The sequence below is a fragment of the Thalassospira lucentensis genome (assembly GCF_001613805.1).
Classification (GTDB): domain Bacteria; phylum Pseudomonadota; class Alphaproteobacteria; order Rhodospirillales; family Thalassospiraceae; genus Thalassospira; species Thalassospira lucentensis_A.
Window position 1 is genome coordinate 1 of sequence record NZ_LPVY01000006.1, and the last position, 57,671, is coordinate 57,671.

Annotated in this window: 55 protein-coding genes and 1 riboswitch (1 of these 56 running past the window's edge); of the genes, 31 read left to right on the forward strand and 24 right to left on the reverse strand. The window is 55.7% G+C overall.

Features of this window, described 5'->3' with window-relative positions:
* Positions 1–286: 286 nt before the first annotated feature.
* Complete coding sequence (locus AUP42_RS07785) at positions 287–760, forward strand: DUF2867 domain-containing protein (RefSeq protein ID WP_170954067.1); 474 nt, start codon at positions 287–289, stop codon at positions 758–760.
* A gap of 49 nt (positions 761–809) precedes the next feature.
* Here AUP42_RS07785 and fumC read toward each other — a convergent pair whose 3' ends face one another.
* Positions 810–2,201, reverse strand: coding sequence for a class II fumarate hydratase (fumC, locus tag AUP42_RS07790; protein ID WP_082824705.1), 1,392 nt, complete (start codon positions 2,199–2,201; stop codon positions 810–812).
* A 151-nt stretch (positions 2,202–2,352) separates the two neighbouring features.
* On the reverse strand, positions 2,353–3,165 hold the full coding sequence (locus tag AUP42_RS07795) for a DeoR/GlpR family DNA-binding transcription regulator (RefSeq protein ID WP_062950599.1): 813 nt from the start codon (positions 3,163–3,165) through the stop codon (positions 2,353–2,355).
* 226 nt (positions 3,166–3,391) lie between these two features.
* Here AUP42_RS07795 and phnD point away from each other — a divergent pair, with 226 nt between their 5' ends.
* The 5 genes from phnD (at position 3,392) to glpD (ending at position 8,382) form a co-directional block, all read left to right on the forward strand.
* Positions 3,392–4,372 (forward strand): phosphate/phosphite/phosphonate ABC transporter substrate-binding protein, encoded by a 981-nt coding sequence (gene phnD, locus AUP42_RS07800; RefSeq protein WP_231858195.1) that lies wholly within the window; start codon positions 3,392–3,394, stop codon positions 4,370–4,372.
* Between the two features lie 69 nt (positions 4,373–4,441).
* Entirely contained in the window at positions 4,442–5,239 is a 798-nt protein-coding gene (gene phnC / locus AUP42_RS07805; protein WP_062950602.1) for a phosphonate ABC transporter ATP-binding protein, read from the forward strand.
* Positions 5,236–6,048: a phosphonate ABC transporter, permease protein PhnE gene (gene phnE, locus AUP42_RS07810; protein WP_062950606.1), complete on the forward strand. Its 813-nt coding sequence runs from the start codon at positions 5,236–5,238 to the stop codon at positions 6,046–6,048. The genes phnC and phnE (AUP42_RS07810) overlap by 4 nt, the downstream gene beginning before the upstream one ends.
* Positions 6,042–6,866 (forward strand): phosphonate ABC transporter, permease protein PhnE, encoded by an 825-nt coding sequence (gene phnE, locus AUP42_RS07815; protein ID WP_062950608.1) that lies wholly within the window; start codon positions 6,042–6,044, stop codon positions 6,864–6,866. The genes phnE (AUP42_RS07810) and phnE (AUP42_RS07815) overlap by 7 nt, the downstream gene beginning before the upstream one ends.
* Before the next feature lies 1 nt (position 6,867).
* Complete coding sequence (gene glpD, locus AUP42_RS07820; RefSeq protein ID WP_062950610.1) at positions 6,868–8,382, forward strand: glycerol-3-phosphate dehydrogenase; 1,515 nt, start codon at positions 6,868–6,870, stop codon at positions 8,380–8,382.
* Positions 8,383–8,397: 15 nt separating this feature from the next.
* On the opposite strand, the gene AUP42_RS07825 is transcribed toward glpD, so the two are convergent.
* The 3 genes from AUP42_RS07825 to AUP42_RS07835 all read right to left on the reverse strand — a co-directional run bounded on the left by AUP42_RS07825 (position 8,398) and on the right by AUP42_RS07835 (position 10,953).
* The gene (locus tag AUP42_RS07825; protein WP_037991166.1) at positions 8,398–8,700 is read right to left on the reverse strand and encodes a chorismate mutase; all 303 of its coding nucleotides are present in this window, start codon (positions 8,698–8,700) and stop codon (positions 8,398–8,400) included.
* A gap of 70 nt (positions 8,701–8,770) precedes the next feature.
* Positions 8,771–10,141, reverse strand: coding sequence for a glutamate--cysteine ligase (locus AUP42_RS07830; RefSeq protein WP_062950611.1), 1,371 nt, complete (start codon positions 10,139–10,141; stop codon positions 8,771–8,773).
* 11 nt (positions 10,142–10,152) lie between these two features.
* The gene (locus tag AUP42_RS07835; RefSeq protein WP_062950612.1) at positions 10,153–10,953 is read right to left on the reverse strand and encodes a 16S rRNA (uracil(1498)-N(3))-methyltransferase; all 801 of its coding nucleotides are present in this window, start codon (positions 10,951–10,953) and stop codon (positions 10,153–10,155) included.
* Between the two features lie 62 nt (positions 10,954–11,015).
* Between AUP42_RS07835 and ubiA the strand changes: the two genes are divergently transcribed.
* The 3 genes from ubiA to AUP42_RS07850 are packed head-to-tail and all read left to right on the forward strand — an operon-like array spanning position 11,016 to position 14,606.
* Entirely contained in the window at positions 11,016–11,954 is a 939-nt protein-coding gene (ubiA, locus tag AUP42_RS07840; RefSeq protein WP_062950614.1) for a 4-hydroxybenzoate octaprenyltransferase, read from the forward strand.
* A 59-nt stretch (positions 11,955–12,013) separates the two neighbouring features.
* On the forward strand, positions 12,014–13,858 hold the full coding sequence (locus tag AUP42_RS07845; RefSeq protein WP_062950624.1) for a cation:proton antiporter: 1,845 nt from the start codon (positions 12,014–12,016) through the stop codon (positions 13,856–13,858).
* 37 nt (positions 13,859–13,895) lie between these two features.
* Positions 13,896–14,606: a class I SAM-dependent methyltransferase gene (locus AUP42_RS07850; RefSeq protein ID WP_062950626.1), complete on the forward strand. Its 711-nt coding sequence runs from the start codon at positions 13,896–13,898 to the stop codon at positions 14,604–14,606.
* Between the two features lie 13 nt (positions 14,607–14,619).
* Here the strand turns inward: AUP42_RS07850 and AUP42_RS21875 are convergent, their stop codons facing one another.
* The 3 genes from AUP42_RS21875 to AUP42_RS07865 all read right to left on the reverse strand — a co-directional run bounded on the left by AUP42_RS21875 (position 14,620) and on the right by AUP42_RS07865 (position 17,779).
* Entirely contained in the window at positions 14,620–16,317 is a 1,698-nt protein-coding gene (locus tag AUP42_RS21875; RefSeq protein ID WP_062950628.1) for a methyl-accepting chemotaxis protein, read from the reverse strand.
* A gap of 320 nt (positions 16,318–16,637) precedes the next feature.
* Complete coding sequence (locus AUP42_RS07860) at positions 16,638–17,393, reverse strand: hypothetical protein (protein ID WP_062950630.1); 756 nt, start codon at positions 17,391–17,393, stop codon at positions 16,638–16,640.
* Between the two features lie 29 nt (positions 17,394–17,422).
* Positions 17,423–17,779, reverse strand: a complete 357-nt coding sequence (locus AUP42_RS07865) for a DUF4170 domain-containing protein (protein ID WP_007091209.1) — start codon at positions 17,777–17,779, stop codon at positions 17,423–17,425.
* 262 nt (positions 17,780–18,041) lie between these two features.
* On the opposite strand from AUP42_RS07865, the gene AUP42_RS07870 reads away from it, so the two are divergent.
* Positions 18,042–18,506 carry a hypothetical protein gene (locus AUP42_RS07870; protein WP_062950634.1) on the forward strand — a complete coding sequence of 155 codons (465 nt, stop codon included), beginning with the start codon at positions 18,042–18,044 and terminating at the stop codon, positions 18,504–18,506.
* A 168-nt stretch (positions 18,507–18,674) separates the two neighbouring features.
* Positions 18,675–20,201, forward strand: a complete 1,527-nt coding sequence (locus AUP42_RS07875; protein ID WP_062950740.1) for a UbiD family decarboxylase — start codon at positions 18,675–18,677, stop codon at positions 20,199–20,201.
* On the opposite strand, the gene AUP42_RS07880 is transcribed toward AUP42_RS07875, so the two are convergent.
* The 3 genes from AUP42_RS07880 to AUP42_RS07890 all read right to left on the reverse strand — a co-directional run bounded on the left by AUP42_RS07880 (position 20,198) and on the right by AUP42_RS07890 (position 21,340).
* A complete protein-coding gene (locus AUP42_RS07880) occupies positions 20,198–20,488 on the reverse strand; it encodes a CcdB family protein (RefSeq protein ID WP_062950640.1) in 291 nt (96 codons plus the stop codon). The two genes, AUP42_RS07875 and AUP42_RS07880, sit on opposite strands and share 4 nt — an antisense overlap.
* The gene (locus tag AUP42_RS07885) at positions 20,488–20,730 is read right to left on the reverse strand and encodes a type II toxin-antitoxin system CcdA family antitoxin (RefSeq protein WP_062950642.1); all 243 of its coding nucleotides are present in this window, start codon (positions 20,728–20,730) and stop codon (positions 20,488–20,490) included. Before AUP42_RS07885 ends, AUP42_RS07880 begins: the two co-directional genes overlap by 1 nt.
* Positions 20,731–20,791: 61 nt before the next feature.
* Positions 20,792–21,340, reverse strand: a complete 549-nt coding sequence (locus AUP42_RS07890) for a hypothetical protein (RefSeq protein ID WP_062950644.1) — start codon at positions 21,338–21,340, stop codon at positions 20,792–20,794.
* 263 nt (positions 21,341–21,603) lie between these two features.
* Here AUP42_RS07890 and AUP42_RS07895 point away from each other — a divergent pair, with 263 nt between their 5' ends.
* On the forward strand, positions 21,604–22,953 hold the full coding sequence (locus AUP42_RS07895; RefSeq protein WP_062950646.1) for a TldD/PmbA family protein: 1,350 nt from the start codon (positions 21,604–21,606) through the stop codon (positions 22,951–22,953).
* Between the two features lie 9 nt (positions 22,954–22,962).
* Here the strand turns inward: AUP42_RS07895 and AUP42_RS07900 are convergent, their stop codons facing one another.
* Positions 22,963–23,925, reverse strand: coding sequence for a diacylglycerol/lipid kinase family protein (locus tag AUP42_RS07900; RefSeq protein ID WP_062950648.1), 963 nt, complete (start codon positions 23,923–23,925; stop codon positions 22,963–22,965).
* Positions 23,926–24,142: 217 nt separating this feature from the next.
* Between AUP42_RS07900 and AUP42_RS07905 the strand changes: the two genes are divergently transcribed.
* Both AUP42_RS07905 and AUP42_RS07910 read left to right on the forward strand, forming a co-directional pair.
* A complete protein-coding gene (locus AUP42_RS07905; protein ID WP_007091217.1) occupies positions 24,143–25,060 on the forward strand; it encodes a UDP-2,3-diacylglucosamine diphosphatase in 918 nt (305 codons plus the stop codon).
* Positions 25,057–26,166: a glycosyltransferase family 4 protein gene (locus tag AUP42_RS07910; protein WP_062950653.1), complete on the forward strand. Its 1,110-nt coding sequence runs from the start codon at positions 25,057–25,059 to the stop codon at positions 26,164–26,166. Before AUP42_RS07905 ends, AUP42_RS07910 begins: the two co-directional genes overlap by 4 nt.
* Positions 26,167–26,180: 14 nt before the next feature.
* Here AUP42_RS07910 and AUP42_RS07915 read toward each other — a convergent pair whose 3' ends face one another.
* A complete protein-coding gene (locus tag AUP42_RS07915) occupies positions 26,181–27,014 on the reverse strand; it encodes a hypothetical protein (protein WP_062950655.1) in 834 nt (277 codons plus the stop codon).
* Between the two features lie 258 nt (positions 27,015–27,272).
* On the opposite strand from AUP42_RS07915, the gene AUP42_RS07920 reads away from it, so the two are divergent.
* The 7 genes from AUP42_RS07920 to AUP42_RS07950 all read left to right on the forward strand — a co-directional run bounded on the left by AUP42_RS07920 (position 27,273) and on the right by AUP42_RS07950 (position 34,216).
* Complete coding sequence (locus tag AUP42_RS07920) at positions 27,273–29,009, forward strand: ABC transporter ATP-binding protein (protein WP_062950657.1); 1,737 nt, start codon at positions 27,273–27,275, stop codon at positions 29,007–29,009.
* Between the two features lie 20 nt (positions 29,010–29,029).
* Positions 29,030–29,803, forward strand: coding sequence for a lysophospholipid acyltransferase family protein (locus AUP42_RS07925; protein ID WP_062950658.1), 774 nt, complete (start codon positions 29,030–29,032; stop codon positions 29,801–29,803).
* Positions 29,800–31,086, forward strand: coding sequence for a 3-deoxy-D-manno-octulosonic acid transferase (locus AUP42_RS07930; protein ID WP_062950661.1), 1,287 nt, complete (start codon positions 29,800–29,802; stop codon positions 31,084–31,086). Before AUP42_RS07925 ends, AUP42_RS07930 begins: the two co-directional genes overlap by 4 nt.
* A complete protein-coding gene (gene lpxK / locus AUP42_RS07935; protein WP_062950667.1) occupies positions 31,073–32,044 on the forward strand; it encodes a tetraacyldisaccharide 4'-kinase in 972 nt (323 codons plus the stop codon). Before AUP42_RS07930 ends, lpxK begins: the two co-directional genes overlap by 14 nt.
* On the forward strand, positions 32,037–32,936 hold the full coding sequence (locus AUP42_RS07940) for a lauroyl acyltransferase (protein ID WP_062950669.1): 900 nt from the start codon (positions 32,037–32,039) through the stop codon (positions 32,934–32,936). The genes lpxK and AUP42_RS07940 overlap by 8 nt, the downstream gene beginning before the upstream one ends.
* Before the next feature lie 93 nt (positions 32,937–33,029).
* Entirely contained in the window at positions 33,030–33,635 is a 606-nt protein-coding gene (locus tag AUP42_RS07945; protein ID WP_062950672.1) for a hypothetical protein, read from the forward strand.
* Between the two features lie 95 nt (positions 33,636–33,730).
* A complete protein-coding gene (locus AUP42_RS07950) occupies positions 33,731–34,216 on the forward strand; it encodes a MarR family winged helix-turn-helix transcriptional regulator (RefSeq protein WP_062950673.1) in 486 nt (161 codons plus the stop codon).
* Between the two features lie 17 nt (positions 34,217–34,233).
* On the opposite strand, the gene AUP42_RS07955 is transcribed toward AUP42_RS07950, so the two are convergent.
* Genes AUP42_RS07955 through xseA form a run of 3 tightly spaced genes read right to left on the reverse strand, consistent with a single transcriptional unit; the run spans position 34,234 to position 38,314 of the window.
* On the reverse strand, positions 34,234–35,781 hold the full coding sequence (locus AUP42_RS07955) for a gamma-glutamyltransferase family protein (protein WP_062950674.1): 1,548 nt from the start codon (positions 35,779–35,781) through the stop codon (positions 34,234–34,236).
* Positions 35,782–35,810: 29 nt separating this feature from the next.
* Positions 35,811–36,671: a M23 family metallopeptidase gene (locus AUP42_RS07960; protein WP_062950675.1), complete on the reverse strand. Its 861-nt coding sequence runs from the start codon at positions 36,669–36,671 to the stop codon at positions 35,811–35,813.
* A complete protein-coding gene (gene xseA, locus AUP42_RS07965) occupies positions 36,671–38,314 on the reverse strand; it encodes an exodeoxyribonuclease VII large subunit (protein WP_082824707.1) in 1,644 nt (547 codons plus the stop codon). The genes AUP42_RS07960 and xseA overlap by 1 nt, the downstream gene beginning before the upstream one ends.
* A 113-nt stretch (positions 38,315–38,427) precedes the next feature.
* Between xseA and purD the strand changes: the two genes are divergently transcribed.
* A complete protein-coding gene (purD, locus tag AUP42_RS07970) occupies positions 38,428–39,711 on the forward strand; it encodes a phosphoribosylamine--glycine ligase (RefSeq protein ID WP_062950677.1) in 1,284 nt (427 codons plus the stop codon).
* 24 nt (positions 39,712–39,735) lie between these two features.
* Here purD and AUP42_RS07975 read toward each other — a convergent pair whose 3' ends face one another.
* The 4 genes from AUP42_RS07975 to AUP42_RS07990 form a co-directional block, all read right to left on the reverse strand.
* Entirely contained in the window at positions 39,736–40,518 is a 783-nt protein-coding gene (locus AUP42_RS07975) for an ABC transporter ATP-binding protein (protein ID WP_062950678.1), read from the reverse strand.
* On the reverse strand, positions 40,515–41,567 hold the full coding sequence (locus tag AUP42_RS07980; RefSeq protein WP_231858197.1) for a FecCD family ABC transporter permease: 1,053 nt from the start codon (positions 41,565–41,567) through the stop codon (positions 40,515–40,517). The genes AUP42_RS07975 and AUP42_RS07980 overlap by 4 nt, the downstream gene beginning before the upstream one ends.
* Before the next feature lie 8 nt (positions 41,568–41,575).
* Positions 41,576–42,616, reverse strand: a complete 1,041-nt coding sequence (locus AUP42_RS07985; RefSeq protein ID WP_062950679.1) for an ABC transporter substrate-binding protein — start codon at positions 42,614–42,616, stop codon at positions 41,576–41,578.
* A 209-nt stretch (positions 42,617–42,825) separates the two neighbouring features.
* A riboswitch (cobalamin riboswitch) is annotated at positions 42,826–43,023 on the reverse strand.
* Between the two features lie 68 nt (positions 43,024–43,091).
* Positions 43,092–44,009, reverse strand: coding sequence for an AraC family transcriptional regulator (locus AUP42_RS07990; RefSeq protein WP_062950681.1), 918 nt, complete (start codon positions 44,007–44,009; stop codon positions 43,092–43,094).
* A 168-nt stretch (positions 44,010–44,177) separates the two neighbouring features.
* Here AUP42_RS07990 and AUP42_RS07995 point away from each other — a divergent pair, with 168 nt between their 5' ends.
* Positions 44,178–44,924 carry an SDR family oxidoreductase gene (locus tag AUP42_RS07995; protein ID WP_181850075.1) on the forward strand — a complete coding sequence of 249 codons (747 nt, stop codon included), beginning with the start codon at positions 44,178–44,180 and terminating at the stop codon, positions 44,922–44,924.
* Positions 44,925–44,948: 24 nt separating this feature from the next.
* Entirely contained in the window at positions 44,949–45,296 is a 348-nt protein-coding gene (locus AUP42_RS08000) for an Atu4866 domain-containing protein (RefSeq protein ID WP_062950683.1), read from the forward strand.
* 111 nt (positions 45,297–45,407) lie between these two features.
* Here AUP42_RS08000 and AUP42_RS08005 read toward each other — a convergent pair whose 3' ends face one another.
* Complete coding sequence (locus AUP42_RS08005) at positions 45,408–46,769, reverse strand: adenylate/guanylate cyclase domain-containing protein (protein WP_197468255.1); 1,362 nt, start codon at positions 46,767–46,769, stop codon at positions 45,408–45,410.
* Between the two features lie 186 nt (positions 46,770–46,955).
* Here AUP42_RS08005 and AUP42_RS08010 point away from each other — a divergent pair, with 186 nt between their 5' ends.
* On the forward strand, positions 46,956–48,557 hold the full coding sequence (locus AUP42_RS08010; protein WP_062950686.1) for a glucan biosynthesis protein: 1,602 nt from the start codon (positions 46,956–46,958) through the stop codon (positions 48,555–48,557).
* A 48-nt stretch (positions 48,558–48,605) separates the two neighbouring features.
* Here the strand turns inward: AUP42_RS08010 and AUP42_RS08015 are convergent, their stop codons facing one another.
* Positions 48,606–49,058, reverse strand: a complete 453-nt coding sequence (locus tag AUP42_RS08015; protein WP_037991063.1) for a nucleoside deaminase — start codon at positions 49,056–49,058, stop codon at positions 48,606–48,608.
* Positions 49,059–49,331: 273 nt separating this feature from the next.
* On the opposite strand from AUP42_RS08015, the gene AUP42_RS08020 reads away from it, so the two are divergent.
* From AUP42_RS08020 to AUP42_RS08045, 6 genes are all read left to right on the forward strand, one after another.
* A complete protein-coding gene (locus tag AUP42_RS08020) occupies positions 49,332–50,054 on the forward strand; it encodes a gamma-glutamyl-gamma-aminobutyrate hydrolase family protein (protein WP_062950688.1) in 723 nt (240 codons plus the stop codon).
* Positions 50,051–51,367: a pseudouridine synthase gene (locus AUP42_RS08025; RefSeq protein ID WP_062950690.1), complete on the forward strand. Its 1,317-nt coding sequence runs from the start codon at positions 50,051–50,053 to the stop codon at positions 51,365–51,367. The genes AUP42_RS08020 and AUP42_RS08025 overlap by 4 nt, the downstream gene beginning before the upstream one ends.
* A 6-nt stretch (positions 51,368–51,373) precedes the next feature.
* Entirely contained in the window at positions 51,374–51,949 is a 576-nt protein-coding gene (rsmD, locus tag AUP42_RS08030; protein ID WP_062950692.1) for a 16S rRNA (guanine(966)-N(2))-methyltransferase RsmD, read from the forward strand.
* 66 nt (positions 51,950–52,015) lie between these two features.
* On the forward strand, positions 52,016–52,591 hold the full coding sequence (locus AUP42_RS08035; RefSeq protein ID WP_062950694.1) for a helix-turn-helix transcriptional regulator: 576 nt from the start codon (positions 52,016–52,018) through the stop codon (positions 52,589–52,591).
* A 114-nt stretch (positions 52,592–52,705) separates the two neighbouring features.
* On the forward strand, positions 52,706–53,875 hold the full coding sequence (locus AUP42_RS08040) for a CynX/NimT family MFS transporter (RefSeq protein WP_062950696.1): 1,170 nt from the start codon (positions 52,706–52,708) through the stop codon (positions 53,873–53,875).
* Between the two features lie 104 nt (positions 53,876–53,979).
* Positions 53,980–55,431: a serine hydrolase domain-containing protein gene (locus tag AUP42_RS08045; protein ID WP_062950698.1), complete on the forward strand. Its 1,452-nt coding sequence runs from the start codon at positions 53,980–53,982 to the stop codon at positions 55,429–55,431.
* A 15-nt stretch (positions 55,432–55,446) separates the two neighbouring features.
* Here AUP42_RS08045 and chrA read toward each other — a convergent pair whose 3' ends face one another.
* Entirely contained in the window at positions 55,447–56,676 is a 1,230-nt protein-coding gene (gene chrA / locus AUP42_RS08050) for a chromate efflux transporter (RefSeq protein WP_062950700.1), read from the reverse strand.
* A 170-nt stretch (positions 56,677–56,846) separates the two neighbouring features.
* Positions 56,847–57,671: the 3' portion of an AMP nucleosidase gene (locus AUP42_RS08055; protein WP_062950702.1), read on the reverse strand. It continues 645 nt past the right edge of the window; only the last 825 of its 1,470 coding nucleotides appear in the window; its start codon lies beyond the right edge, outside the window — the gene reads right to left on this strand; the stop codon is at positions 56,847–56,849.

Sequence of the window (57,671 nt, forward strand, 5' to 3'; positions counted from 1 at the left end):
TGGCGGTTAACCCGCCACCACTGGCACCGCCATACATCGCACTCACGAAACCCGACTGCGTCACCCCGGTCATCAGAATGACGAATGCCAGCATCCAGACCCGCAGGAGTTTGCCCGCAGCCCGGATATTCATATGTGACAGCATCGGTTTGGTACGAATACGCATGGATTGGGTATGCCTGAATTTACCCCCCGCGACAATGAGATATATCATTGCTGCAGGGTGACAATTGGGGCACGATCACCGCCGAAAAAGCTGATCCAGGCTGATCGAAAGGATACGTTTTTGCCCTACGCGATGGCTGTTCCGATATCCCTGCCCCATCCTGCAATGGTCGATGCCGATTGGGCGGACAGTTTTGCGATCACGATTGACGATCCCGACATCACCCCCGAACGCGCCGCGCAAAAGATCATGGATGGCCGGCCGGTCTGGATGGGGTATCTGCTGGCACTGCGCAACGCGATGGTCCGTCCGCTGGGGCTTAAAACAGCGCCCGAACCGGACGCCGATGTCATCGGCCTTTTCCCGGTGATTGAGCGCGGGGACGATTTCATCGTGCTGGGCATGGATGACAGGCATCTTGATTTTCGCCTGACGGTCGAGGTCGAAAAATTCCAGTGCGGGCAGACGGTGATCCGGTCCAGCACCCTGATCCGGCGGCATAATATGCTGGGCCGGATGTATCTTGGCACCATCATGCCGTTTCATAAGGCGATTGTGCCCGCGATGCTGAACGGTGCGTTCGCATCCCGATAGGCGGATAAAGAACGGGCCGGTCAAAACCGGCCCGCATCATCACATCAAATCAGATCATATCGCGTGCGCGAACCAGTTCATCGAACTTCGCCCCGTCAAGGAAGCCGAGCGCAATGGTTGCTTCCTTGAGGCTGCTGCGATCCTTATGCGCCTTTTTGGCGACGGCCGCAGCATTGTCGTACCCGATATGCGGCGCCAGGGCCGTCACCAGCATCAGGCTTTGTTCGACATAGTGATCGATTTTTTCCTGATCGGCTTCGAGGCCGACAACGCAGTTATCGGCAAAGCTGACCGAGGCATCGGCAATCAGACGGATCGATTGCAGCAGGTTATAAATGATCACCGGTTTGAACACGTTCAGATCCAGATGACCGTTTGAACCGCCGACCGTGACCGCAACATGGTTGCCGATAACCTGAGCACAGACCATGGTCAGGGCTTCGGCCTGGGTCGGGTTGACCTTGCCCGGCATGATCGATGATCCCGGCTCGTTCGCGGGCAGGACCAGTTCACCAAGGCCGCATCGCGGACCGGACCCAAGCAGGCGGATATCGTTGCCGATCTTCATCAGCGACGTCGCCAGAACGTTCAGCACACCCGACATCTCGACACAGGCATCATGGGCGGCAAGGGCTTCGAACTTGTTGGCCGCGGTTTCGAATTTAAGCCCCGTGATCGTCGTAACCTGTTTGGCAAATTCGACATCAAAGCCCTTTGGGGCATTCAGGCCGGTGCCAAGAGCCGTGCCGCCCTGCGCCAGTTTGCGAAGCCGGACCAGCGCATCATCAATGCGATCAAGGCCAAGCGCGATCTGGGCGGCATAGCCCGAAAATTCCTGCCCCAGTGTCAGGGGCACCGCATCCTGCATATGGGTACGGCCGATTTTGACAATATCGGCAAAGGCCTTGACCTTGGCATCAAGGGCACTTCGAAGATGGGCCAGGGCCGGTTTCAGGTTTTCTTCGATCTCGACCACGGCGGCGATATGCATGGCTGCCGGGAAACTGTCATTGGATGACTGGCCGCGATTGACATGATCATTGGGATGAACCGGATCGCGTTTGCCCATCGGCTTGCCAAGGATTTCGCAGGCCCGGTTGGCGATGACCTCGTTGGCATTCATGTTGGTCTGGGTACCACTGCCGGTCTGCCAGACGACAAGCGGGAAGTGATCAAGCAGCTTGCCATCGGCGACTTCGCGCGCGGCGGCCTCAATCGCCTCGGCAAGGTTTGCATCCAGATTGCCAAGGGCAGCATTGGCGCGTGCGGCGGCCAGTTTCTGGATACCGAACGCCCGGATCAGGGCATCGGGCATCCGTTCGCCCCCAATGCGGAAATTCTGTTTTGATCGCTGGGTCTGCGCCCCCCAATACCGGTCAGCGGGCACATCGATGCTGCCCATGGTGTCCTGTTCGGTGCGGGTGGTCACTGGATTGGTCACGATAGAAATCCTCCGTGTCAGAAAACATACTGACCGGGGCGGGAACCCGGCTGGCAATTACGTTTTGCCGACCCCGAATATGGGCGCAAATGATCGTTCGCGCAAAGTCACTGTGTTGAAAAAATGCAGTTTTATCGCCAGCGATAAAATATCAGCCGGCGATTGCCCCGTGATCTGCGGAAACATTGTCCTGCCATGCGACAATCTGAACGCCGATGCGATCCAGATGGGACAGCAGTTTTTCAGGCGGCAAACGATCCGTGATCACCCCGGTCAGGGCTTCAAGCGGTGCGATGTTTTCAAGGTAACGCTGGTCAAACTTGGTGTGATCCACCATCAGCCAGGTTTCATCGGACCGTTCCATCATCGCGCGTTTGACCGCAACCGCCCGACGGTTAACGTCACTGAACCCCTGCCATGCAACACCTGATGCGCCGATAAAGGCCTTGTTGGCGTGGAAACGGCGCAGGAATTCGACGGTATCATTGCCGTAAACCGCATTTTCACGCGGATCGAACTGCCCCGGACACATGATGACATCGTCAATCACCGCCTGTTCACCCATGCCGTGCACCACCGCATAGCAATTGGTCAGAACCGTGCGCCGCAATGCGCCGGGGTTCTGGGCCATATAGGGGGCAAGCTGGCTGACGGTGGACCCGGCATCGATCATGATCACATCGCCCGGCCGGATCATATTGCCCGCCATGATGCCGATCCGTTCGAACCCGGCAACCGCGGTCATCTGGCGCTGGGCCAGATCGGGTTGATGGCCCATTGGCTGCGCGGATGCACCGCCAAATTCACGTTTGATCAGGCCATCGTCGCTTAGCGCGTCAAGATCACGGCGAATTGTTTCAGTTGCCACATCGAATCGTTCCGCCAATGTGGCAACTCTCACATGCGGATGAATTTGCAGTTCCTGAAGAATGCGCTTCTGCCGTTCCTTTTTTCCGATACGCAAAGAGCCTCTCCCCCCTGAATAGCCTAGCCCGCACCACTTTTGGATAAGGTTAGCAGTTATTTTTGTAACCGATTGTTACAGTTTTATGTTGCTTTTCAAACTTTTTGCCACTTTATAATGTTGATAAAAGCAACAACAAAAACAACAAAACCACATTTAAAACCGGCATTAAGCCCGCGTTTACAGGGAAGAAAGGTTCTGTCTCATGTTTTCACATGCGAAAAAAATGGACATTTTGAAAGTTTCTACGCTGCTTGCCGCCATCGGCATGATGAGCTTTGGCAGCAGCACGGCATTTGCACAGGCCGATGATTGCATCGCACGTGGCGATCTTGACCAGATGTATTGCGACATGGATGGCGATCTGGTTGCCGATGCACCGCCCGCCGACCAGCAGGTTGACCCGGACACCCTCGTGTTTGCCTATACCCCGGTCGAAGACCCGGCGGTTTATGCCGATATCTGGCAGCCGTTCCTTGAACATCTTGAAAAAGTAACCGGCAAGGACGTTCACTTCTTTGCGGTTCAGTCGAACTCCGCCGAAGTCGAAGCCATGCGCAGCGGCCGTCTGCATGTTGCCGGTTTCTCGACCGGTCCGACCCCGTTTGCGGTCAACCTTGCCGGTGCGGTTCCGTTCGCATTGATGGGTGGCGATGATGGCCGTTTTGGTTATACGCTGCAGTTGTATACCCGCGTTGACAGCGGCATCGACAAGATCGAGGACCTGAAGGGCAAGCGCGTTGCGCACACCTCGCCGACCTCGAACTCGGGCAACCTTGCACCGCGTGCACTGCTTCCGGGTCAGGGCATCGTTCCGGAACAGGATTACGAAGTCGTCTATTCCGGTTCGCACGACCAGTCGATCCTGGGCGTTGTTGCCGGTGACTATGATGCGGCCCCGGTTGCATCCGAAGTCGTCGAACGTATGGTCCAGCGCGACCTTTATGATCCGAACGAAGTCAAAATCATCTATGAAAGCAAGCCTTTCCCGACCACTTCGTTCAACTATGCCTATAACCTGAAGCCGGAACTGATCGAAAAGATCAAGGAAGCCTTCTTTACCTTCGACATGAAGGGCACCGCCCTTGGCGAAGAATTCAAAGGCGTATCGAAATTCGTTCCTGTCACCTACCAGAAAGACTGGGACGTTATTCGTGAAATCCAGGCTGCCAACGGCGTGAAATACACCCCGGACAACCTGAAGTAATCCCTTCTTTCAAACTGCTTCTGCCGGGATCGGTTTTCGATCCCGGTAGTCTTTTTTCAAGGTATCGTGATGCTGCGTATCAAAGATCTGGTCAAACGCTATGGCAAGGATGAGGCTGTTCTGAAAGACCTGAACCTTGAGGTTCCCGGCGAAAGCGTCGTTGCCATCATTGGGGCATCGGGTGCGGGTAAAAGCACGCTTTTGCGCTGTATTAACCGTCTGGTCGAACCGACATCGGGCTCGATTGACCTTAACGGCACCGAACTGACGACTTTGTCGGGTGGCGATCTGCGTCTGGCGCGTCGTCGTATCGGCATGATTTTTCAGGGTTTCAACCTGATCAACCGTTTGACGGTGATGGAAAATGTTCTGTCGGGACGGTTGGGATATGTTCCGGCCTGGCGCGCCATGACGCGCAATTTCCCCCAAAGCGACATTGATCGTGCGTTTCAATTGATGGAACGTGTCGGTATTGCCCATTATGCCAATAAACGCGCCGATGAATTATCGGGTGGCGAACGCCAGCGCGTCGGCGTTGTTCGTGCTTTGATGCAGGAACCTGAAATCCTGCTGGCCGATGAACCGACGGCGTCGCTTGACCCCAAAACATCCCGACAGATCATGGAATTGCTACGCGCACTGGCATCCGAACTGCACCTGCCGGTTCTGATCAATATCCACAATGTCACCGAGGCCAAGGAATATACCCAGCGCATCGTCGGCATGCGGTTTGGTCGCATCATCTTTGACAGTGTGCCGACCGATCTTACCCAGGATGCCATGGATGAAATCTACGCCGGGGTTCCGGCAGAAGAACGTGGCGAAACCGGCGATCCGGAATCCCTGCGCGAGGTTGTATCGCAATGACCAGTTCCGTTGAAAAAACAACGGGCCATCGCACATGGAAGAAGCCGCCCTTTATCGCCAATCCGGCGATACGCTGGGCGATCATCCTTGGCGTATTGGCCTATGTCGTGTGGGCGGTCACCAGCCTGCCCTTTAACTGGGAACGTATTCAGGAAGGCATTCCGCGCGCCATCCGTATTTTCAAGGGCGCTTTCCCGCCGGACATGATCCGGGGTGAACTGGTGCTGCAGGGCTTTCTTGAAAGCATCAAGATCGCCATCGTTGCAACCCTTGCCGGTGTGATGCTGAGCGTGCCGATTGCCTTTGCCGCCGCATCCAATATTGCGCCCAAATGGCTTTATAACATCGGGCGTGGCACGATCATTATCGCGCGCAGTTTCCATCCGGTGATCGTTGCCATCCTGTTCGTCAAGGCGGTCGGTTTTGGTCCGCTGGCGGGGATTCTGACCCTGACGATCTATTCCATCGGTTTCGTTGCCAAAATGCTGGCCGAGCGGATCGAGGAAATAGACTGGGGCCAGGTTGAAGCCATCCGGGCGGCCGGGGGCGGGACATTCATCACCATGCTTTATGCCGTGATCCCACAAATCATGCCCCGCCAGATCGGTCTTTCGATCTATCAGCTTGACAGCAACCTGCGCGCGTCTGCCGTGGTCGGCATTGTTGGCGCGGGCGGGATCGGATCGACCCTGATGAATGCGTTTCGGCGCTATGACTATGACTTCGCGCTTGCGATCACGCTTTGCATTATCGGCGTCATCCTGATCAGCGAAGCCATAAGCGGCCGGATCCGGAGGAACATATGGTAACGACAACAAAAAATGCCGGGCCGGACGCCATCGCCGAACGCGAATGGTCACGCTATACCCCCAAACAACGCTGGCTGCGCTTTGCCATGTATGGCGGCGTGGTTCTGGCAACGGTCTGGTCGCTTTCGACGATCAACATCATCTGGCCGTGGCTTTGGGATGCCCCGAAACAAATGGGCGATCTTTTTTCGCGCATGTATCCACCGTCCCTCAATGATTGGGAAATGATCGCAATCACGTTGCTGGAAACCGTCAATATTGCGACGATTGCAACCTTCTTTGCGGTATTCCTTTCGTTGCCGATTGCCCTGATCGCGGCCCAGAACACCACGCCCAACAAGCTGACGCTTTGGATTGGCCGGTTCATTCTGGTGTCTTCGCGGTCGGTGAACACCATCATCTGGGCGCTGCTGTTTGTTGCGATTTTCGGCCCCGGCGTGATGGCCGGTATTCTGGCGATCATTTTCCGTTCGATCGGTTTTATCGGCAAATTGCTGGGCGAGGCGATCGAGGAAATCGACCGGGCCCCGATCGAGGCGCTTGAGTCCGTCGGTGCATCGCGGTTCAAAATCCTGATTTACGGGGTTGTGCCACAGGTCATGCCGACTTTCTTTGCGGTTTCGATCCTGCGCTGGGACATCAATCTGCGCGAAAGTACGGTTCTGGGTCTGGTCGGGGCCGGCGGGATCGGTATCGTCCTGCAAGGCGCGATTGACACCTTTGCCTGGCAGACGGTTGCCACCATTCTTCTGGCGATCATCGGTCTTGTGATCGTGGGCGAGGCCCTGGCGGCCTGGCTGCGCAAAAAGGTGATCTGACGTGTCTGAACATTACGACCTTCTGGTCGTAGGCGGCGGCATCAATGGTGCGGGTATTGCCCGTGATGCCGCCGGTCGCGGTCTGTCCGTCCTTCTGGTCGAACAGCGCGACCTTGCCTCGGCCACATCTTCATCCTCGACCAAACTGATCCATGGCGGTCTGCGGTATCTTGAGCATTACGAATTCCGGCTGGTGCGTGAAGCCTTGCAGGAACGCGAAGTTCTTCTGGCTGCCGCCCCGCATATCATCTGGCCGCTAACCTTTGTTCTGCCGCACCACAAAGGGCTTCGGCCCAAATGGATGCTGCGTGCCGGACTGTTTCTGTATGACCATCTGGCAAAGCGCAAACGTTTGCCGGCTTCACGCGCCCTGTCCCTGAATGGCACGGCCGAGGGCAAACCGCTTCTGGACCAGTTCACCAGCGGCTTTTCCTATTCCGATTGCTGGGTCGATGATGCCAGGCTTGTGGTTTTAAATGCCCTTGATGCGCAGGCACGCGGGGCGGTGATCAAAACCCGGACGCGCTGTGCCGCTCTTGTGCGCGGAACGGACGGCTGGACCGCGACATTGCAATCCGAAGACGGCAAGGAAACCAGCGTTTCGGCCAAGGCCGTGGTCAATGCCGCAGGCCCCTGGGTGACCGATATGGTCAACCGTGCCGGACTTGGCGACAAGGCCGCAGGGTTACGGCTGGTCAAAGGCAGCCACTTTGTCGTGCCGCGCATTCACCCGCATGATCATTGCTATATCTTCCAGAACGGGGATGGTCGCATTGCCTTTGCCATCCCCTATCAGCAGGATTACACGCTGATCGGGACGACGGATGTGCCCTATGACGGTGATCCGGCCGAGGTGAAGATCAGCGACGGTGAAATCGATTACCTGCTTGAGCTGGTCAATGGTTATCTGGCGACGCCGTTAACGCGGGCCGATATCGTTTGGGATTATGCCGGTGTCAGGCCGCTTTATGATGACAAGAACAGCAACGCATCGGCGGTGACGCGCGATTATGTGTTTGACCTTGATACCGGGGACGGCGATGCACCGGCGATCCTGTCGATCTATGGCGGGAAAATCACCACCTATCGCCGGTTGGCCGAACATGCCCTGCAAAAGCTTTGTCCGGTTCTGGGCAATCACGCATCCGACTGGACCGCGACATCGGTTCTGCCGGGCGGGGATATGAGCGATGGCAATTTCGACCGGTTCCTGGCCGGTGTCAGAACAAAGTTCGGCTGGCTGCCCGAACAGATCGCCCATCGCTGGGCGCGCTGTTATGGTACACGCCTGTTTGATATTGCGCCGGATGCCAAGGCTATAGGTGATCTGGGTCCGGAAATTGCCCCAAACCTGTTCGAGGCGGAACTCCGCTTCCTGATGACGCAGGAATGGGCCCGGTCAGCCGAGGATGTCCTTTGGCGGCGGACCAAGCTTGGCCTTGGCATGGAAGAAAGCGATATCAACGCGGTTCGGGACTGGTTTGCAAGCAGCGCGGATCAACTTGCCGCACAGTAAGAAACCGGCAACCGCTTACTTGCGCAGATCATCCCATTTGACGAATTCGTGGGCGATGAAATCTTCCATCATCGCCCGCCACATCCGTTCGGCCATGTCTTCGTCAAAGCCATCAATGCGGCACTGGGCACGGACCTTGGTGATCACGTCCTCGATCCGGTCTTCGTCACGCACGGCGTCGCGGGTCGGTTTGATGCGCGCGGCCTGTTCGATATAGTTCAACCGTTCCGCCATCAGCGCCACCAGAAGCCTGTCCACCCGATCCACATTCGCACGGACATCGGACATGGTTTCGCAGGGGTTGGCTTTGGTCGTCATCACGGCAGAACTCTCATCATTCACGAAAAATGAAAAATGGCGGCGATTATTCACCGCCATTTCACAATATCTAATAGGCGTATTCCCGGAACAGCGGATCGACCGATCCGTTCCATTCGGTTTCATATTTATCAAGGAATTCCTCGGCCAAGGTACGGCCGCTTTCGGCGACGTCTTCGAGGCTTTCGAGGAAGTGGCTTTCATCGTCGCCATAGGCATCCATGCGACCACGCGCCTTAAGCCCCTGTTTGGAGACGGCCAGCACGTCCTTGGCGAGGTCCTGAACGGTGCCGTTTTTGAACTTCGTGGCAAGGGCGGTACGCGGCACATCGTCGCGAAGGGCTTCGCGTTCGGCATGGCTGAGATCCTTGACCAGATCCCATGCGGCATCGAGTGCAACATCGTCATACAGCAGACCAACCCAAAGGGCCGGAAGGGCGCAGATGCGTTTCCACGGGCCACCATCCGCGCCGCGCATTTCAAGGAATTTCTTGAGGCGTACTTCGGGGAAGGCGGTCGTCATGTGATCGGACCAGTCATTCATCGTCGGGCGTTCACCCGGCAGAACGTCAAGCTTTCCGGCCATGAAATCGCGGAACGATTTGCCTGCGGCATTGATGTATTTGCCATCGCGATAAACGAAATACATCGGCACATCGAGCATGTAATCGACATAACGTTCAAAGCCAAATCCGTCTTCGAACACGAAGGGCAGCATGCCGCAACGGTCCGGGTCGGTATCGGTCCAGACGTGGGATCGCGAAGACAGATAGCCGCTTGGTTTGCCATCCACGAACGGGGATGCGGCAAACAGCGCGGTCGCAACCGGCTGAAGCGCCAGCGACGTTCTGAATTTCTTGATCATGTCGGCTTCGGAGGCGAAATCCAGATTGACCTGAATGGTCGAGGTCCGAAGCATCATGTCCAGGCCAAGATTGCCGACCTTGGGCATATAGTCGCGCATGATCGCGTAGCGGCCCTTGGGCATCCACGGAATATCGTCGCGTTTCCATTTCGGCTGATGGCCGACACCAAGCATTTCGATATCAAGATCACCGCAGATTTCGCGGATTTCATGAAGATGCTGATGCACTTCGCCACAGGTCTGGTGAATGTTTTTAAGCGGCGCACCGGACAATTCGATCTGCCCGCCCGGTTCAAGCGAGACGGAACAGTTATCCTTGGTGAGCGCAATCACATTGCCGTTTTCAATGATCGGTTCCCAATCAAAGCGTTCGGCAAGTTGTGTCAGAAGGGTCTTTACCCCCCTCTCCCCTTCGTAAGGGATCGGGCGAAGATCGTTACGGGTAAAGGCGAATTTTTCGTGTTCTGTGCCAATGGCCCAGTCTTTTTTCGGTGTACAACCGGACTCGAACCATTCGACAAGCTGACGACGGCTTTCGATGACCGGGCTGTCGCCGGTGGAGGCGCTGACAGTCATAAGGGCTTCCCCTAATCTCTCGTGACCGGAGGTATCGACCAGTCGCCGATGCGATCCTGAAACACGGACAAAGCAGCAATTGCCGCGGTTTCGGCCCGCAAGATGCGCGGACCAAGACTTACAGGCGTTGCAAAAGGCTGTTTGCGGATGCGTTCAATTTCGTCGGCGCTAAAGCCGCCTTCGGGTCCAATCACGATTGCATGGTTAACAACATTGTCGTTGTCGATAGCCGAGCCAGCGCCCTTTGCCAATAGCTGACTTAACACTTCACCAATTGGTGAGCCCGATCCCGTCTCGTCACAGAACAGTAAATGCCGGTTTTCCGGCCAGTCTGCGAGCCAATCAAGCAATTTTACCGGTGGGGCAATTTCCGGCACGCTGAGGCGTTCGCACTGTTCGGCGGCTTCGATCACCTGGGCCTGAAGACGGTCAAGGCGGACCTTGTCGGTAATGCCATGTGCGGTGACAATCGGTTGCAGGGTGCCAACCCCCATTTCGACCGACTTTTCGATCAGAAAATCAAGGCGCTGCTTTTTGATCGGGGCAAAAGCCAGGATCGGGCCGCGTTCGACAATCTGGTCACGCAATTGCCGTTCGGCGGTCACCGTGCCCTTCTTTTTGCGAAGGTGGTCGATGGTCGCCAGCCATTCACCATCAAGACCATTAAATATCTTGATTGGCGTTCCGGGCTTGAGGCGCATCACATGTTCAAGGTAATGAGACTGTTCAGGTGCGAGTTCGATCTCGCATCCCGGCGTGATAGGATCGGAAACGAATAGGCGTTGCCGGGCGCGGGTGGCGTCGTCTGTCATATATGTCCCCAGGCCGGTTATTCGGCGAAGTTCAGTTTGTTAAAGAGTTACATAGGCCAATTATGTCACAGGTCAACCAACCGATACAGAACACGAAGAACGATATGCCAGCCGATAGCTGGATCGACCGGTTCGCTCCGTTGGCAAGTCGCCCGTACCTTAAACTGGCACGACTTGACCGTCCGATTGGCACGTGGCTTCTGCTTCTGCCTTGCTGGTGGTCAACCGCCATGGCAAGTGACGGCGCGCCCAGCCTGTTGATGATGGTTTATTTTGCCATTGGTGCATTGATCATGCGCGGGGCCGGTTGCGTGGTCAACGATCTGGCGGATCGCAATTTTGACGGCAAGGTCGAACGCACCGCCACCCGACCAATTCCAAGTGGTCAGGTCAGGGTCTGGCAGGCGATGGCGTTTCTGGGGCTGCTGCTTCTGATCGGGCTTGCCGTGCTGGTGCAGTTCCGGATCGAAGCAATCATTGTTGGCATCTGTTCCCTGCCACTTGTCATTACCTATCCGTTCATGAAGCGCATTACCTATTGGCCGCAGGCGGTTCTGGGGCTGACATTCAACTGGGGGGCGCTTGTCGGCTGGGCGGCGGTCACCGGCACCGTCGCACCGGCAGCGGTTGCAATGTATGTTGCGGGCTTCTTCTGGACACTTGGTTACGACACCATATATGCCCATCAGGACAAGGATGACGACATCAAGATCGGGGTAAAGTCGCTTGCCCTTCGGCTTGGCGATGCAACCCCGCGATGGGCCATGGGATTTTATACCGTGACGACCCTTTTTCTGGGTGTTTCGGGTATGCTGGCCGGGCTGCACTGGATTTATTTCCCGCTTCTGGCACTGGCGTGTTTGCATCTGGCGTGGCAGGTTGCCACGGTCAAACTTGATGATGCCGCAAACTGCCTGAAACGGTTTAAATCAAACCGTGATTTCGGTTTGATGGTATTGGCGGCCATCATCATTGCCAATCTGGTCGGGACCGGGCTTTAGTTTAGACCCGCATACAGGCTGATCCATCCTTCATCTGAACCATTATCGAAAGACCGCCCATGATCGCACCGCTTGCCCTGATGATTGCCGGATTGATCCTTGCGGGTGTCGGGGCGCAATGGTTTGCGTGGCGGGCCGGTATTCCGGCAATCGTGTTGCTGTCCATCGTCGGGCTGCTGCTGGGGCCGGGAACCGACCTGATCGATCCGATCAATGATTTCGGTACATTGTTGCAGCCCCTTGTTGCCGTCGCGGTCGCGGTGATCCTGTTTGAAGGCGGGCTTGCGCTTGATTTCCGGGAACTGACGCACAGTGTCAGTGGCGTGATCCGCCTGACGACGATTGCCCCGCTTGTCGCGTGGCTTCTGGGTGCGGGGGCGGCGCATTATCTGGCGGATCTTTCATGGCCGGTGGCGGCCCTGTTTGGTGGGATCATGATTGTGACCGGGCCGACGGTGATTGCACCGCTGTTGCGCCATGCACGGTTGTCCAAACGCCCGGCGACACTTCTGAAATGGGAAGGCATCGTTAATGACCCGATCGGGGCGCTGTTTGCGGTGCTGGCCTACGAAGTCATTGTCGCCAGCCAGCATGGCAACGGGTTTGGCGCGGCCGTTGGCCATCTGGCACTCAACATTCTTCTGGCGGTTCTGATCGGCTTGGCGTTTGGCGTGGGGACGGTTCAGATTTTCAAACGCGGCTGGATCCCGGAATTCCTGAAAGCCCCGCTTGTTCTTGGCGTGCTTCTGACCTGCTTTGCGGGTGCCAATGAAATTCAGGAAGAAAGCGGCTTGCTGGCCGTAACGGTGCTGGGCCTGACAATTGGCAATGCCCATCTGATGGCGATTGATGAAATCCGCCGGTTCAAGGAAACCCTGACGGTTATTCTGGTTTCCAGCGTGTTCATCATCCTGACCGCAACGCTTGAATGGTCGATGATTGCCGAACTGACATGGGGTCACGGGCTTTTTGTTTTGGCCATGCTGTTTGTCGTGCGACCGGTTTCGGTGATCGGGTCGCTGGCATTTTCAAAGGTGACCTGGAAAGAGCGGTTACTGGTCGGCTGGATCGCACCGCGCGGGATTGTGGCGGTCGCGGTTTCCGGCCTGTTTGGCGCGGAGCTTGTCGAACTTGGCTATGCCGATGGGGCGCTTTTGATCCCGCTGGCCTTTGCGATGGTGTTTTCGACCGTGGTGCTGCACGGCTTTTCGATCCGACCGATGGCCCGCCACCTTGATCTGGCCGTCAAAGGACCGCCCGGTGTTCTGATCGTCGGTGCGCATCGCTGGACGATTGATCTTGCCCGGCGACTTGTCGAGCTCGACATTCCGGTCGTGGTTGCCGACAGCCGCTGGCACAGCATGCGCATGGCGCGCGAGGCGGGATTGCAGACCTATTACGGGGAAGTGCTTTCGGAAGTTTTCGAACATCACCTTGATACTTCATCGCTTGGCAAGCTGATCGCGACGACGGACAACGATGCCTATAACACGCTGGTCTGTACCGATTTCGCGCCGGAATTTGGCCGTCGCGCCGTTTTCCAGACCGGTATGCACGGATCACCCGAAGACCCGAAACGCCATAGCCAGACGCTTGGCGGGCTGCCACTGTTTTCCGAGCCGATGACAACCGACGACATCCGGGAGGATTTCCGGCACGGGGCCGAAATTCGCCAAACCCGTCTGACCGAAGAATTCGGCTGGGACGATTTCATTGCAGTTCAGGGCGCCGAACCGCCGGTTATTGCCCTTGTCCGCGGGGCGCAGCTTCATATGGGGCCTGACATTCCCAAGGCAAAGCCGCGTGATATCTTGCTGTATCTTGGCCGCAATGCCCAAAACAGTCAGAAGCCCGACGAAAGCCCGGATGCGACTTCGCTTGCACCCGGGTCACAAAGCAAGTAAGCCCCGGCAATCAAATTCACCCTGATATGGGCCGATCATGACCGATAATGTTTTCGCCGATGCCTTGGTCCCCGAAGTCGACGATCCGCGTTTTGCCGATCTGATCGATACCTTTACCGTACCGGCACGGGTGCCATTGGCGCCCGAGGTCGAAATGTATCTGGCCACCCATATCACGCCACTTTGGCAGGCGACCGAGGATATTCTTGGCGTGCTGGATATTCCGCCGCCCTATTGGGCGTTTGCATGGCCGGGCGGACAGGCGATTACGCGATACATCCTTGATCACCCGGAATTGGTTCGCGGTAAAAAGGTTCTGGATTTTGCGTGCGGTGGCGGCATGCAGGCGATTGCCTGCGTCATGGCCGGTGCGGACAGCATTCTGGCAAACGACATTGACCCGGTGGCCATTACCGCCACCCGACTGAATGCCAAGCGCAATGGCGTTGCATTTGAAACCACGACCGAAAACTTTGTCGGCACCCAATCGGCAACCCGGCGCTGGGATGTGATTTTTGCTGGTGATGTCTGTTATCAGCAGCAAATGGCCAACGCCGTTCTGCAATGGCTGATGGGCGAGGCACGACTTGGCACGCGTGTGATCCTTGCCGATCCGGGCCGGACATATGCCCCGACACACAATATCGACGAACTTGAAACCTATGACGTGCCGGTGGATGTCGCCGTCGAGGATGTTGAAAACAAATTCACCCGGATCTGGCAGCTTTTGCCAGACCGGGAGAATTAGGGTCGGGATCTATTCAGCTTGCGATCTGTTTTACGCAGTCATTCAGTTCGCTGATGCCGGTGAACACGAACTGGATATTCTTTGAAATATCCTGTGTCACGCTGGTTTGTTCTTCCACTGCCGAAGCCACCGCATTGACGTAATCGCTGACTTCGTTGGCGGATGTTGAAATTTGCTGTGTCGAACTGACGACACGTTTGGTGATGCTCAGCATCGAGCTGATCTGCACTTCGATCTGATCGGTTGCCTTGGCAGTCTGGGTTGCAAGGTTTTTGACTTCCCCCGCAACCACGGCAAAACCCTTGCCCGCATCGCCGGCGCGCGCGGCCTCAATCGTTGCATTCAGGGCCAGCAGGTTTACCTGTTCAGCCAGATCACGGATGATCTGCACCACGCCGGTCATCGCTTCGGATGTTGTTTCCAGCTCTCCGCGGATTTCATCGGCCATCTGGATTTTTGAAACAATGTCCGTCACGGCGATTTGGGAACGCTGCATGCTTTCGCTGATTTCCTGAATGGCTGACAGCATTTCCTCGGATGCGCTGGCGACGGCTTCGGCACTTGCGCTTGATCCTTCTGCAAGTTCTTCGGCCGTGATACGGGTCTGAACCTGTTTGGTGATGTCGGTGGCATATTTGACCACCTTGAATGGCCGACCATTCATATCTATCACCGGGTTATAGCTGGCCTGAATCCAGATTTCCCTGCCGCCCTTGCCAAAGCGTTTGAATTCCGCGACCTGATATTTCCCCTGTCCAAGAGCCGCCCAGAAATCACGATATTTGTCGCTTTTGGCATATTCTGGATCGACAAACATGCTGTGATGCTTTCCTTTGACCTCCTCGCGGGAATAGCCCATCGCATTCAGGAAATTGTCATTGGCATCAATGATCGTGCCGTCCATTTCAAACGAAATAACCGCCTGCGATTTGCCAATGGCATTGATCTGGCCTGCAAAATCGGCTCTTTGTATTTTTTCGGCTGTGATGTCGGTTGCATATTTTACAACTTTGAATGGGCGCCCGGACATATCCATGATCGGGTTGTAACTGGCCTGTATCCAGACTTCCTTCCCGTTCTTTCCAAAGCGCTGATATTCGGCCGACATATATTTGCCATCGCGCAGCCTGGCCCAGAAATCGGCATATTCGCGGCTTTGCGCAAATTCGGGTGAAACAAACATCCGGTGATGTTTACCCTGCACCTCGGACAGCTCGTATCCCATCGCAGAAAGGAAGTTTTCATTGGCCTTAAGGATCGTACCATCCATGGCAAATTCGATGACGGCCTGGGATTTTCCGATGGCATCGACCTGTCCGGCATAATCCGCCGATCTCAGTTTACGATCGGTGATATCTGTTGCGACTTTGAAAACCTTGTAGGGAACGCCCCGGTGATTCAGCACCGGGTTATAGGTTGCCTGTATCCAGACTTCCTTGCCATTCTTGCCAAATCGCTGGAATTCGGCGGTAAAGAATTTACCCGCACGCAGTTTTTCCCAGAAATCCCTGTATTCGGAACTTTGGGCATATTCTTCATCGACAAACATTTTGTGATGTTTGCCGCGAACTTCTGACAGGTCATAGCCCATCAGGTTCAGGAAATTCTGGTTCGCATCCAGTATCTTGCCATCAAGCGTGAACTCGATAGTACCCTGGGATCTTTTGATCGCTTCGACGATATGGGCATCGTCGGACCGCGCACTAAACATTTCATCCTCCCCACGAAATGGTCATTGCTGCAAAACGCAGCAATGCTGGCAGCAGAAAAACTGCGCCAGTTAATCCCCCCAAAGGATCTTTTGATTTTTCCCATTCCGATACCTCTGTTGTACCCCGAGCATCGGAATTGTATTTTCAACGAATACAACCGGATGTTTCTGGTTCATCCAATTGCAGTCATCAGAGTCTCTTTGGCTTCAGGCTGCTTTTCCCCTTTGCGAATTACATTCAAAATAAAAGCAATTTCAAATGGTTACAAAACATGGAAAAGAAAGCAACAACGTAATGGAACGATAGTTCTGATGTGGGATCATTCCACCGGTTTTAAATAGCGGCCGACCAGTTTTTTCCGCATTACAATATTATCAGTCAACCAAAGCACGAAATCGGGATGCATCGGGTGCCCCGCGCGCATCGCGATATGGGCGATCATTTCCCACTGGTTCAGGGACCTGAACCGCCGTTTCGTTGCTGCGATCCCCGCAAGGGCAAAGATATCATTCGCATCAAAAACATGCCCGGCAGTCGACTGATAGCTACCGATCAGATCAACCGATACCCCGCAATCAAGATGCAGGTTTTTTCCGTCAATCTGCTGGTACCGGTAATGATCGGGAACGGATTCCGTTGCGTGCATATGGGTCAGTTGCACCGCATTCAGCCACGTCACGGCAACCCGTACACGGGTTCCGGGTGACGGGGCCAATGTTGCCGGGATCGCGCCATAGCCGGTCATATGCGCGGAATAGACGATATCGTGATGATCCATCCAGCCAACCGTGACCGGAACCGGGTCCAGATGACGCGGGGCGGCAAATTTTCGCGCCAATTGAACCGGGGCCCGGTTGGACCCCACGGCCAGAACAGGTATTCGTCCGGCGATGGCATCCTTAATACTGTCGCCCGGAAGGGCCATAACCGCACCATCGACAAACAGGAAGTCATGATCCGGCGCGCTATAGGGATATAAAAACGCGCGCAGGAGATCCTGCGCGCGTGGGTGTTTTTCAATCTGTTCTCGCAAGGAACGATCCGGGATCGCCTGCGCATCAGAAACAGAAAACATCGTCAATCGGTTCCGGTTTTAAGGCCGGTTCAGCCTTCAACGACGCGATAACGGCAATTGCAGTTATCGACGTGCTGCCAAGCCAGTTTCGACCACGCCTTTTCGGCATCCTTGAAGGTCGCAAACGGGCCGTGGCGTTCTTCTTCGCCGCCGACCGGCTTTTCGAAATCAGTGGTTTCGTATTCGCCACCGACAACCCAGTATTCTTCGAGACGTTCGATACGGTAACGCGAATTGGCGTCGTCAACCGACTGCCAGGCCATCTTGGACCATTCTTTTTCCGCGTCTTCGAAGCTGCCAAACGGACCGACTTTGGTTTCTTCGCCGATCGGCTTGTCAAAACCGGTATCCTGATAGGTGCCCCCGATAACCCAGTACTTGGCCATCTGTGCGTCCTTCATGCTTTGGTGAATGTCGACAGGCCGCACAGGGTGGTGCTGCGCAACCCGGTTTCTTGCCCCTGTATAACCAAATCCGTCTGCAACCGACACCACCAATTTGGTCAATATTGCCATTCAGTCGACGCATAGACGACCAGAAGGCGACAATTTTCCTTTTTATTCTGACTGTTCGCTCTGCCGGATCGCCGCTTTGGACGGCAGATATCCCAAATGATTTGGTGGGCACAAAGAGCAAAAGGAAAACAAAATGAACATAACACATATCAAGCGTGCCGGTCTTGCTGGCGTTATTTCGATCACCGCGGCCCTGTCTGCCTGCGGGACACCGTCGGCGACCCCGGATATTGATGTTCAAAGTGACGATATGGAAGAAGCCACCGCGACGGTTGTTGCGTCGGGATACAGCCCGTTAACCGGCACCGCATTGGTCAACACGATCAATGATCAGACCTTTTCCTATCGTGACGAGGGCAAGGAAACCAATGTGAATGTCACCTATTTCCAGAATGGCATGGCATCAATCACCTGGATTGACGAGGACGGTGATCGCGGCATGCGCGAAAAACTCTGGACCATCGAACAGGGGCAATATCTGTGCCTTTGGGGCCAGGATGAGGAAGATGATTGCATGTCCGTCCTAACCAAGGCGGGGCAGCTGGCAACCATCGATAATGATGGAAACGTCGCATATTACACCAATCGTTCCTCGTAATTTTCCGGTCTGGCATCCACTCCCTTTGACTTCCGGAAGGGAGTGGATGCTGGACATCGCGCCTGCACCGTATTAATTCGTGAAACAACAGATTTATTGTTGGCACGGTTTGTTGCTGGCCCGGCTATTGCCAGCTTTGACCGACCGATTTCACAGATTGCGGTGCCCATGCCCTATCAATCCCTTCGCGACTTCATCGACGAGCTTGAAAAGACAGACCGTCTGGTCCGGGTTAGCGAACCGGTTTCCCCCTATCTTGAGATGACGGAAATTCAGACACGCCTTCTGGCCGAAGGTGGCCCGGCGGTCCTGTTTGAAAATGTCATTGGCGAAGATGGCCAGAAATACGACATGCCGGTTCTGGTGAACCTTTTTGGCACCGTGGACCGCGTGGCGGCCGGCATGAACCGCAAGCCCGAAGAATTGCGCGAAGTCGGCGAGACGCTGGCGTTTCTCAAACAGCCCGAACCACCGGGAAGCCTCAAGGAAGCATTTTCAATGCTGCCGCTGGCCAAGACCGTGATGGCGATGAAACCCAAAACGGTTTCCAAGGCCCCGTGTCAGGAAATCATCCTTGAAGGCGATGACATTGACCTTTCAAAATTGCCGATCCAGTCATGCTGGCCGGGTGAACCGGCCCCGCTGATCACGTGGCCGCTGGTTGTGACCCAGGGCCCGACCGCCAACGAAAAGGGCGGTGACAAACGCGATGTGTTCAATCTTGGCATCTATCGCATGCAGGTTCTGGGCAAGAACAAGGCGATCATGCGCTGGCTGAAACATCGTGGCGGGGCGCAGCATCATGCGCGCTGGAAAAAGGAAAAGCGCGATCCGTTGCCGGCTGCCATCGTGCTGGGTGCCGATCCGGGTACGATCCTTGCCGCGGTAACCCCGGTTCCCGATACGCTTTCGGAATATCAGTTTGCCGGATTGCTGCGCGGGGAAAAGGTCGAGCTGGTTGATTGCAAAACCGTTCCGCTGAAAGTCCCGGCGACGGCAGAAATCATTCTGGAAGGCTATGTGTCGCTGGATGAATATGCGCCCGAGGGGCCGTATGGCGACCATACCGGTTATTATAACTCGGTCGAGGAATTCCCGGTATTCACCCTGACCGCGATTACCATGCGTAAAAAGCCGATCTATCTGTCGACCTTTACCGGTCGTCCGCCAGATGAGCCATCAGTCCTTGGCGAAGCATTGAACGATGTTTTCGTGCCGCTATTGCAGCAGCAATTCCCCGAAATCGTCGATTTCTGGCTGCCGCCCGAAGGATGTTCGTATCGCATCGCGGTCGTATCGATGAAGAAGGCCTATCCGGGGCATGCCAAGCGCGTGATGATGGGTGTGTGGTCGTTCCTGCGGCAATTCATGTATACGAAATTCGTCATTGTCGTGGATGACGATATTGATGTGCGCGACTGGAAAGACGTGATGTGGGCGATTTCAACCCGCATGGACCCGGTGCGCGACATCACCACCGTGACCGAAACACCGATCGATTATCTTGATTTCGCATCACCCGAAAGCGGCCTTGGCGGCAAGCTTGGCCTTGACGCGACCAACAAGCTACCCCCCGAAACCCACCGGGAATGGGGCGAAAAGATCTTTATGGAAGACGAGATCATTGATCGGGTTGATGCCAAATGGGATCGATACGGATTGCCGGGATCGGGCAAGAAAATCTGGCGGGATTAAATTCCCTGAAACACCATGTCCAGTGCGTCGGTGAGTGCAAATTTTTCAGAAAACTCACCGACCACCTCTCCGAGTTCGGCAACCGCGACTGTCGCAATGAACTGCGGAAGCAAAACCCATCGGGTATCGCCAATCAGGATGACCGGGTTCAAACGCCCGATTGGTTTTGGTATTTCCGAATGCGGGCGAAGCGGTACAACCACACGCGTGGTCATATCGGCAAGAAGATCGGCCTGCACATCCACAACATATCCGTTGGCGAATTTATGAATGTCATAACGTGCCATCAGAATTTTCGATGCGATGCCAGTGGAATACCGTGCGTTTCAACATAGTCATTGCTGGCCTGTATCGCCGCACTGTTTTCCTTTTTCCAGATTTCGGCCTGTCGTTTCGTGACAGCGTCTCTCAGTCCGGCCTCGGCACTGCGTGAAATATTGATTCCAAGCTGCTTTGCCGTTTCCAGAAGTTCGGAATCAAGACTGACATTGGTTGCCTTGCGGGTATGTTTGTTCGTGACAGCGCCCATAACTTACCCCATGATTTATGTGCATAACATATGCGTAGTATATCACGCATACTTTCCCGCCTCAATTCCGGAAAAACAGCCAATGCTGTCCGTCATCAGATGGTTTGTCAGACCAGAAAAACTGTGGCGCGTCGCACATGAAATCGTCGATCCGGACGGCAACATTGCAAAGATCGCCATCGCCCATGACATCACGCATATATTCGGGATCGTTGACCTGCCAGCTCATGACCGGTGGGGCGGTTTTATCGTCAATGCAAAGGGCGTATTGTTCGGACTGGGCGAACGGAATCTGCTTTAATTCGGAATGCGCCTGCCCCTTGTGATTGGTCACCATCAGGACATCGAAAAACGGTCCTTCGGGATTGTCACGATCCACCCAGCCGACGATCTGGTCATTGATATCGTCGCAGGTGAAATCCCCCACCAGAACCTGATGGCGGTTCTGGGCTGCATATTGCCCGGCCTGAATGCGCATTTCGCGGTAAAGATCATTGGCGGTTACAGGTGCCGCCACAGTATCATTTGGTGTCGCAGTTTCCTGGGCATTAGCCTGCAACATCGGCAAGGACATTCCCAGAAGCAGTGTTGCCACAAACAGGTTTCGCACGTGTGTTTTCCGTCATTTCTTGCAGGTTTCCGGTTTTTCCCGGTTCGGTTTTCCGGTCATAATAGCAACTTGCGGAGAAAAAATGGCCAAAGATCAATTCCGGTCAAACAAACGCCTTGGACACAGGGCATAGGCGAAGCAGACCATCACCGGCGATGATATAGGCGACAGTTTCAGGTCCCTATCCTTTTCTTGCCCTTTGCGAAAAGCGATCAGCCTGCCTATAACCATAGGAAACCACATTCCGATCAAAGGGAGCTTCCATGCCCAAAACCGACATGACACTCGATCGCATCACCGACCTGCTGGCGCGTGCAAAAAAGGCGGGTGCCGACGATGCGGATGCCGTTTATGTCGAAGGCACGTCACTTTCGGTATCGCAGCGACTGGGCAAGATGGAGAAGCTTGAACGATCCGAAGGTGCCGATCTTGGCCTGCGTGTTCTGATCGGCAAGCAGCAGGCAGTTGTGTCGTCATCCGACACCAGCGAAAGCGCTTTGAAAGAACTGGTCGAGCGCGCCGTCGCCATGGCGAAAAACGCCCCCGAGGACCCGTTCTGCGGCATTGCCGACCCATCCGAACTGGCCGAAACATTTGACGTCGAGGCGCTTGAGCTTTGCGAGCCGGGTGAAGTCAGCCAGGAAAAGCTGATTGCATGGGCCACCGCCTGTGAAGAAGCAGCAAGGTCGGTTGAAGGCATCACAAATTCCGAGGGCGCCGACGCCGGTTGGGGAACCCATCAGATCACGCTTGCCGCGACCAACGGCTTTGCCAATTCCTATGCCGGCAGCGGCAGCCACATTTCCGTATCCGTCCTTGCCGGGACCGGCACCGGCATGGAACGCGATTATGACTATGACAGTGCGGTCTTTTCGACCGATCTGCGCGATCCGGTCGATATCGGCCTGAAGGCAGCGGAAAAGACCCTGAAACGGCTGAACCCGCGCAAGGTCAAAAGCACGCAGGTCCCGGTAATCTATGATCCGCGCGTTTCCGCATCCCTCGTCGGGCATCTGGCCGGTGCGATCAACGGATCGGGCATTGCGCGCGGCACCAGTTTCCTTCTGGATGCCATGGGCAAGGAAATCTTTGCGCCGGGGATCAACATCATTGATAACCCGCACCGCAAACGTGGCCTGCGTTCCAAACCGTTTGACGCCGAAGGTGTTGCCAACGAAAAACGTCATCTGATTGAAAATGGCGTTCTGAAAACCTGGATCATGGATTTGCGGTCCGCCCGCCAGCTTGGCCTGAAATCAACCGGCAACGCATCGCGCGGTGCCGGAAGCCTGCCGGGTCCGTCGACCACCAACCTTTACATGGAACCGGGCACCATATCGCCCGCCGACATGATCAAGGACATCAAACAGGGCCTTTACATCACCGAGATGATCGGCAGCAGCGTCAACGGTGTGACCGGCGATTATTCGCGGGGTGCATCGGGCTTCTGGATCGAAAATGGTGAACTGGCTTATCCGGTTTCCGAAATCACGGTTGCCGGTAACCTTAAGGACATGTTCAGAACGGCCATTCCGGCCAATGACCTGACCTTCAAATACGGCACCAATGCCCCGACAATCCGGGTTGATGGCATGACGCTGGCCGGGCAATAAGTTCGAAAATCAATCTGCGGCGATTTGCAACAGGGGTGTGTTTGGCGCATCCCTGTTTTCGTTTTGGCGGCCATTGCATTGGTCGGCATAGGCCTGTGGCACCATAACCCGCACCGGATAGGGTGACAGGCTGATTTCACACGGCAGCTTGCCGGCACTTTCGCCGTCAATCTGCAAGGGTGCCGGGCCGCAATGGCTGGTGATGGTCAGTCGTTCGGTCTGTACGACCGATACATCGGTTTGCGCGTGCAACCGGTTCAGGGTCAAAGCAATCCCGTATCGCGCCAGCGCCATAAAGCCGCTGCCGGGCATCAGCACGACATCAAGGCTGTTATCGGTCAGTTTGGCATCAGGTGAAATAACGAACGCCCCGCCATAATGCTTGGCATGTGTCGCAACCACACCGGCGACGCGATATTGTTCACGCCCGATATTAACCTCGAAATCGCGGTGATGCGGAAAGATGATATTCCGGAGCCCTTCGATAACATATGCCCCCTTGCCGATCAGTCTTTTAAGCTTTAGCGACACATTTGCGACGGTATCGGCATCCGCGCCCATGCCGACCATCAAAAAGAACGCCCGGCCATTGACCAGACCGGGCCGCACCCAGACCTGGGCCGGGTTATTGATGTAATCGGCAATTGCCTGCGCGTGGATTTCAAGCCCGACCTCGACCGCCAGAACATTGGCCGTTCCCAGCGGAATGATGCCAAGCGGCGGGACTTCGTGGCCTTCGATCTGCGCATCAAGCAAACCGTTCAGGGCCTCGTTCAGCGACCCATCCCCGCCGGCAACAAAAAGCCGTTGATGGGCACGAACCTTGCGTGCCAGTTCACGGGCATGACCGGGATGGGTTGTCTGTAACAATTCAACCTTTATGCCAGCCTTCTGTAAAATGCTTGAAAGGAACCGCTGTTTGTTTCCGCCTGCACGCGGATTGAAGATGACCGTTACCCCGTCATGGGTCATTGCGAAAAACTTTCGAAATAAAAATGAAACATTACTTTCGCGTTCCCTTTATACAAAATGAAATATGTAACAGGATATTGACAGAACCGATAAATTTATATGAACGGGTTATATATTCGCGCCATTTGTTTTAAACAATTACTGGTTGGGGACAGTATCCGGCATGTAAAACCGTCGGATTCCAGCCGTCCTTATGGCAGGATACGGAGGAGCGGCAATGACAGCGATGACGCTGCAACCGCATTACCGCACGGTCTGGATTTCAGACGTCCATCTCGGAACACGTGGATGTCAGGCAGATCTTCTTTTGGATTTCCTCAATGAAGTAACGGCAGATACCTATTATCTGGTTGGCGATATCATTGACGGCTGGCGGCTTAAGAAAAGCTGGTACTGGCCCGAAAGCCACCATGCCGTGATCACCACAATCATGGACAAGGCCAAAAATGGCGCGAAGGTCATCTTTGTGCCCGGCAACCATGATGAATTCGCCCGCGAGTTTGTCGACATGACCTTCGGGCATGTCGAAGTCAAGATGAACGACATTCACGAGACGGCGGATGGCAGAAAGCTTCTGATCATTCATGGCGACGAGTTTGATGGTGTCGTCAAATATGCCAAGTGGCTCGCCTATCTTGGGGATACGGCCTACAACCTCGCGATTGTCCTGAACCGTTACTACAACGGCATTCGCCGCCGATTGGGTTACGGATACTGGTCGCTCTCGGCCTATCTTAAAAACCGGGTCAAGAACGCGGTCCAGTTCGTCTGCAATTTCGAAAATGCCGTCGCGCACGAAGCCGCCAAACGCAAGGTGGATGGCGTGGTTTGCGGCCATATCCATCACGCCGAAAAGCGGATGATTGGCGATGTGCTGTATTGCAATGACGGCGACTGGGTCGAAAGCTGCACCGCGCTTGTCGAAGACAAGACCGGAAAACTTGAACTGCTTTACTGGGCGGATATGCGCCAGATGGCGATGACACATTCCCAACCCGGCCGCGATGCTGCCAGTGCGCCGTCCCTTGGACTTGGCAAGCTGATGTCGCTGTTCCGGATAGCCGGGGAAAGTACCCGCACCGCGTCCCGCAGTTCAAAAAAGAACAGCGGCACGCCGATTGGAAAGACCGCATGAGAATATTGATCGTATCCGATGCCTGGTACCCCCAGGTAAATGGAGTAGTGCGCACCCTTGAAACCGTGCGCAACGAACTGGGCGAGATGGGGCACGACGTCCATATCATCTCGCCCGATCAATTCCGGACGATCCCCTGCCCTACCTATCCGGAAATCAGGCTGGCTCTGTTTGCCAAACGCAAGCTTGCCCGGATGATTGATGCCCTGCAGCCGGTTGCCATCCATATCGCAACCGAAGGCCCGCTGGGGCAGGCTGCACGCGCTTATTGCCTGAAACGCGAACTGCCGTTTTCATCGGCCTATCACACCCGGTTCCCGGAATATCTGCATGCGCGGACGCGCCTGCCGCTTTCGATTTCCTATCGCGGGATGCGGCGGTTCCATAACAAATCACAATCGGTCATGGTGGCCACAGAAACGCTTCGCGAAGAACTGGCGGATCGCGGCTTTAACAAGCTGAATATCTGGTCACGCGGTGTTGACCTTAACCTGTTCAAACCACGACCGGATGCAAGTTTCGGGGATTTCCCCAAACCGCACTGGCTGTTTGTTGGCCGGGTGGCGGTTGAAAAGAATATCGGCCATTTTCTGGATCTTGACCTGCCGGGGACAAAATTCGTTGTCGGTGACGGGCCGCAACTGACAGAACTGAAATCGAAATATCCGAATGCGCAGTTCCTTGGCAAAAAAATAGGCGAGGAATTGGCAATCGCCTTTGCGTCAGCCGATGTTTTTGTCTTCCCGAGCAAAACCGATACCTTTGGCCTTGTTATCCTTGAGGCCCTAGCATCGGGAACCCCGGTTGCGGTATTCCCGGTTCAGGGACCGGCCGATATCGTGCGCGAGACCAAGGCAGGCGCGATTGACGCCGACCTTCGCGAAGCCGCCATGGCAGCCCTTGAGCTTGACGGTAAAGACGCCCGTGCATTGGCGGAACAATATAGCTGGCGCAATTCAGCCAACCAGTTCCTGCACAATCTGGCACCGTTTTCGGGCGGATTTGACGGGGCTACGGCAAAACGTCTGACGGTTGAAGACATCACCGAGGTGAAAGCATCGGTGGAACCGGCAATCGCCATGCCCGTGGAACAACCGGCGCAGTAATCTGCGCCGGTATTTTATTTGGCGACCAGAGAAACGTCCTGTGAGGCGTCCTTGCCACGCAGGCTTCGACGCAGAACGCCATATGCCAGCATCGCATTGATCGCATCCGTCCCGAGCCAGCGACGGAAAGGTTTCAGTGCGATGTAAACCGGTCGAATAACCCGCACGATATGAGACAGCGGTTTCATTTGCGGCGCGGTCATGCCGGTTATCACGAGATATGCCCGCCATCCGGCACGCAAAAGATCAGGACGACGTTTGAAGCCGCGCTGGATGGAAAACAGAAACAGAAGGACATCGCGCGCCTGCGCGTCGGGCAATGGCATGCGTTTGTTGGGGTCTTCCTCGAAATCGATGAAGCCGATCCTGCCATCATCACGGATGGTCATGTTGCGCAGAAGGGGTGCGCCATGGGTAAAGCCGCTGATGTGCAAATCGGCCAATGCGGCCCCGGCCTTGGCAATCAGTTCGGCAACACGGTCTTCATCACCGGCCTTTACCGCATCGCTGATGACGGTTTGCAAAATGACCCCGTTATCCCCGATTGCAATCCAGTTATCTGTGACCGCCAGAAGATCGGGAACCAGAACCCCCGCCTTCGTCAAGGCATCAATGATTTCAGCCTCGCTCGCCAGACCGGCCTTGCCGCCGGGCGATACGGTCGGGCGCAACATCGGTATCCGCGTCAGGGTCGCGATCAACCGCTGCAGGCGATGCCAGCCCTTTTCCTTTGGTGGAACAGCCTGCTTGACCCAGATACGGCGCCCGGCCCAACGCAGCGGAAAAACCCGTGCGCCCACACCTTGCGCAATCGTCTGTTCCACGAACACGTGGAGTTGCTCTGTCATTTTTTTATCTTATATGTCGTTTTTCGTGGCCTGCTTTCCGGCAGGCCCTATTAGTATCAGTCAAGTCAAGTTGCTGCGGCTTGCCGCACCTGCCCGGGCATGCTAGCAACAGCCCGGAAAGATTAAGACATTCATGATGCTTACTCCATATAGATAGTGTCAGGCTGACACAATCGGAAATGGCGTCGCACGACCGGGAAGAATTCATTGCCAAAGCATTCGCTAGATCGCACGACAGAACATTGGAACACATTGCCAATGATCAAACGCATCGTTAAGGATGCGGTTGCCCCCTATTTCGGCAAAATTGTTCTGGCTTTGGTTTGCATGGCACTTATGGCGGCGGCAACCGGCGGCTATGCCTATCTGATGGACCCGGTGATTAACGAGGTCTTCGTCAAAAAGAACCCGGCGATGCTGGTCCCTGTCGGGGTTGCCGTCCTTGCAGCCTTCGCGCTGAAAGGCTTTGCCAATTACGGGCAATCGGTTCTGATGAGCTATGTCGGCGGTCGTATTCTTGCCGATATCCAGAACAAACTTTACGAGCATGTCATCCGGCTTGATATCGGCTTTTTCCACAGCACCAATACCGGCAAACTGATCACGCGCTTTACCAGTGATATCACCGCAATGCGTGCGGCCGTTTCCGTATCGCTGACCGGTTTTGGCAAGGACTTTCTGACTGCCATCGTTCTGATTGGCGTCATGTTCTATCAGGATTGGCAGCTTGCGATCATTGCCTTTACCGTTTTTCCCGCCGCCATCCTGCCAATTGCCCGTCTGGGTCGGCGGATGCGCAAGGTTTCGGCCAATACGCAACAGCAGATCGGTGAATTTGCGACCCTTCTGGAACAGACTTTTCAGGGTGTCCGTCATGTCAAAGCCTATGGCATGGAACCCTATGAATGTTCACGAATGGAAAAGCTTGTCGAAACCGTTTTCGATCTGAGCTTCAAGGCGCAGAAAGTCAGCGCACGTTCGTCCCCCATCATGGAAACACTCGGCGGGGCCGCGATCACGACCATCATTATTTACGGCGGCAGCCGCGTCATTGACGGGGCAAGCGACCCGGGCAGTTTCTTTTCGTTCATCACCGCCCTGTTGCTGGCATATGAACCGGTCAAGCGCCTTGCCAATATCAATATCAACCTGCAGGCCGGTCTTGCAGCATCCCAGCGCGTGTTTACCGTTCTTGATATCGAACCGGAAATTCGCGATGCCGAGGATGCCAAAACGCTTGAGGTCAAGGGCGGCGCCATTCATTTCAAGGATGTCGCGTTTTCCTATAACGATGAAACGACGGCATTACACGATATCAGCCTTGATATCGAAGCCGGTCAGACGATCGCGCTTGTCGGGCCCTCGGGTGCCGGTAAATCGACGATCCTGAACCTGATCCCGCGATTTTACGACATCAATGCAGGTACGATCACCATTGATGGTCAGGATATCCGCGATGTGACACTGGAAAGCCTGCGTTCGGCAACCGCACTGGTCAGTCAGGAAATCACGCTGTTTGATGATACGGTGCGGTCCAACATCGCCTATGGCCGGTTTGGTGCGACCGACGCCGAAATCGAAGAAGCCGCCCGCCACGCGGCAGCGCATGATTTCATCCTGCAGCTTGAAAACGGTTATGACACCATTGTCGGAGAACATGGTGTGAAGCTTTCGGGCGGGCAGCGCCAGCGTATTGCGATTGCGCGGGCAATGTTGAAAAATGCTCCGATCCTGCTTCTGGACGAGGCGACGTCGGCTCTTGATACGGAATCGGAACGCCATATTCAGGGTGCCCTGACCGAACTTATGAAGGGTCGCACAACGCTTGTTATTGCGCATCGCCTGTCGACAATTATTGATGCCGACAAGATTTGCGTTATTCAGAACGGACGCGTCACGGAACAGGGACGTCATGAAGAATTGCTTGCACTGGGAGGGGCTTACGCCAATCTCTATAATCTGCAATTCTCGGAAGAAACCGAAAATCAGGTCTAAAACATTCGGGATAAACTGGCGTGCAGTTGCATAAGCGGATCATAAAAAGCGATCAGGCGCGTAGCACTTTGTGCTGGCTTGCGGCAGCCTATATCCGGTTCGTCCGGCTCACCGGTCGCTGGCACACGGAAGGCGGGGATCATCCCGCCCATTTCCTGACGGAGGGCAAACCGTTTATCGTGGCTTTCTGGCATCAGCGTTTGCTGATGATGCCCTATACATGGCGTTCGGTTGCCGGTGACCGCCCGTTTAACATGCTGATTTCATCGCATCGCGATGGTGAAATCATTTCCCGCACCATTGGTCATTTCGGGATTGCCACGATTGCAGGGTCAACCGGGCAGGGCAAAGGCGGTGCGGCAGCGTTGCGGCGCATTCTGAAGGCGCTGAAATCCGGTGAAGTCGTCGGCATGACCCCGGATGGACCACGAGGACCGCGCATGCGGATTTCGGATGGCATTGTGCAGGCGGCAAAGCTTGCAGGCGTTCCGATTTTCCCGCTGACCTATTCGGCATCAAACCGGCGCGTCTTTGGCAGTTGGGACCGGTTCGTGCTGCCGCTTCCGTTTTCAAAAGGCGTTTTTAGCTGGGGCGATCCGATCCATATCGGACGGGATCTGGATGATGCCGGGCTGGAACAGAAGCGGCTGGAGCTGGAAGCAGCCTTGACCAGGCTGACACAGCAAAGCGACCGCAAGCTTGGCCTTGACGTGATTGAGCCCGCCGGACCGGATGAACTTCCCAAACAGAAGCGTTCGGCCATGGCAGCGGCAGAGCAGGAAAGCGCCAAATGAGCCTGTTTTACGCCTATCGCGTGGCGACACGGCTTTTGGGTCCGGTACTTGGCATTTATCTGCAACGGCGCAAAAAACGCGGCAAGGAAGATGCAGGACGGATCGGTGAACGGTTCGGTCATGCCAGTGCATTGCGCCCGAAGGGGAAGCTCGTCTGGATACATGGTGCCAGTGTTGGCGAATCCCTGTCGTCCCTGCCGGTGATTGATGCCATTCGTGCGCGTTTTCCCGAAACCTCGATCCTTGTCACCACCGGCACCGTTACGTCGGCGGCAATGATGTATCAACGCCTTCCCAAAGGGGTGATCCATCAGTTCATCCCCATTGATCGGCAGGTTTGCGTTGCGCGTTTTCTGCATCACTGGAAACCGGATGCGGCTCTTTGGCTTGAAAGTGATTTCTGGCCCAATATTCTGACCAAGGCCAAGAAGGCAGGCACCAGACTGGCACTGCTTAATGGCCGCATTTCGGCCAGAAGCTTTAAAAGCTATTCACGATTTCCATCCTTTATCACGCCGGTCATTTCCGCATTTGACCTGATCCTGACGCAAGGAAGCAAGGAAACCGAACGGTTCGTTTCCCTTGGCGGCAAGGATGTGCGCGCCGTCGGGAACCTGAAATTTGCAGCCCCCCCGCTGCCGGTCGAAGCCGACGCCCTAACCGAACTGCAATCGCAGATCGGCACCCGCCCGGTATGGCTTGCGGCAAGTACGTTTGAGGGCGAGGAACTGGCCTGCGCACAGGTTCATCAAGCACTTTCGCCAAAGCATGAAGGCCTTTTGACAGTTATTGTTCCCCGTCATCCGGATCGTGCTGATGAAATCGAGGCGGATCTGATTGCCCAGGGATTGCGCGTTGCCCGCCGAAGCCTGGGGCACAAAATCACCGAAGATATCGACATCTATCTTGGCGATACGATGGGCGAGATGGGGCTTTATTACCGGGTTGCACCGGTTTGCCTGATCGGAAAATCCCTTTGTGCGTCCGGCGGGCAGAACCCGCTTGAACCGGCACGGCTTGGATGCGCCATTCTGCATGGCCCCGATATGAGCAATTTTAGCGAGATCAGTCAGGAACTTCTTACAGCACACGCCTGCCGACCGGTTGCTGATCGTGACGACCTGACAAGGCAGATTGATATTCTTCTGACCCAACCGGAAAAGGCGAGCGCACTGGCAAATGCCGCCTTGGCATATGCCAATTCAAAGGCCGAGGTTCTCGAACGAACCATTGATGCGATCACCCCGCTTTTAACCGGGGAGGTTGCCAATGCGCGCGCCTGATTTCTGGCTGGCAGACGGCTGCATGGCCAAGGCACTGTCGCCTTTTTCCCTGCTGTGGCGCGCAGGTGCAGGCATTCGGGCGATGATAACAACCATGCGCCATCCGGGATGCAAGGTTTTCTGCGTTGGCAACTTTACCATCGGTGGTGCGGGTAAAACACCGACCGCAATCGCGCTGTATCACACGTTGCACAAAATGGGCATTCAGGCCCATTTCCTGAGCCGTGGATATGGCGGCCGGGAAACCGGCCCGCACCGTGTTGATCCGATGAAGGACACCGCAGCCGATGTCGGGGACGAGCCCCTGCTTCTGGCGCGAACGGCGCCGGCATGGATTTCGCGGGACCGGGGTATGGGCGCCGAAACGGCCAGAAATGCCGGGGCAGAGGCCATCATTCTGGATGACGGACTGCAAAATCCATCGTTAATCAAGGATTGCAGCTTTGCGGTTGTCGACAGCGTTTTCGGGATTGGAAACGGTCGCGTCATTCCCGCAGGCCCGATGCGCGAAACCCTTGAACAGGGATTGGCCAAAGTTCGTGCGATCATTCTGATCGGCGATGGCAATCCGCCATTTCTTAAAAACCTGCCCGCGTCGGTTCCGGTTTTGCGCGCCCGCATTGTTCCTTGCAATGGTGCCGAATTTGCCGGACGCAGGGTTCTCGCCTTTGCGGGGATTGCCCGCCCGGCCAAATTCCATGATAGTCTGCGCGCAGTCGGTGCCGATATTGTTGCGACCGTCGACTTTGCGGATCATCACCCGTTCCGTGCGGCCGAATTGGCGGAGCTGCATCAAAAAGCCAAGTCATTGAATGCCGATTTGGTCACGACAGAAAAAGACCTGATGCGCTTGCCTGCCGGGCAGCGGAACGGCATAAACACCCTTGATATTGTGCTGGAATTCGAAGCCCCGGACCAGCTGGAGAAAATAATTACGGCGGTGTTGTCCGATGCCTGAACGCAGTGCCTTTTATCAAGCACGACAGAAATATATTTCCCACCCGTTGCAGGGATTGGCAGCGCATCTGATTTATTGGATTTTTGCTGCCATGCCGATTGATATGGCATCAAACGCGGGTGGTACATTACTGCGAAAGTTTGGCCCCAAACTCGGCCAGACAAAAAAGGCACGAAACAACCTGACACGCGCATTTCCGGAAAAATCCCCGGAAGAGATCGAAACGATTATTTGTGACATGTGGGAAAATCTGGGACGCAACGCGGCTGAAATCCCGCATCTGCATAAATTGCGCCCGGGAGGCCCAAGGATCGAGGTTGTCGGCCTTGAGAACGGCATGGCCTCTAAAGATGATGACAAACCGGGTGTTTTCTTTACCGGCCATATCGGTAACTGGGAAATCGGCATGACGCTGGCAACTGCGATGGATATGGACATGATGTGTGTCTATCGCGCCCCGGATAATCCGTGGGTTGATCAGTTATTCATTCGTGCCCGCAAGACTTTCCGCGGTCAGTTGGTAAAAAAGGGGCCTCAGGGTGCCCGCCAGATTACCAAATACATGAAAGAAGGCGGACATGTCGCCATGCTGGTCGATCAGAAAATGAATGACGGCATTGCCGTCCCGTTTTTTGGTCGTGACGCCATGACAGCACCGGCACTGGCGCAGTTTGCGCTAAAATATGACTGCCCGGTAGTACCGGTCCGGGTGGAACGACTGGGTGGCGCCTATTTCCGCATGACATTTTATCCGGCACTCGAAATTGTCCCGACCGATGACCGTCATGCCGATATTCTGCGCATCATGACCGACGTTAATGCGATCATGGAAAGCTGGATTCGTGACCGACCCGCGCAATGGTTGTGGCTTCACAGACGCTGGCCGAACTGATCATCGTTAATCGCACCCGGCATTAACCGAATGGGAACACCCTTGCAGCAGACTGGTGGATACCTCTCCACCTTGTCCGGGGGAAGTTCCCTTTTGCTGCGTTTCGTCGTCCCGCTTTTTCTGATTTTTGTTGGTTCAATGTTTGCCGTCTGGCCGTCATTCGCGCTGGAAGGTGATGTTGGCAAGATAGAAAGCAGTTCAAAGAATGTGCGGATACGGATTGCCGAACTTGATCAGCAATTGCAGACACATCTGCGAGAAGCCGTTGAGAAGTTCGGGGATCGCCAGATCGAGTGCGGCAAGAGTGCCGAGAAAAAGCCGCTGTCTGATTGCATCGCCGAAGACGGTGATGATCTGACCCAAACCAGACTTTCAATCGCGCGCGCCAAAGATGGCGACGTGAAAGACGGCCCGCTTGACGAGCTTGCCGCGACCGAAGAACGCTTTGCGATGTTCATCGAACGCATGAACAAAACCAACGATCTTCTGTCACGTGCCGGGGCCAAGATGTATCGAACGAGTTTCGATATCACACCGGAAATGGATCAGCTTCGCCGACAGGTTATCGCCTATGTCGAACGCAAACAGGAATATGATCTGCGCCTCAATCAGGCCATGTTGATTGCAGGTGTGACACTTGTCCTAATTGCCATTTTCGCGATGATTTTTTTTGCCACACGACGCATTCGGGGAAATTAACAGCGATCATCATTTGTCGCAGGACAAATTGCATTGATAATGCGGTCAATCCCCTTTACCGAGTGGCGTAAGAGCTATCGCCCGAGGAAACCATAATGACACAGGCCTACTGGCAGGACATTCTGGTCGCATTGCGCCAGATCATCCGCGCAACCGATCTGCATTCCAAAAGAATGATGAAAGCCTGTGGCCTGACCATCCCGCAGGTGATGGTCCTGCGGGCGATTGACGAATTGCAGAACGTTACGGTGCGCCGCATTTCCAATCATGTGTCCCTTAGCCAGGCAACCGTCACAACAATCCTGAACCGCCTTGAACAGCGCGGGCTGGCAGAACGCCGACGCAGCACCACGGACAAGCGTGTGGTCAATACGGTTCTGACAGAGGCAGGTCAGAACGTATTAAAAGCAGCCCCCACCATGCTGCACGAAGAATTCATATCGCAGTTCGATGCCCTTCCCGACTGGGAAAAGACGCAGCTTCTGTCATCCATGCAGCGGGTTGCCACCATGATGAATGCGGAAAATATAGATGCGGCTCCGTTGCTTGACGTCCGCCCTGCTGACGAAATTCCGCGTTAGGGCCAGTTCAACCCGGATTACAGATCGGCAATCACCACTTGGTGGCCATTACGTCGGGCATCCCCCACCGCATTGAATTTTGTGCCATCACCACTGACCTTGGCGGCGTGAACACCGCCAAAGAACATATCCTCCGCATCCCAGCGCTGCTGGTCTTCAAGGCTCAGCCCATCCAGAAGCGAACCGTCAAATCCCGGTTCGACCGACAAAAGACTGTCTTCAACATGAAGTCGCGGTGCCGCCACCGCCCCATGCAGGGTCATGTCATAGGCATCGATATTCAGCATCACCTGCAACATGGTTGAACGAATGCGGTTTGACCCGCCAGAGCCCAGTGCAATCGCATCACCATTCGCCGCCAGATACAGGGCCGGGGTCATCATAGATGTCATGCGCACACCGCATGGCCAGTGATGGAGCCCGTCAGGTGACAGATCAGCTTCGCCCAGCATATTATTGAGCATGATCCCGGTGCCCGGCACCATCCGCCCGGAGCAGGACCCATTCGAAATTGTCGCGGCGGCAAGATTGCCATCGCCATCAACCACAGAAATATGGGTCGTGCCATTCTGGCTAAGCGGGCGTTCGCCGATCATCGACCGGTAGGATTCGCAGAATTCGTCGGCAAGGATTGTCGGGCTTGCGCCATGTTCGCTACGTGCCAGCCCCGTGGCATGAAGAATGCGCGAAATCGCTTCAAGATGACGGGCCGATCCAAATGCCCCAAGCTCAATCTCGCGCGCAAGCTTAAGCCCGAACCCAACCAGAACCCCGCCCGATGCAGGCGGCGGGTTTAAAACAAACCGCCCGTTGCGCCCGGCAATCAAAAGCGGATCGCGAACCAGAACCCGGTATGCCGCCAAATCAGCGCCCGTAAGATAGCCACCATATTCCCGGCATTCGGTCACAAGCGCATGACCAAGATCGCCGTGATAAAAACCGTCCGAACCGGTTCGCAGCAGATATTCGATGCTGTCGGCCATATCTGCCTGACGAAGAATGGAGCCCTCGTCGGGCAATTCAAATCGGTCTTCATCCTGATGTTCCGGCGCACCGAAAACCGCCCGGCTGTCTTTGGAAAAGGCCAGAAGCGGGGTTACGATCCCCATGACGTATCGCTGAAACGCATCCAGCCTGATCCCGTCGCGAGCCGACGTAATTGCCGGTTCGGCCAGCATCGCCATCGGCAATGATCCAAGATCGTCATGCAGCTTGAAAATACCGGCAACCACGCCCGGCGTTGCAACCGAACCATATCCGCCGTGAAATTCCTGGGTAACGCCACCGGCAAATGTCGCAAACCGGCTTTCAAATTCAAGTTCCTCGCGCGGGCGTTTGGCAAGCGGGGTTTCGACAAAGAAATCATAAAGCCTTGGCGGTTTTCCCGCCGGACGGGTCATGACAAACCCGCCGCCGCCAAGCGACGCCAGAACCGGCTCCGCCACGCATGCCGTCCACATCGCGGCGGTCACCGCGTCAAAGGCATTGCCGCCTGCCTCAAGCACATCGGCAGCCGCGCGTGCTGTGACATCATGTCCTGCGGCGACGGCTCCGTGCTTTTTCATGGCAGAGGTTCCCTATTGTTTATCCATCGTCAATTGCTGGCCTTTGCCTTTGCGGCCTTTTGTGCGTCTTCCATCGGCGGCACAAGAAGGGCCGCGTCAACGCGCGCGTCCCCGACATTGATCCGCCAGTCCAGATGCGGCCCGGTTGCCCGGCCACTTGCCCCGACCTTGGCAATCGGATCACCCTGCCGAACGACATCGCCGACTTTCACATTGATTTCCGACAGATGCAAAAACGCCGAAACCATGCCAAGCCCGTGATCAATAAACAGGGTCGCCCCGGAAAAATACATATCGGGATGCGCCAGCGTCACAATTCCGTCAGCCGGTGCGACGACCTCGGTGCCGGTCGGAACGGCAATGTCTATCCCCCAATGCGGGGCACGCGGTTCACCATTCAAGATGCGTTGCGATCCGTATACACCGCTGATCGGGCCGAGAACCGGCCAGATAAAGCCGTTCTTGTAAAATTCCTGGGTAAATCGTTCGACACGTGCTTCGCGGGCCTGACGTGAATCATCCTTGATCCGTTCCATAACGTTCGGGTCCGGTGTCACCATCTTGGGCGGCAGGCCATCAATCCGCTGGATATCAAATTCGCGATCACCGATGTCATAGGCATATTCTTCGACTGCCCCGTCAGCCTTGCGCAGGGTCAGCTTGGCGGGGCCTTCGTAATCGCGTGGAAAGCCAAGGATAAACGCCCCGTCCGGACCGATCGTATCAATCGCCTTGCCATCCAGAAGGATGCTGCCGCCGGGGTCGGTCTGCCCGAACACGATGCCACCCTGAACAAACTGGCCCTTATAGGTCGGCTCGGCCGCGATAGCACCGAAACACGATACGATCAAACCGGTTGTCGCCAGAAACGTGGTCATTCCGAAACGCATCACAAAAGGCTCCCTTGCCTGTCATCATCTTTGGGGGCCGGGTCTTTTTTCCGGGCCGGTTTCGGTTTGGATGCGGATTTCGGCGCGACTGTGGCAACCGGTGCCGCCTCGGGTGCTCCAGAGGAATACGTCCCTGCTGTTACATCGGCACGTCCATCCTGCATTTCCAGAATGTAACCCTGCCCGGCAATCAGATCCGACGCCCTGCCGATCAAACTTTCGTCCGCACCGCGCACCACGGCAAAACCGCGTTTCAGAACATTGCGATAGGAATAGCTTTCCAGAAGACGGTCATAGCGCGCCAGTCCTTCGGTTTCGCGGTTCAGGATATTTTTAACCACCGCCTGCATCCGACCGGCCAGATCGTCGATCTGTTTGTGATCACGTGCGATATCGCGTTTGGCATTTGCCGGGCGAAGTCCAGCGGCGGCCTGATCAAGTCGGGCCTTTTGCATCTGGATGGCGGACTTGATCGCCCCATCCAGCCGCAGACCAGCATTTTCCAACCGTCCGCGTTTTTCCGAAAGCTGTTCGCGCGGACTGACCAGCCGTGCCCCGGCTTCGTTCAGACGCGCACGCGCCTGCTGTAAAACACTGCCTGCCGCACGTGGTAGCCGATCGGCCCAGTTATCAAGGGTCTGGCTGCGTTCTTCAAGCATCCGGCGCGGATCGCCAAGGCCACGCGCAAGGCTTTCAAGGGCGGTGCGTTTTTCCACGCCAAGCCGACGGACGGCTTGGGTCAGACGAAGGCCATCTTCCTCGACCTGACCAATCAGATCAAGTCGCACAGGCACAGCCTTTTCCGCGGCCCCCGTCGGGGTGGGCGCGCGCAGGTCGGACACAAAATCAATCAGGGTGGTATCGGTTTCATGGCCGACCGCCGAGATCACCGGAATGTCGGATTCCGCCACCGCACGGGCAATGATTTCCTCGTTAAACGCCCAAAGGTCTTCAAGTGACCCGCCACCGCGCGCGACGATCAGGACATCGGGGCGCGGAATATTGCCATAAGGCAAAAGATCGTTGAAACCGCGCACCGCCTGCGCAACCTGTTCGGCGGCACCGGTTCCCTGCACCACCACGGGCCATAACAAAACCCGGCGCGGGAAACGTTCGCGAAGCCGATGCATGATATCGCGGATAACCGCCCCGGTTGGGGATGTTACAATCCCGATGACATCAGGCAGGAACGGGATCGGCTTTTTGCGATCCGCATCAAATAGTCCTTCGGCGGCAAGTTTCTTTTTGCGTTCTTCCAGAAGTTTCAGAAGCGCGCCTTCGCCCGCGACTTCCATCGTTTCGATGACAATCTGGTATTTCGACCGGCCCGGGAATGTCGTCAGTCGCCCGGTCACAATGACTTCCATGCCGTCTTCGGGTGCAAGGCCAAGCTTGGATGCCTGCCCGCGCCAGCAAACACCATCCAGCACGGCCTGATCATCCTTAAGTGCCAGATAAAGATGGCCGCTGCTGGCACGCTTGAAACCGGAAATTTCGCCGCGCACACGCACAAACGAAAACGCATCCTCGACCGTGCGTTTAAGCGCGTTGGAAAGATCAGAGACCGAAAATTCCGGCAGATTTCCCGGTTTCGCGGGTTCTTCGGGCATGGGAGCGAACGGGTCGAACAAATCTTGCGTCATCAAGGGCACTTTATGCTAAAAGCCCGCATAAATTTTCAAGCGGGATGGGGTGCAAGCCTAGTTCATCCCGTCTGGACCATCAAGCAGTCGGACACGTAATCGAGGTTAAAATCATGAAGGTTCTGGTCGTTGGCGGTGGCGGACGTGAACATGCATTGTGCTGGGCAATTGCCAAAAGCCCGCGGCTGACCAAACTTTGGTGTGCACCGGGCAATGCCGGGATTGCCGATTCCGCGCAATGTGTTGCCATTTCCGATAGCGACATTGACGGCCTTGTGAAATTTGCCACCGACAATGCGGTCGATCTGGTTGTTGTCGGCCCCGAGGCCCCGCTGGTCGCGGGCCTTGTCGATGCGCTGGATGCGGTTGGCATCAAATCGTTTGGCTGTTCCAAGGCTGCCGCACAGCTTGAAGGCTCCAAGGGTTTCATGAAGGACATGGTCGCAAAGTTTGGCGTGCCATCTGCGGCCTATGGCCGTTTCACCACGCCTGACGATGCGCGGGCCTTTGTTGAAAAGCACGGTGCGCCGATCGTTGTCAAAACCGATGGCCTTGCCGCGGGCAAGGGTGTGACGATTTGCCAGACAGTTGACGAAGCCTTTGCCGCCATTGACGAATGCATGGTTGGTGGCAAGTTCGGCGATGCCGGTGCGGAGCTGGTGATCGAGGAATTCATGACCGGCGAAGAAGCATCCTTCTTTGCCGTCTGCGACGGTGAAAACGTCATTCCCCTGATTGCAGCCCAAGATCACAAGGCCGTAGGCGAAGGCGATACCGGCCCGAATACCGGCGGTATGGGTGCCTATTCCCCCGCCCCGGTCTTTACCAAATCTGTTGAAGACAAGGTTATGGAACAGATCATTGTTCCGACCGTCAAGGGCATGGCCGCCGAAGGCCATCCGTTCAAGGGGGTTTTGTTTGCCGGTCTGATGATTGACGATGCGGGCAACCCGAAACTGATCGAATACAACATCCGTTTTGGCGACCCGGAATGCCAGGTTCTGATGACGCGCCTGAAATCGGATGTACTTGATATCCTTGATGGGGCGGCGACCGGAAAACTCGATACCGTCAAACCCGAATGGCATGATGAAACCGCTATGGTCGTTGTCATGGCCGCCAAGGGTTATCCGGGCAGCTACGACAAAGGTACAGAGATCAGAAACGTCGCCGATGCGGATGCGATGGACAAGGTCAAGGTCCTGCACGCCGGAACGAAAATGGATGGTGACAAACTGACCGCGACGGGTGGTCGCGTTCTTGGCGTTACCGCACGTGGCACGTCGGTGACCGAAGCCCAGAAACGCGCCTACGAAGCCGTTGACGCCATTAACTGGCCGGGCGGTTTCTGCCGCCGTGATATCGGCTGGCGTGCGATTGCCCGCGAACAGAAGTAAGCCTTTGAATTAAAAAAGACCGGGTCATGCAGCCCGGTCTTTTTTAATGCCTGCGTGATAGCGCACCGCACATTCACCATTCGGACCATGTTCGATGGTTGCCTCGACACCGAACACATCGCGCAGATTTTCCGATGTCAGAATGTCGGCAGGGCTGCCAATCCCCACCAGTTCCCCATCACGCATCATGGCAATCCGGTCGCAATACATCGCGGCATGGTTCAGATCGTGCAGGGCTGCGACCACGGTAACCGGCAATTCGCGCACCAGTTCCAGTAATCCAAGCTGATGGCGGATATCCAGATGGTTTGTCGGCTCGTCCAGCAGAAGGAATTTCGGTTCCTGCGCCAGCGCGCGTGCAATATGAACCCGCTGCTTCTCGCCGCCCGAAAGTGTATGCCAGAACCGGTCGGCCAGATGGATCATGTCGACATCACCAAGGGCGCGGTTAACAATCGCATCATCCCGTTCAGACCAGGGTGACAGCATGCTGAGATATGGTGTGCGCCCCAGTGCCACCGCCTCGCGCGCGGTCAGGCGGTCCGTGGTATCGGCCTGCTGTTCGACAAAGCCGATTTGCCGGGCCAGTTTGCGACGGCCATGCTTTTTCATGTCCTGCCCTGCCAGCATCGCACGCCCCTGATCAGGTGGACGAATACCGGCCAAAACCGACATCAAACTTGTTTTGCCCGACCCATTCGGCCCGATCAGGCCCAGGAACTCGCCCGGTTCGACGCGCAGGGAGACATTTTTGATGATTTTCCGAAAACCGGCAGACCAGACGATATCGCGCAGTTCCAGGGTCATCGCAAAATCCTTCCGTGACACAGGATCAGGGCAAAGGCCGGCGCCCCGACAAGGGCAGTAATCACCCCGATTGGCAACACCTGCCCCGGAACGATCACGCGTGAGATGACATCGGCACAGACCAGAAACAGTGCGCCAATCAATGCCGATAACGGCAATACCAGCCCATGGCGCGTTCCGACAAAGAAGCGCGCGGCATGCGGGATTACCAGTCCAACAAAGCCGATGGAGCCCACGATGCTGACCATCACCGCGGTCATCATTGCCGCCGCAGCAATCAGGACGGCATAAACGCGTCTGACCGGAACACCAAGTGATGCCGCGGATTCACGGCCAAACGTAAAGGCATCAAGTGCGCGTGCATGCCAGAGACACACGACAAGCCCGACAATAGCCACGGGCAAGGCCAGCCACACATCGGGCCAGCGCACGCCGCTAAGATTGCCCAGAAGCCAGAACATGATGCCGCGCGCCTGTTCGGCACTGGCTGACTTGGTGACAATGAAGGATGTCAGGGCGTTAAACATCTGCGACCCGGCAATCCCGGCCAGAATGATTGCCCCCGTGCCGCGCCCGGCCTGTAACGCCAGAAGAGTCACAAAGGCGAATGCCGCCACTGCGCCGATAAATGCACCAAGTGACAGTGAAAGCATCCCGGCCCCAAGACCAAGAATCACGATACTGACCGCACCGGTCGACGCCCCGGCAGAAATGCCCAGCAGATAGGGATCGGCAAGACTGTTGCGCAAAAGCGCCTGCAGGACCGCGCCGGAAACGGCCAAGGCCGCCCCGCAACTTGCGGCAACGATTGCGCGGCTCAGCCGATAGTTCCAGACAATACCGGCATCAATCGCATCCACCGGATGACCGGCATCCCATAAATGATTGGCAATCGTATCGATCACCGTACCCACCGGGATTGCTGTTTCACCCACCGATGCGGCAACCGCCAGGACCGCAGCCAGCAACATCAGCGCGGCAAATGCCACGCTGATGCGTTTCATGAAAACGGGGCTGGAAATGACTTTACCGATCACTGGTCTGATCACTGGCCCGATCACTGAGTAGCCTCGAACGCCTCGATTGCCTTGGCCAGCGTTTCAATGCCCTCGATTGTCCGCATGGTCGGGTTCATCGACTGGGCATCCATGACGACGATATTTCCGCTTTTGACGGCACTCATCTGACTGGTTACCGGATCGGATTTCAGGAACTGCATTTTCAGTTCCCAGTCATCGGCCGGAAAACGGCGACGATCCATTTTGCCAATCGCAATGATATCGGGATTGGTTCGTGCGATGGTTTCCCACCCGACCGTCGGCCATTCATCGTCACTGTCGATGACATTGTCGACACCAAGGATCGACATGACATAGGCCGGCGCACCTTTCTGACCGGCAACAAACGGATCAACATCGATTTCAGCGCTGGAGAACCAGAACAGGGCCGAAATGCCCTTGCCGTTGACGGCGGCGACTTTTTCACGTGCGGCTTTTTCGCGGGCTTTGAAATCGGCAATCAGTTCGGCGCCACGTTCCTCGACATCGAAGATTTTCGAAAGATCATCTATCCCCTGATAGATCTGATCCATGGAAAAGGCATCGATTCGGGTTCCGTCGCCGCCCGTGGTGTTGTCCTTGCCCATGCAATCGGCTGGTGCGGTATAGACCGGGATTGAAAGTTCCGCGAACTGGTCAATCGTTCCGACCTTGCCATTCGGGCCGATATGCCATTGGAACTGGGTTGCGACCAAATCGGGTTTCTGGCCGACCACACTTTCAAAGCTGGGATCGTTGTCTGCCAGACGCGGAATGGTGGCGTTAACGTCGCGAAACTGTTCCTGTACCGGCCCAAGCCATACGGCCGTTCCAACCACCCTGTCGGCCAGCCCCAGAAGATAAAGCAGTTCGGTGCTGCTTTGGCCCAGCGATACGACACGGTTCGGGGCCTGATCAAAGGTCAGAGTCCGACCACAATTTTCCAATGTAAGCGGATATTCCGTCGCAGATGCGTATTGCGCGAAAGAAGCCAGTCCTGCAGCAAACACCCCGACTGCAAGAACCCGTTTGTTAAGTTCGATCACTTTGCGTCCTTTCATGGATATACCGATCCGGAATTTCATTCCCGATCGGTATATCAAACCAATAAATGTTATGTTATAACATAACAACAAAGTTACTATGATCAAGAGACTGGCAAAGGTGCTGAAAAATGGCGGGAAATGTCAGAACCCGAAAGCAGGCAGAACGCATTGCAACCTGCGTGAGACGGTGACATGTACCGACATCCTCCGGGGCACCCCGCCCGGTCCGTCGTCGTCATGTCAGCAGGTCTCCTGGCTCGCGGGTCGCTGTGCTTTCCTGCCTTCCCGGGAAATATCCCAGTGGCTTTCAGAAGAAAAACACTCACCGCCTACAGTTGCGGGGGCAGCTTCGGTTAACCGTCCTAGCAGACGGCTTCGAATTCCCTTTATCCTTGTCGGATACTGACATCAATTGATGTCACATAGTCACACAGACCCGTCAAGAGAATTGCAAACCGGTCGCAATCATCAAGGGTCAGGACCTGGTTTCCTAATAGGCGTTCGCTGCCGCCGTACCATCCCCGCCCAGTCGTCCAAGGATGGCCGATACATCACGCATGGGCGGTGCGCCAAACATGCGGGCATATTCGCGACTGAACTGTGATGCGCTTTCATATCCGACTTCATAGGCCGCGGTCGCCGCATCCTTCATTTCCGTCAGCATCATCTGGCGCGCCATCGTCAGGCGAAGCCGTTTCTGATACTGAAGCGGGCTCATGGATGTTACCTGCTTGAAATGATGATGGAAGGAAGACGGGCTCATATTTGCCTGTGCAGCAAGATCATCGACCCGCAGTGGTGCTGCAAAATCGTCCTTCATCAGACGGATGATCTTGGAAATGCGCTGCATGTTGCTGCCGCCCATTCCGATTTGCGCAATCCGGGCCCCCTGAAGGCCGCGCAACAGGCGATAATGCACTTCGCGCAGAAGCATCGGCGCCATCACCGAAATATCGTCTTTCTGATCGCACAGGCTCAACAGGCGCATCACGGCGTCCAGCAAGGTATCGCTGGCATCATCGACATGAAGCCCGCAATCGCTTTCGGATGCGGATCCGACCTGAAGATCGATCTGGGTTACAAGGTCACTTAGCATCTGGCCGTCAAGTTCAATCGACAAACTGCGATACGGAAGGGCTGCACTGGCATTTGTCACACACCCGACAATGGGCAGGTCAACCGACGCCACCAGATACTTTCCGGGCGCGTAACTGAAAACCGCCTCGCCCAGAGTGACCTCTTTGGCACCTGACGCGATAATACAAAGGCATGGCTTATAGATTGTCGGGACTTTCATCGATGGCCCGGTCGCGCGATACAGGTGCATCGCACTCACCGGCGTCTGGGCAACGCCTTCTCCTTCGCAGTATTTGTCAATCAGTTCAGACATCTCTTCGAATACAGACATCACCAAACTCCTTTGTTTCTCTAATATGAACTATACCGATCCCGACTGTACTGAAAAGCGGTTTTCGTACCGTTCGGAGGATCAGGCAATTGATCAAGAGTTCTGTGTATTCATCAAATTGCTGTTTGCACTCACATTGAGCGCCATCAACCAAACACGGAGGATGTCATGTCGCTTATGTCCAGCAATGTTGAAAACAAGGTCGTCGTTATCACCGGTGCCAGCAGCGGGATTGGCGAAGCCACGGCAAAACTTCTGGCTGAAAATGGTGCAAAGGTCGTTCTGGCCGCCCGCCGCACGGCCAAACTCCATTCCATCGTCGCCGAGATCGAAGCCGAAGGCGGCACCGCCACATGCCGCGCGGTTGATGTCACCGATGCCGACGATGTCGAAGCACTGGTCTATTTCGCCAAAAACACCTATGGCCGCGTTGATGTGATGTTTAACAATGCCGGCGTCATGCCCCTGTCGCCACTTGCCGAACTGAAAATCGACGAGTGGAACAAGATGATCGACGTCAATATCCGTGGCGTGCTGAACGGTATTGCCGCCACCCTGCCATTGTTCAAGGAACAGGGCGGTGGTCATATCATCAACACCGCATCGATCGGGGCGCATCTGGTATCGCCGACCGCCGCGGTTTATTGCGCCACCAAATACGCCGTCTGGGCCATTTCAGACGGCCTGCGTCAGGAAAGCCGGGATATCCGCGTTACCATGGTTTCGCCGGGTGTTACCGAAACCGAACTTGGCAACGATATCACCGATGACAGCGCCAAGGGGTTCCTCGGCGAATTGCGCAAAACCGCCCTTAGTCCGATTTCGATTGCATGGTCTGTGCTTTATGCAATCGCCCAGCCCGACAGCGTCGATATCAACGAGATCATCGTACGCCCGACGGCATCGGCATATTGATCCGTACCGCCCAAGGAGGCCCGCATGGCACGTCATATGTTTGCGTCTTCTATCACCAGTCTTCTGATGCTGTTTTCCAGCACAGCCACCGCACAGGAGGATACCGTCATGTCCGGAACCGCGTCGAACGATCCGCATCCCTATGTCGGCATGTGGGTCACGGCAGACGGTAACATCCGTCAGGAATTGCTGGCCAATGGGCGTTATGACGAGGCGCGCGGCAATCGTCAGTCCGCCTATCAGGGACGTTACGAAATTTCAGGCAATCACATCGATTACTGGGATGATACCGGCTTCACCGCAGATGGCTATTTCGAAGATGGCGTTCTGTATCACGCCGGAATGGTTATGTATCGCCAGCCGCTGCAATAGATATTCTGATTTCAGAGCCCCACTGCACCGGTTAACCCCGATGCAGAACCCGCAAGGAACGGTATCCGATGGATGCCGTTCCTTTTTCATGAGTGAAATCTTTAACGACGATCAGCTTGCCGTCGCGGGCACATTGTCGGTCGGAACATTCAATTCGCCAGCGGTTGCAAAGGTGAATAGATCAATCGGTTCGGAAAGCCCGCGCACGTCCATTTGCCCGATTTTGCGAAAATCTTCTGCTGCCAGGTACTGTGCCGTCGTTGCAGAAATCAGAACGTCGGTTCCCAGTTCCTTGTTCATCACTTCCAGTCGGGCTGCCATATTTACCGTATCGCCATGCACGGTATAGTTCTGTCGTCCACCCCCGCCGACACTTCCTGCAATTACAGTCCCGGTGCAAATCCCGATACGCGTTCGGACATGGATCCCGGCAAAGTCGCGACTTTGCACAAGTTCGGAAATCTCGCGTGCGGCGCGCACCGCACATCTCGCATGATCGGGGTCCTCGGCCGGGACATTGAACGTCGCCAGAACCGCATCGCCCTGAAACTGGGTGATCACACCATGATGGCGGGTGATGATCTGTGACACCGCATCGAAATAGGTATTGAGAACCTCGACAATTCCTTTTGGACCGATGGTTTCGGTCAGCTTGGTGAAATCAGCAAGATCGGCAAACAGGATGGTTGCCTCCCGCTCGACCGGAGCCAGTGACCCGCGTTTGGAAATCAGCACCTCGGCCACGGCGGGCGGCACATATTGTCCGAAAATGTCGGAAATGGCGCTGCGTTCCTGCTCTGCCTCGATCTGCCGGCGAACCGTATGGCGCGCCCGCCACATGACCAAACCAATCAGAATGGCAACAATAACCAGTGCCAGGGCTTCCTGTACGCGGCTCCAGGCACCGATAAAATCGGGGCTGAAGAAATAGGTCACAAAGGTCTGGGTATCGGGCGATGTACCAATATCCTGCCAGTCATAGGTTTGCGTCATATCGCGGATGGCATAAAGGAACGCGCCAAGCCATCCGGCGGCACCGCAAATACCGGCCCATAAAACAAGCCCCGGTGAAAAGCTGAATGCGGCAACACCAAGAATGATGAAATAAAACGGGAAGATCGGTGTGCGGAAAATCACCGCCTGGGGCAGATCGACATTATCAAACACCGGCTGCGTCGCAATCAGAAGAGACAGGAAGCCGATATCAAGCGCAATGAACAGATACTTGATCCAGTTCCGATCATAGGATGATCCGATAATCCGGTAATGGATAATGCCAAACCCGGCAAAGACACCAAGCGCAATCAGATATTCAATGGCACGTAACGGGTCGCCTGACCGCGACGCCACAAGCCAGACCCCCATCAGGATCAGCGCGACCAGACGCCCCTTGATCGCCAGTCGCAGGCCTTTGTGTTCCGCCTCGTGAAAAATGGCTTTCTGCTCGGGCTTTCCCATAACGGTTTGCTGCATGAACATGTCTTTCTGCGATGGCGATCCTGCCATTTTAATGATTGCAAGTTTATTTAGGCAGACATCGAACATACCGCTATGCGAAAAATGCAGATATTACGATCTTGAATTCGCCATGTTTTATCCCGATTACGTCCACACTGTCCGGTATAGTTCCGGACATCTTAAATTAACGGGACCTGATTGATGACGACTTCTGTGGAACGCAGACGATTTCTGAAATCCATGGCCGCTGCCGGGCTGATCCTGCCGGGTATGTCGCTGGTCAATGGCGCATCGGCGGCCAACGAAAAACTTGATCTTGGCGAACCGCAAAGCTTCAGCTTTGACGCCCTGATCAAACGCGCCGAAGCCATGTCAAAATCGCCTTATGAACCGCCTGTCGCCCCCGATCCCGAAATTGTCGGCAAGATCGATTACGACATCCACGGCAAGCTGCATTATAAACGCGAATTTTCGCCCTATGCCGATGGTTCGGGCACCTATCCGCTGACCTTCTTCCATCTGGGCATGTATTTCGCCAAACCGGTTCACATGCATCTGGTTGACGGTGGCAAATCGCGCGAAGTGGTTTATACGCCCGACTATTTCGACATGCCCGAAGACAGCATCGCGCGCAAGCTTTCGGAAAACAGCGGCTTTGCCGGTTTCCGTCTGCATGAAAATGTCGAACGTGATGACTGGAAGACCCAGGACTGGGCGGCATTTCTTGGCGCGTCCTATTTCCGTGCGATTGGCGATGAAGGCCAATATGGCCTGTCGGCGCGCGGCATTGTCGTCAATACGGCAACGTCCCAGCCCGAAGAATTTCCCGATTTCCGCGAGTTTTATATCGAGCCCGCGAAATCGGCAAACGCCCCGGTCACGGTCTATGCCCTGCTGGATGGTCCCAGCATCACGGGTGCCTATCGGTTCTATCTGACGCGCGGCGAAGGTGTGACGATGGATGTCGAAAAACACCTGTTCCTGCGCAAGGATATCGAACGCCTTGGCATCGCCCCGCTGACCAGCATGTTCTGGTATTCCGAACAGAACAAATCGTTCCGCTTTGACTGGCGCCCGGAAGTCCATGACAGTGACGGGCTGGAACTTTGGACCGGGAATGGCGAACGCATCTGGCGTCAGCTCAACAACCCGGAAATCATCCGCACGTCGGCATTCGGCGATAAAAACCCGCGCGGGTTTGGACTTATGCAGCGGGATCGCGAAGTCAGCCATTATCTTGACGGTGTGCGTTATCACCGCCGCCCCAGCCTGTGGGTCGAACCGCTTGGCGCGTGGGAAGACGGTGCCGTGCAGCTTGTCGAAATCCCGACAGATGACGAAATTCACGACAATATCGGCGCTTTCTGGGTACCGAATGCCCCTGCCAAGGCGGGCAATAGCTATCAGTTCCGTTATCGCCTGTATTGGCAGGCCCATAACCCGTTCCCGATGGACAAGCTTGCCCATGTTACCGCCACCCGCATGGGTCGTGGTGGCAATCCCGGCACGGTTCGTCCGAAGGATGAGCTGAAATTCTCGGTCGAGTTCGAAGGTGAAATCCTTGGAACCTTGGCCTATGGCGAGTTTCCGGAAGTCATTGTTTCAACCTCGCGCGGGGAAATTGTCCGTACCAAGATCGAGCCGATCATGGATACCCGTATCTGGCGTGCGGCGTTTGACCTTAAAGTCGAGGGCACCGAGCCGGTTGATTTGCGGATGTATCTGAGACGCGGCGATGCACCGCTTAGCGAAACCTGGATGTATCAGCATCTGCCGGGATTGCGCGGACAGACACGCGAATAAGAATAAAGGCCCGTCATTTGGCGGGCCTTTTACTTTTTATCTTGGGCCTTAGCGTAGCGACCCAAAGAATTCCTTCAGAAGCTTGCCTGCCTCGACCTCGCCGATCCCGCCGTAAACTTCCGGGCGGTGATGGCAGCTTGTGCTTTCGAATACCCGCGGACCATGATCGATGCCACCGCTTTTAGGGTCATAGGCCCCGAAATATACCCGCCGCAGACGGGCAAACGAAATGGCGGCGGCACACATCGGGCAGGGTTCAAGCGTGACATACAGATCGCAATTGGGCAGACGCGGTTCGCCCTTGGCACCGGCAGCGGCCCGGATCACAAGGATTTCGGCATGGGCCGTCGGATCATTGAGTTCCTCGGTCAGGTTGCCGGCACGCGCCAGCACCTCGCCACTGTCGGCATCGACCAGAACCGCACCGACCGGCACTTCGCCACGCCTTGCGGCGGCGCGCGCCTCTTCCAGCGCCATATCCATATAGCTGTCTGCGCTCATGATTTGCTTTCCATCCCGGAATAATGAGTTGGCCGCAGCATCACCATACCCGGCCCATCGCACTGTCTGTTGACTGTTTTTCTTGAGTTTTAAGGATATGAGATTGCAATCTGTGCAAGGATCGGTCAAGCGGTGATAAGATCATGGCCGATTGCACATATGCGTGAATTGCCGTTGCCCTTCTAACGCACCGGGGTTAGTTTCCGGCCAAATTCATGGCATCGCCAGCAAACATAGCGAACAACTGCCACCACCAACGGGATTTGACAGACCATGAGTGCCAGAAAACCGATCATCGGCATTACCCTTGATTCCGAGGAACCCGGTGGCTATTCCAAATTTCCGTGGTATGCGCTGCGTGAGAACTATGCAGGTGCGGTCACGGCGGCGGGCGGCATTCCCATGCCCCTGCCCCACGAGGTTGAACTGGTTCCCGATCTGCTGGATCTGATTGACGGGCTTGTGGTCACCGGTGGCGCATTTGATGTCGATCCCAGCCTGTTTGGCGCCGAAGAACGCCATGATACCGTGGTGACCAAAGACCGCCGCACCAAGTTTGAATGGGCGATGGCCGAAGGCGCGCTTAAACGCAATATGCCGGTTCTGGGCATTTGCGGCGGGCAACAATTGCTCAACGTGATCCTTGGCGGATCATTGATCCAGCATATTCCCGACAGTGTTGAGAACTGCCTGCCGCATGAACAACCCAACCCGCGCAACGAGCCGGGGCATGATGTGACCGTCGAAGCAGGTACCCTGCTTTCGCGTATTGTTGGCGATGTCAAAAGCCTGTCGGTCAATTCCGCCCATCATCAGGCCGTGGATAAGGTCGGCCCGGATGTGATCATCAATTCCCTTGCCCCTGATGGCGTGATCGAAGGGATTGAACATCCGGGATATCGTTATTGTCTTGGGGTGCAGTGGCATCCCGAATTTCATATCAGTTCGGGCGATGCGAAAATCTTCGACGCCCTGATTTCCGAGGCCCGCAAATGAGCGACCAGACCCCGAACCCGACAGAAGATACCGAAGAAAGCAAACCCGAACGCATTGCCAAACGCATTGCGCGTTCCGGCGTTTGTTCGCGTCGCGATGCCGAACGCATGATCGAGGAAGGTCTGGTGAAGCTGAACGGCAAGGTGCTTGACAGCCCGGCCGTGACCGTCACCGACGAGGACGAAATTTACGTCAATGGCAAACCGTTGCCGCAAAAGGAAAAGCCGCGCCTGTGGCGTCTGTTTAAAAAACGCGGACTGGTCACCAGCCACCGTGACGAACAGGGCCGCGATACGGTTTTCGAACATCTACCAAGCTATATGCCGCGCGTGATTTCGGTCGGCCGTCTTGATCTGAACTCCGAAGGTCTTTTGCTGCTGACCAATGATGGCGAGCTTGCCCGTTATCTTGAACTGCCCGCCACCGGATGGGCACGCCGGTATCGGGTGCGCGTTCACGGCCGGATTGACGAGGCAAAACTCAAACAGCTTGAGGACGGTGTTACGGTTGACGGTATCAATTACGGTTCGATACAGGCCGAAGTTGATGTTCAGAAAGACAGCAATGCCTGGATGACCGTAACCCTTCGCGAAGGTAAAAACCGCGAAATCCGTCGCGTGATGGAACATCTTGGCTGGCCGGTAACCCGTTTGATGCGTGTGTCCTATGGCCCGTTCCAGTTGGGTAACTTGGCACCCGGCGATTGCGAGGAAATCACCGGCAAAGTGATGAAGGAACAGCTGGCTGCGTTCTTCAAAGGCGATTACAGCAAGGTTTCCGAAAAGAAATCGGTCGCACGCGGTGGTACCGGCCGCCCCAAGGCACCGCGCACAGTGTTTGGCAAACCAGCCGCGCCGCGCCGTCGCCAGCAAGGCAACAACCCGAACGCCGTCACCGATGACACCCGGACTGAGAACAGCTTTGAAAACCGGACGCGTCCGGGCAACCGCGCCAAACCGACAGTCGCACGCGGAGAGGTATCGCGTGGTGGTCCCGCACGTGAAAATCGTGAAAACCGCGAAGATCGTAACGACCGCGGCACACGAAACGACCGGGACAATCGTTTTGATGATCGCGACAATACAAACCGCCCGGCCAACAAAGGCCGCGGGCGTTATGCGCCCGGTGGCAAAGCCAGTGGCGAACGCAATAGCGACGGTGGGAAATCGTTTGGTAGCGGTCGCGGCAAGCCATCTGGCAATACCGGCGGCAATAATCGCGGCAGCATTGCCGATGGAAAACCCGGCAATCGCCCCGCAGGGCGCAGCGGATCGAAACCGGCGGGCAATCGTCCGCGCGGCAAAAAGGGTTAAGGCAGAATGCGGATTGTTGGCGGAAGTCTTCGCGGGCGGCTTTTGACCGCACCAACCGGGCGCGATACGCGCCCGACACTGGATCGCGTTCGCGAGGCCCTGTTTAACATCCTGACACATGCATCGCGCTGGTACGAGGACGACCAGAACCCGCTTTATGACGGGCTGGTTCTTGATGCCTATGCCGGTTCCGGGGCGCTGGGACTTGAAGCCATTTCACGTGGCGCGCAAAAGGCGGTTTTCTTTGATCTTGATCGCGGTGCGCTTGCCGCAATCGAACAGAATATTGCCGATTTGAAACTGGGTGATAAAACCCGCGTTCAGCGCGCCGACGCAACCAAGCCGCCGCGCGCATCCGAACCCGCCAGTATGGTGTTCCTTGATCCGCCCTATCATAAGGAATTGCTGGGACCGAGCATTACGGGACTGGCAAATGCAGGATGGATCAATGCGGAAACGCTGATCATTGCCGAACGCGATCCGCGCGATCCAGTGCCCGATATTGACGGGCTTGAAATCCTCGACAGCCGCAAATATGGCCGTTGCCAGATCGATATTTGCCGCCTTGGCGCAGCGGCTTGAGCCTTTATTGAATTCCCGGCTGTGTTATGGTGGTCTGCCTTTCGAAAAGTCAGGCCGTGTTGAGTGATGAAGTTACTGCCCCCGACAGCACCCGATCCTGAATTTGGTCGCCGCCTGCGCCAATGGCGCCGCGAAAGCGAAATCAAGCAATCGCGTCTTGCCGATATTGTCGGAGTCACACAGGCAACCGTGTCACGTTGGGAAAAGGGTTTGCAAACGCCCGCCCCGCTTCAGATCGACCTTTTGCATCAGATGATGACGCGCAACCGCAATTTCCGATTGGATCAGGCGATCAAACGGCTGGTGATCCATTCGCGGCAACGTGTTCATCTGATCGAGGATCGCAGCCATCGTTTACTGTGCGCATCGGGACCGCGTGAAAAGGAATGGCAACGGGATTCCGGTGACCTTATCGGCATGTCGCTTTGGCGTTTTGCCACGCCGGAAATCGCACAGGCGGAAAAACGCCTGCATCATATGGGCTGGCACGAAGATCAGGCCGATCATCTGACTTTCGAAACATCCGGGCGCGACGGCCCACCGATGCCGATTGTCGATAAATTCATCCTGTGGGAACGGTTTTTCCTGTCCGACGGCACCGCTGTTCGTCTGACCACCGGTTTTGATACACCGCCCGTCTAACCCCTTCACGCATATTTCATACGTGGATCGCCCAAACGGGTTTCCGGTAAAAGGAACCCGCTATTTTGGTTCGCCCCGACCAAATCGTTTATTGAATTGACGGATTGCGCCCTCATGCCACCGATTTTTGCCATTTGTGTTCTTTACGGTCTTGGACTGACGGCCTCGATGCAGGTTGGGCTGGTCGGGCCGATTGCCCCCGATCTTCGTGCCGGTTTTGATCTTAGCCAGGCACAGTTTGGACTTGTCGCATCGCTGATCACGGCGGCAGGGGCCCTGTTTGCGATTCCCGCAGGGGTTTGGGCCGCACAGGCCGGATTGCGTCGCTCGCTGGTTCTGGGCGGCCTTATGATGATCATTGGTGCTGCACTCTTTGCAACAGCATCCAGCAGCGGGATGCTTTATGTCGGGCGTCTTGTCACCAGTGTCGGATATCTTCTGATTGTGGTGGGTGCGCCAAGCTGGATGGCCAATCTGGGCAATGCCAGAACCGTTGCCATGGCCATGAGCATCTGGGGCACGTTCATCCCGGTCGGCATTGCCATGGGGAATTGGACCAGTGCCGCGATTGTCGCGTGGCTTGACTGGCGCATGGCGGTTGTTGCCTGCACCATCCCGGTCGCGATCCTTTTGCCCGCCCTGATGCTGCTGACCAAACCGCGCGAGCAAAGTTTCAACCGGTCCCTGACATCGGGTATTTCCGGCGTTCTTAAATCCCGCCCGGCGATGCAGATCGCACTTACCTTTGCGGCCTTTGCCGGGGCAACATCCGCATCCCTTGCCTTCATGCCCGCCATGATGGCAGACAATCTTGCGATCAGCATTCCCCTTGCCGCGGCGATCATTGGCATCACGGCAATTGCCGGAAACATCATCGGTAGTGTCGGCGCAGGGATGGCACTGGGTCGCGAGATACCCGGCCGCATCATGCTTGCGATCGGATTACCGGTCATGGCGGCGGCGATCTTCATCCTGTTTGTCAGCCAGATCATCACCATCAGTGTATTGGCGTTGGTCCTGTTCAATATCGGGCAGGGCGTCGTTGCCGGTACATGCTTTGCGCTTTTACCCCGTATTGCAGATCGCAATCTTTCGATGCCTGCCCTTCAGGGGATGCTTGCCCAGTTTGCCGAGATTTTCGTTGTAATTGTCCCACCCGTTGCAGGTGCCATGATCGACTGGGCAAACTGGAAGGGGGCGGCATTTCTTCTGACCGGTTTCTACCTTGCCGGATTTGTCATTTCGCTTCAATACCGTCAGGTCCGTGTCGTAACAGCGGGTTAGTCCGCCTATACAATCCGCTGTCTTGACCTATCCCGTAAAGCAGGCGACCCTCCTTGCCGGATCAGATGCAAGGGGCAAATAACGCTCTGCACAAGGGAAACGGAATGACCTGGATTAAAGCCACCTTTATCGGCCTGATATTGCTTGGCATTCTGGTAATTTCCGCGTTCTTTATCTGGCTGGCACCTGTGGGGGCAGGTTATACGGCCAAAATCATGTGTTCGGCCATTTTTGTAAATGGCCTGTCCTCGGACCGCGCCCGCGATGAGGATGTACTTGCCGATAACAATCCATTGCTGTCGCTGATTACCGCGAATGTTGATTTGCGGCATCAAACGGTCAGCGCGCATGCATTCGGTTTTCGTACACGTATCGCGGTTTTTCGCCCAAATCTTGGCTGCACACTTTCCGATGATCCGGCGCGGATTGAACAGTTGCGCGCGACAAGCCCGCTAATTCGTCCGATCCCGGCACAACCGCTGCGAACGGCATCCGTGCCAGGCAATATTGACCGGCGGGCCTTTAACAATATTCTTGCCGATGCGATGGATGAACCGGGCACGGATATCTCGCGACGCAGCCGGGCAATTGTTGTGTTGCATCGTGGCAAGGTCATTGCCGAACGTTATGCACCGGGGATCAATGCCACCACCCCCTTGCCGGGCTGGTCGATGACCAAAAGCGTGTTCAATGCCTTGCTGGGCCGGATGCAACAGGAACACATGATCCCCGGAGTTGACAGCCCGGTTCTGATCAACGAATGGCAATCCCGGACAAACGATCCCCGTGCTGTCATCACCTATGACCAGCTTCTGCATATGAGCAGCGGACTGGAATTTGATGAAAGCTACTGGAACCCGCTATCGGACGTGGTTCAAATGCTGTTTGTCGAACCCGCCACTGCCGGATTTGCCGTGGCCCGCCCGCTTGAACACAAACCGGGTGAATATTTCTCTTATAATTCCGGGGCGACAAACGTTCTGTCGGCGGCAATGCGCAATATCAGCGGCTCAATCCTTAGCTATCAGCATATCCCGTTTGATATGCTGTTCCGGCCGCTTGGCATCCGCAATGCGGTAATCGAAACCGATCAGGATGGCTATTTCATCGGTTCCAGCTTCATGCATGCCTCGGCTCGTGACTGGGCAAAAATTGGTCAGTTATTCCTGCAGGATGGTGTCTGGAACGATGAACAACTTCTACCGCCAGACTGGGTGAAATATTCGGTCACGCCCGCACCAGCCGCCCCAAACGGTATCTATGGTGCCCACTGGTGGCTTCAATTGCCCGGTTCACGTGATAAAGACGGCAACGCACAAATCAATGGCCCAACGATCCCGGATGATGCGTTTTTTGCACTTGGTCATGATGGCCAGATCATCAGCATCATCCCGTCAAAGGAACTGGTGATTGTAAGACTTGGATTGACCAGAGACGGCAGTGCCTTTGACCAACATCGCTTTGTCGGATCAATTTCGGCACTGTTCCCCGATATTATCGCGCGCAAGGGTGATACCACTGTGGAAGTGGAAAACACCGCACAGTCAGCCGAATAAACCACGGCCTGCCGTTCAGACAACCGTACCGGCAACGCCGAAATAGCCCATCACGATACCACCGGTTCCCCCCGCAAGAACCAGTGCCCAGACAGGCATCAGCCGCCATTGCAAGATTGTGAATGCAATGATCGCAATCACCACGTCCTTCACGTCATGAATTGATCCGGTCCAGATCGGATCGTACAGAACCGATGCGAGCAAGCCCACCACTGCAGCATTGATCCCTGCCAGCCCCGCACGCATTTTGGGCATATGCCGGATACGATCCCAAAACGGCAATAATCCGATCACCAGAAGAAACGCGGGCAGGAAAATGGCGATCAGGGCAATCATCGCCCCTGCGATCCCGCCCGTATCGGTTTGCATCACGGCACCCAGATAGGCAGCAAAGGTAAAAATCGGCCCCGGTACTGCCTGCGTTGCGCCATAACCGGCAAGGAACATATCCGTATCGACCCAACCGGGCGCAACAACGGCTTCCTGCAGCAGTGGCAGCACCACATGGCCGCCACCAAAAACCAGCGCCCCGCTGCGATAAAATCCGTCAAATACGGCAAGCCATGATGACGATGTGATCTGTACCAGTAACGGCAACCCGATCAGCAGTACACCAAAGATTGCCAACGCGAACACCGCCACCTTTGGGGAAATACCGGCAGCCAGCTTCCCGTCCAGCTTGACCAGATCAGCCTGCAGGAACAGCGTCCCGGCAACCAGCCCACCGACAATGACGATGGCCTGCATGCCCGCACCACTAAATGCGATCATCAGTGCGGCAGAAATTATGGCAACAACCGCACGCGGAATATCAGGGCACAGGCTTCGCGCCATGCCCCAAAGAGCGTGCGCAACAACACCAACCGCAACCAGTTTGAGTCCCCATATCATGGGACCAGTGGCGGCGAGGTTACCGCCAGCCAAACCAAGCCCAAGCGCGACAAGAACAATTGCCGATGGCATGGTAAAACCGATCCATGCGGCAAATGCGCCGGGAAATCCGCCGAGCGACATGCCGATTCCCATCCCGACCTGCGAACTGGCAGGCCCCGGCACAAACTGGCAGAGTGCTACCAGATCGCCGTAAGTCGCATCCGAAAGCCATTTGCGGCGTACTACGAACTCTTCACGAAAATAACTGATGTGTGCAACCGGCCCGCCAAAACTGGTCAAGCCAAGTCGAAGAAAAATCAGAAAAATCTGCCAAACCGGCAAATCCTGTCTGGCATCGTGATGAACCGTCATACCTGCCTGCTACCGGATAGATGATATCGCCAAAGAAGCTGGCCGAAGATAGGCGAAGTCATCCCCCCTTCCAAAGCCCAAAGCGGCAGTTTTTCAGTGTTTCATAAAAACATAACAAAACGCCCGCTACCGGATGGTAACGGGCGCCAGACAAAACGGCACAAGCGAAACTAGCGGAAAGCAGGTTCGTCCAACGACCGCAGTTTGCGCGAATGCAGCTGATTGACCTCGTTTCGCAGGGTATCGATGGTATCAAGACCGACCTGGAGATGCTGCCCGATACGCTGCCGATAGAAATTGTTGGCCATTCCCGGCAGTTTCAATTCGCCATGTACCGGCTTGTCGGAAACACACAGCAACGTGCCGTAAGGAACACGGAAACGGAAACCGTTGGCCGCTATGGTTGCACTTTCCATATCGACCGCGATCGCGCGCGACTGGTTAAGACGCACGAACAGTTCGCTGTAACGCAGTTCCCAGTTCCGGTTGTCTGTGGTTGCCACGGTACCGGTACGCATGCGCGCCTTCATTTCGCGCCCTTTAAGTCCCGTAATTTTGGTCACGGAATTGGCAAGGGCGACCTGTACTTCGGCAATTGGCGGCACCGGAATCCAAAGCGGCAGGTCCGAGTCGAGAACATGATCGTCACGGACATAACCATGCGCCAGAACGTAATCGCCCAGAAGCTGGCTTCGGCGAAGTCCGGCACAATGCCCCAGCATCAACCAGCAATGCGGGCGCATAACCGCGATATGGTCGGTGGCGGTTTTCGCATTCGACGGGCCGACCCCAATATTGACCAGCGTCACCCCCAGGCCGTCTTCACGGATCAGGTGATAGGAAGGCATCTGCGGAAGCTGTTTGACGGCTTCTCCGCTTTCCTGCCATGCCTTGGGGGCATTCTTCCGCACATGGACTTTTGGCCCCGGCTCGACAAAAGCAACATATGGGCTTTTGGGGTCTTCAAGCTGCAATTTGGCAAACTCGATGAACTC

What these genes read in the sequence shown, in the direction of transcription:
- AUP42_RS07900 (WP_062950648.1), bottom strand. Translation starts at nt 23,925, where the DNA reads ATGACCCATGACGGGGTAACGGTCATCTTCAATCCGCGTGCAGGCGGA.
- AUP42_RS08025 (WP_062950690.1), top strand. Translation starts at nt 50,051, where the DNA reads ATGAGCGACCAGACCCCGAACCCGACAGAAGATACCGAAGAAAGCAAA.
- AUP42_RS07930 (WP_062950661.1), top strand. Translation starts at nt 29,800, where the DNA reads ATGAGCCTGTTTTACGCCTATCGCGTGGCGACACGGCTTTTGGGTCCG.
- AUP42_RS07975 (WP_062950678.1), bottom strand. Translation starts at nt 40,518, where the DNA reads ATGACCCTGGAACTGCGCGATATCGTCTGGTCTGCCGGTTTTCGGAAA.
- phnE (WP_062950608.1), top strand. Translation starts at nt 6,042, where the DNA reads ATGGTAACGACAACAAAAAATGCCGGGCCGGACGCCATCGCCGAACGC.
- AUP42_RS07860 (WP_062950630.1), bottom strand. Translation starts at nt 17,393, where the DNA reads ATGTTTTCTGTTTCTGATGCGCAGGCGATCCCGGATCGTTCCTTGCGA.
- AUP42_RS08045 (WP_062950698.1), top strand. Translation starts at nt 53,980, where the DNA reads ATGACCTGGATTAAAGCCACCTTTATCGGCCTGATATTGCTTGGCATT.
- AUP42_RS21875 (WP_062950628.1), bottom strand. Translation starts at nt 16,317, where the DNA reads ATGTTTAGTGCGCGGTCCGACGATGCCCATATCGTCGAAGCGATCAAA.
- AUP42_RS07995 (WP_181850075.1), top strand. Translation starts at nt 44,178, where the DNA reads ATGTCGCTTATGTCCAGCAATGTTGAAAACAAGGTCGTCGTTATCACC.
- xseA (WP_082824707.1), bottom strand. Translation starts at nt 38,314, where the DNA reads ATGACGCAAGATTTGTTCGACCCGTTCGCTCCCATGCCCGAAGAACCC.
- purD (WP_062950677.1), top strand. Translation starts at nt 38,428, where the DNA reads ATGAAGGTTCTGGTCGTTGGCGGTGGCGGACGTGAACATGCATTGTGC.
- AUP42_RS07905 (WP_007091217.1), top strand. Translation starts at nt 24,143, where the DNA reads ATGACAGCGATGACGCTGCAACCGCATTACCGCACGGTCTGGATTTCA.
- AUP42_RS07910 (WP_062950653.1), top strand. Translation starts at nt 25,057, where the DNA reads ATGAGAATATTGATCGTATCCGATGCCTGGTACCCCCAGGTAAATGGA.
- AUP42_RS07845 (WP_062950624.1), top strand. Translation starts at nt 12,014, where the DNA reads ATGATCGCACCGCTTGCCCTGATGATTGCCGGATTGATCCTTGCGGGT.
- AUP42_RS08000 (WP_062950683.1), top strand. Translation starts at nt 44,949, where the DNA reads ATGGCACGTCATATGTTTGCGTCTTCTATCACCAGTCTTCTGATGCTG.
- phnC (WP_062950602.1), top strand. Translation starts at nt 4,442, where the DNA reads ATGCTGCGTATCAAAGATCTGGTCAAACGCTATGGCAAGGATGAGGCT.
- phnD (WP_231858195.1), top strand. Translation starts at nt 3,392, where the DNA reads ATGGACATTTTGAAAGTTTCTACGCTGCTTGCCGCCATCGGCATGATG.
- AUP42_RS07895 (WP_062950646.1), top strand. Translation starts at nt 21,604, where the DNA reads ATGCCCAAAACCGACATGACACTCGATCGCATCACCGACCTGCTGGCG.
- AUP42_RS07825 (WP_037991166.1), bottom strand. Translation starts at nt 8,700, where the DNA reads ATGACGACCAAAGCCAACCCCTGCGAAACCATGTCCGATGTCCGTGCG.
- AUP42_RS08040 (WP_062950696.1), top strand. Translation starts at nt 52,706, where the DNA reads ATGCCACCGATTTTTGCCATTTGTGTTCTTTACGGTCTTGGACTGACG.
- AUP42_RS08020 (WP_062950688.1), top strand. Translation starts at nt 49,332, where the DNA reads ATGAGTGCCAGAAAACCGATCATCGGCATTACCCTTGATTCCGAGGAA.
- AUP42_RS07870 (WP_062950634.1), top strand. Translation starts at nt 18,042, where the DNA reads ATGAACATAACACATATCAAGCGTGCCGGTCTTGCTGGCGTTATTTCG.
- AUP42_RS08005 (WP_197468255.1), bottom strand. Translation starts at nt 46,769, where the DNA reads ATGCAGCAAACCGTTATGGGAAAGCCCGAGCAGAAAGCCATTTTTCAC.
- AUP42_RS07835 (WP_062950612.1), bottom strand. Translation starts at nt 10,953, where the DNA reads ATGACAGACGACGCCACCCGCGCCCGGCAACGCCTATTCGTTTCCGAT.
- ubiA (WP_062950614.1), top strand. Translation starts at nt 11,016, where the DNA reads ATGTCACAGGTCAACCAACCGATACAGAACACGAAGAACGATATGCCA.
- AUP42_RS07830 (WP_062950611.1), bottom strand. Translation starts at nt 10,141, where the DNA reads ATGACTGTCAGCGCCTCCACCGGCGACAGCCCGGTCATCGAAAGCCGT.
- rsmD (WP_062950692.1), top strand. Translation starts at nt 51,374, where the DNA reads ATGCGGATTGTTGGCGGAAGTCTTCGCGGGCGGCTTTTGACCGCACCA.
- phnE (WP_062950606.1), top strand. Translation starts at nt 5,236, where the DNA reads ATGACCAGTTCCGTTGAAAAAACAACGGGCCATCGCACATGGAAGAAG.
- AUP42_RS07915 (WP_062950655.1), bottom strand. Translation starts at nt 27,014, where the DNA reads ATGACAGAGCAACTCCACGTGTTCGTGGAACAGACGATTGCGCAAGGT.
- AUP42_RS07990 (WP_062950681.1), bottom strand. Translation starts at nt 44,009, where the DNA reads ATGTCTGTATTCGAAGAGATGTCTGAACTGATTGACAAATACTGCGAA.
- AUP42_RS07865 (WP_007091209.1), bottom strand. Translation starts at nt 17,779, where the DNA reads ATGGCCAAGTACTGGGTTATCGGGGGCACCTATCAGGATACCGGTTTT.
- AUP42_RS07950 (WP_062950673.1), top strand. Translation starts at nt 33,731, where the DNA reads ATGACACAGGCCTACTGGCAGGACATTCTGGTCGCATTGCGCCAGATC.
- AUP42_RS07940 (WP_062950669.1), top strand. Translation starts at nt 32,037, where the DNA reads ATGCCTGAACGCAGTGCCTTTTATCAAGCACGACAGAAATATATTTCC.
- AUP42_RS07850 (WP_062950626.1), top strand. Translation starts at nt 13,896, where the DNA reads ATGACCGATAATGTTTTCGCCGATGCCTTGGTCCCCGAAGTCGACGAT.
- AUP42_RS08010 (WP_062950686.1), top strand. Translation starts at nt 46,956, where the DNA reads ATGACGACTTCTGTGGAACGCAGACGATTTCTGAAATCCATGGCCGCT.
- lpxK (WP_062950667.1), top strand. Translation starts at nt 31,073, where the DNA reads ATGCGCGCGCCTGATTTCTGGCTGGCAGACGGCTGCATGGCCAAGGCA.
- chrA (WP_062950700.1), bottom strand. Translation starts at nt 56,676, where the DNA reads ATGACGGTTCATCACGATGCCAGACAGGATTTGCCGGTTTGGCAGATT.
- AUP42_RS07955 (WP_062950674.1), bottom strand. Translation starts at nt 35,781, where the DNA reads ATGAAAAAGCACGGAGCCGTCGCCGCAGGACATGATGTCACAGCACGC.
- AUP42_RS08015 (WP_037991063.1), bottom strand. Translation starts at nt 49,058, where the DNA reads ATGAGCGCAGACAGCTATATGGATATGGCGCTGGAAGAGGCGCGCGCC.
- AUP42_RS08035 (WP_062950694.1), top strand. Translation starts at nt 52,016, where the DNA reads ATGAAGTTACTGCCCCCGACAGCACCCGATCCTGAATTTGGTCGCCGC.
- AUP42_RS07885 (WP_062950642.1), bottom strand. Translation starts at nt 20,730, where the DNA reads ATGGGCGCTGTCACGAACAAACATACCCGCAAGGCAACCAATGTCAGT.
- AUP42_RS07920 (WP_062950657.1), top strand. Translation starts at nt 27,273, where the DNA reads ATGATCAAACGCATCGTTAAGGATGCGGTTGCCCCCTATTTCGGCAAA.
- AUP42_RS07960 (WP_062950675.1), bottom strand. Translation starts at nt 36,671, where the DNA reads ATGCGTTTCGGAATGACCACGTTTCTGGCGACAACCGGTTTGATCGTA.
- AUP42_RS07985 (WP_062950679.1), bottom strand. Translation starts at nt 42,616, where the DNA reads ATGAAAGGACGCAAAGTGATCGAACTTAACAAACGGGTTCTTGCAGTC.
- AUP42_RS07875 (WP_062950740.1), top strand. Translation starts at nt 18,675, where the DNA reads ATGCCCTATCAATCCCTTCGCGACTTCATCGACGAGCTTGAAAAGACA.
- AUP42_RS07880 (WP_062950640.1), bottom strand. Translation starts at nt 20,488, where the DNA reads ATGGCACGTTATGACATTCATAAATTCGCCAACGGATATGTTGTGGAT.